Source organism: Faecalibacterium sp. AF28-13AC, assembly GCF_003478405.1.
In the GTDB taxonomy this organism is placed as follows: Bacteria; Bacillota; Clostridia; order Oscillospirales; family Ruminococcaceae; genus Faecalibacterium; species Faecalibacterium prausnitzii_E.
This window is the reverse complement of sequence record NZ_QUFG01000013.1, coordinates 1-56804: the sequence shown is the minus strand read 5'-3', so window position 1 is coordinate 56804 and position 56804 is coordinate 1. Positions and strand designations below refer to the sequence as shown.

Below are 56804 nucleotides of genomic sequence, written 5' to 3'. Positions count from 1 at the left end.
CGTCATGCTCAAATGTGAGATAGGCTTCCGCTGCGCCATAGTCCGCATTTTTAGAGCTGATATGTTTGAATGTTGCCAACAGCGTCACCCACTTTCTGCAAGACTTCAAACTTTAGGGCAGCAAGGTCGGAAACCGCCGCCCGTACCTCCCCGGCAAGCTGCGGGTAGGGGCTGTGCCACTCGTTCAGCGTCCGGGCTATCTGGTTTAAGTTGCCGCCGATCCTGCCGTATTCGGCGGTCAGCTTCCCGACAGCGGCAAGCAACTCGTCATTGACGGGGGAAACGGTTATGATGGGGCGTATGGCTGCCCCGGTTATGGCTTGCCGGATAAACTCGGCTTGGCTCATGTTGTAAGCAGAAAGCCTTTCCGCAAACTCGGCGTATTCTTCCTCGGTCATGCGTGTCTTGACTACCCGGCTGCGGTGCGGCGTGTTATATCGTTTTCGCATGGTAAAACCTCCTTCGGCTGTGCGTGGTGTCCTCTCACTAATAGGAGAAAAACAGGGTGTAAAGCGGAACTGTTTTTGAAAAATCCGAAAAATTATTTTGAGGGATTTTCCAGCGGCGTAAGCCGCATAAGCAGGGTTTGGGGAAGGCACTCCCCAACAAGATTCCCGCAGGGGCAAAATGAGCGATAAGCGAATTTTGGTACTGCGGTAGAATCTTGCTCTGAAAAACTCCGGCGTTCCCCGGCTTCCGTACTTTCCGCTAACAAGACGTTTCAAAAGGGCTTTGCTACCCGCTATTCCGGCATATCTTGAAAATTTTCCTTTCACTACCTACAACACCACGCAAAGCAAAATGGACGGAGATTTTTAGAATTTCCCCTTATTCCCTACAACACCACGCAAGCCGAAAAAGGCGGACAATGGCAGTATTTTTTTCTTTGATACCCTCCACGGATAAGTAAGGGATTTTGCCAACTGCGGCGGCAATTTTCCCTTTTGTTTTTTCATACTGGGGATTTTCAAAAATGCCAAACAGGAACGAAAAAAAGCAGCAAATCTGTTGAATAGATTTACTGCTTTCTGGTTGCCGGCGAAGCGGCGGTTATTCAGTTGTAGGCGGTAGGGCTATCTCCCAAAGCGGAACTTGAAAATAGCTGTGAGAAGCGTCTGGGTGATGTAGTCCTCTGTATCTTGGTCTACCCGTCCATTCACACGGGCGGCACATTGTATGCGGCGGCGGTAATACTGCAATACAGTTCCCACCGCTTCCGGCTCCCCGCTGGTGGCTTGGACGATTGTTTCATAGGGGAGAAGCCTATTATTTCTCATATGCCATTCCCTCCATTTCCGCTTGGAGCTGCCGTAGGACTTTTCGGATATGGTAGCCCGCTGTGCTGCGGCTGCGCCCGTACTGTCTGCCAATTTCGTGCTGTGGAATACGCTTGAAAAAGGACAGGTAAATCATTTCCCGCTCCCGTTCGTCCAGCCGTGACAGGGCTTCCGCAAGTAAGCCGCTGCTGAAAATGACCGTATCGCCGCAAAGGGTAAGTATGTATTCCTCGTCCGGCTCCGGGGCTTGGAAATATTCATCTGTCGTGCCTAAAGGGTAGTGCTTTTCGTCTGTGAGGTATTCAAGGGATATTTCTCTTTTGTGCTTCCTGCTCCGTGTCCTCGCTGCGTTGATCGTTGCATTTCGGATAACGACTTTGCAAAAGGCATGGAAAGTGTACTCGATATGTTCCCGATATTCTTCTGTACAGGTCATGGAAAATCCCCCTTTCCTCCCAAAAGGGCTGTGGCTGGTTAGTAGTTGCTTTTTATGATAGTAAGGGGCGGCAGCACTTTAGGCTGTCGCTCCTTGACTGCCTAACTGCAAAACCGGGCGGGGCTGTCAACGGCGGGCGAAGCCCGTTCATCTTGACCGTTGACTGGCTCGGCCAGGTTTGCTATTTATCCGGCAAACTTGAATTTATTTTAAGCTATCACGTTTTACCTTTTTAAGCCTTACTATCATTACCATAGGAATTTCTTTGTTGTTTTTGAAACATTCTTCATAAAATCCATCAATGACAAATCCAGCTCTAAAACAAAGGTTAAAAATATCTTGTATGGAACGATGATAATAAATCTGCTCCTCCGGTTGCCCTTCAATCGCTATACCATAGTAACTGTGCGGTGTCATATATTTTTCAGTCAACGTGATAAAACAAGGGTGTTGCGTTGCAAAGACAAAAATTCCGCTTTCCTGCAACAGTTCATAAACAGCCATAAGAAGTGGTTCAATATCCGTAATATCCATAATTGCCATATTAGAAACTGCTTTCGTAAAGGCTCGATTTCTTTTTAATTCTAATATACTTTTTCTATCGGTCGCATCCGCCACACAAAATTCAATTTGTTTTGCATATTGTGATTGCCGTCTTTTAGCCAATTCTATCATTTTTTTGCTGTAATCAAAAGCGACAACCGAAGCGCCTCTTTGTGCAAGATACGAAGAATAATTTCCATTGCCACACGCAATATCCAAAATGTAATCCGCAGGATTAGGAGATAGAAGTTCCGTTACTTTGGGACGCACTACCTCTCTGTGAAATTCATTAGATTCGTCACCCATTGCATTATCCCAAAATTGTGCGTTCTCCTCCCAGATTTTTTTACTTTCCTCTGTTCCCATGTTCTCTCCCACTCCCCAAATTTGCTTTTTTGCTTCCATTAAATCTTCCTTACTATATTCCATTGTTACCCTCCATAACTTCTGATTGTTGCCGTCTTGACGATTATGTATCTTTACATTACCTTCTGAAACATATGGCGCACCTTGTCCAGGCGGCTGTTTGGACGGCGGGGCTGGATGACCGGCTGACCGACAGCGGCCTGATATCCTTTCAGCTCTGTAAGGCATACGCTCCGCCCGTTGGTGTAAAAGGCCAGATCAGTACGGTATGCCTGTATACAGCGGGCGGGAATCTCGCCAGTAAAGACAACTTCATCCTTTTTTACCTGGACCGTTTCGATGGTGGCACAGTATTTCGGTGCATCATGATAAGCCCTGGAAAGATATTCCCGGGGCGCATAGAGGGTGAAGGAGAGATAAGGTTCCAGCAGTTGCGTCCCTGATTCCTTCAATGCCTGTTCCAATACAATCGGGGCCAATGAGCGGAAGTCCGCCGGCGTGCTGACCGGACTGTAATAAAGCCCGTATTCAAAGCAAATCTTACAGTCCGTTACGTTCCAGCCGAACAAGCCCTGCTCCAGCCCGTAACGGATACCATCCCTGACAGCGTTTTGAAAACTCTGGTTCAAGTATCCCAGCGAAACCCGGCTCTCGTATTGTACACCGGAGCCAAGCGGGAGTGGTGTAACAGACAGTCCGATGGATGCCCAAAACGGGTTGGGCGGCACCTCGATATGGATGGTGTGGCTGGCTGCTTTGAGCGGCCGCTCCATATAAATGACGGTGGGTTCCTTTACCACTGTTTCAAGCTTGTATTTTTCCGACAGCAAAGCGGAAACAACCTCCAACTGCACCCGGCCCAAAAAAGAAAGAATGATCTCATGGGTGATGGAATCCACCTCGCAGCGCAAAAGCGGGTCAGTATCCGCAAGTTGCGTAAGAGCGTCCAGCAGCCGTTCTCTTTGCGCTGCCGTTTTCGGCGCAATCGACGTCCGCAGCATGGGGAGGGGGTCCTCACGCCACCTTTTACGAGGGAGCCGGGTTGGGTCCCCTAATACATCGTTTAACCTCACGCTGTCGCTGGGAAGGATAACAATTTCACCCTGATAAGCGGTGTCTGTCCGAACAATTTCCCCTTTGGATGGAATACGCATCTCTGTGATTTTCAGCTTTTCTCTCCCGGCCAGGGCCACCGTATCCCGCAGGCGCAGCGTTCCGCTGTATAACCGTAGATAGACACGCCGCTGGCCGCAATCGGTGTACTCAACCTTGAAAACGCTGCCGCATAGGGCGGCGCCCCCCTGTTCCCCAATCGGTTGGAACAGCCCTGTCACCGCATCCATCAACGGTTGAATGCCAAGGCCATTTTTGGCGCTGCCATGATAGACTGGGAACAGGGAGGCGTCTTGAACCCGCTGCTGTTCCTCCCGCGCAAGTTTTTCCCGGCTGATTGGTTCTCCTGCGATATACTTTTCCAATAATTCATCGTTATTTTCGATGACCGCATCCCATGCTTCTATGTCGGTATTTTCCTCCAGGACTATTTCCGGGGACAGCGACACCGTCTGCTTGATGATAATATCGGCGGAGAGCTTATCCCGAACAGACTGAACCACGCTCTGCAAATCAACGCCAGCCTGGTCGATCTTGTTGATAAAGATAACGGTGGGAATGTTCATTTTCCGCAGGGCATGGAACAGAATACGGGTCTGGGCCTGCACGCCATCTTTAGCGGAGATCACCAAGATGGCCCCATCTAAAACAGCCAAAGAGCGGTACACCTCCGCCAAAAAATCCATGTGGCCGGGCGTATCCACAATGTTAACTTTACATCTGTGCCACTGGAAGGAAGTGACTGCCGCTTGAATGGTAATCCCACGCTGCCGCTCCAAAAACATGGTGTCCGTCCTCGTTGTCCCTTTTTCGACGCTCCCCGGTTCTGAAATGGCTCCGCTGGCATATAGCAGGCTCTCCGTCAAGGTCGTCTTTCCAGCGTCTACATGGGCAAGAATTCCAATATTGATTATTTTCATGTGATTGTCCTCCCTTTACAGCCCCAAAGGGCATAAAAATCCCCAGCAGTAAAATACTTTTACCACTGGGGATTATAAGTTGCGGACATACACATATACAGCATACACCTGTTTGTGATTGCTGTTTTTGGGGATATGTCAAAATTGATAAGGCAAAAGTATTCTTAAATTGGGTACAAAAAACTAAGCCCCTACAAAAGGAGCTATCATAATCCTTTGTTCCCACTATTTGATTATAGTTTTATTTAAGAATACCTTGCCGCATATTTTTTACTCCTTTTCTGGATTAAATCATTGTATCACATCAGTTTTAGGAAAGCAAGTACCTAAAAGAAATTTTTCTTCCCCTTATATGTAACAATCATACCGGCTTCCTAGCGTTCAGAATGTTTTCTGCTGTCTGCTGTGGTGTTTGGTTGGAATTGTCCAACCAAAAGCCGATCCGTGGTGTTGTCTGCATTTTACTAAATACAAATTCAATGTATACAGAAAGATATAAGGAGTGGGAGGGATTCCGCCGTAGTTGGCATTGTAGGAAAATCCAAAAGTTTAGATTTTCCCACAATGCTTATCTTTTGGTCTTTGGTTCGGAATAGTGTAGTGCTGGCGGTCTATCTCTTGTTTTCGGTTGCTTGCTTCCTTACCGTACATGAGCATTGGAGCCGGGGTTGTCGTTGCCGTAACCTTCCAGCAGGTTGATGGCACCCCAAACGCCGAGACCGGCACCCAGAGCGACAACCAGAGTCTGAAGAACTTCGATAGCAGAGTTAAAGAATTCCATAGTCGTTTCTCCTTTATAAATGAAAGTTGTAGACCGTCCGTACACACCTGAAGCTGCATAATGAAGCCGCAAACTGCGGCGGGAGTGGGCTTGCTGGTGTACCTCTCTGGTCAGGATAAAATAAAACCGCCTACCGGATCAGGCAGACGGGAGCGAATCAGCGTCCAGCACGAGAAACTCATCTCCGGGCTGGATTTTTTCTTTGCGGTTCAGATATTTTTCAATATCGAAGGTGTTTTTGGGGTCGTAGTCCGAGGTCAGCTTGTAGTTGGGGTGCTGGGTTAAATCGTACTTGTCCGAGAGGAAAGGGCGCACACCACGCAACTGCAAGATGCACTTGCCGCCGTCCAGCACCGCCAGCTCGTCCCGGCTCAATAATTCGTGCCCCATCTTTTGGAACGTGGTGCCATAGCTTGGGCTGTTGCCACGGGTGTCCGAGGTGTTGAACGCATCAATCGTTTCTTTGCCCAGCATTTCAGACAGGTCTTTCAGGGTGGTAGGTTCGGAGCCGCCGAGGAAAATCTGGCTATCCATGTTGCCCACAATGGTATCTGCGTTGTCCTTGTAGATGGCTTTCAACTGGCTTCTCGCCTGCAAAACAAGGCAGGCAGAGATCTCACGGCTGCGGATGGTGGCTACCAACTTTTCCAGATTGGGGATCTGCCCGATGTTGGCACACTCGTCGATCAGGCACCGCACATGGATGGGCAGCTTGCCGCCGTACACATCGTCGGCTTTGTCACACAGCAGATTGAAAAGCTGGGTGTAGACCATCGAAATCAGGAAGTTGAAGGTGGAATCCGTGTCCGACATGATGAGGAACAGCGCCGTTCTCTTATCGCCCAGCGTGTCCAGTTGCAGCTCATCGTACATGGTGAGGTCACGCAGTTCTTGGATGTCGAAGGGAGCTAATCTGGCACCGCAGGAAATCAGGATGGATTTTGCGGTCTTGCCGGCAGCCAGCTTGTAAAGTTTGTACTGCCGCCCGGCAAAGCTGTTGGGCTTCTTTTTTGCCAGTTCCTCAAACAGCAAGTCCACCGGGTTCTGGTATTCCTCGTCATCCTCCAGCACCTGCATGGTGTTGAGCATTTCTAACAGTGTTGCAAAATTCTGCTCCTCCACCGGGGCTTCATAGTGCAGATAAGCGATCAGGGCAGTAAGCAAAAGACGTTCGCTTTTCTCCCAAAATGGATCGCCGCCGCTGCCTTCTCCCTTCGTGTTGGTCATCAGGGTCGTGACCAGTTTCAGAATGTCCTTTTCACTGTGAACATAACTGAACGGATTATAGTGCATCGACTTTTTGAAGTTGATAGTGTTCAGGATTTTTACCTTGTAGCCATTCTTCAACATGGCCTGCCCACATTCGAGAACTATCGTTCCTTTCGGAAGCGTTTCGTCAAGATAGAAAACGGAAAAGTCACAAATTATTTTCAATTCAGAAATTCGCCGCTTTCACATCATCACGCATTAACCGCGTCATCTTGTCCTCTAAGGTGTCCTTGCTTTCCTTGCTGAAATGAACGCCGATAACATAGGTGGTGTTTCCCATTCTCATGTTGAATGTTCCTACCGGGGTTGCCTTGTGTGCTTTTGCTGTGGTTGTGTTCTGTGTCATGCAATACCTCCTTGAAATGGAAAAAGCCAGACAGGGTGTGTGGTCGGCAACGAAGTCCGGCAACGGACTTCAAAAAACCTCGAACATAGTCCTATCTGGCTTATTTACTATTTTTACTTTTTTCTTTGATTTCTCCGTTGCTTTTGTTGCCAGAGAAGAAAATCCCTTGTAAATAAAGGACTTTTAAGAGATTTGCCCTGCAACGGACTTGACAACGGGGTAGCAACATAGTCGGCAACACGGTCATTTTTTCAAAACGGTAATTCCATCTGTCGGGCTTCTTCCTCGGTCAGTTCACGAAAACCGTCCGTCAGATTTGAGCCTGTTGCCGATGGCTCGTTGTCGGGCGGTGGTATGCGTTCCCACCCTCGCTGTCTGCCATACTTGGCAAAGCTGCGTGGATTGGAAAACGGTCTCCATCCCTCAATGCTGTTGTTCATGATTTCATTGATTTCTCGGATTTCCCATTGCTTCGGCTCATCAAAAGGGTGGTTCAGAGCTTCTGCATAGATCAGCTTGGAGCAGACCTGTGTACCTTTGAAGTTATCAAGGAAAGACTGGATCAGTCCTGCTTTCGTGTCCTCCGGCATAAACTGCTTTTGCAGTTCTTTCAGTTCCTTGTCCATATCCTTTGATAAGGTCAGCTTTACAGGGAAGTTCTGATAGATGAACATGACTTCTGCCCACATCATATCAATGAACGCTCTGGATGCGGCTTCATCTTCCAGAATGTGAATCTCTGCATTTTCAGGGTGTACCATGATAGGCAGAAATCTACGGTTGCCGCTTCGGTCAAGGGGTAGAAAGTCCATCGTGTTGGAAGAACCTCCGAACACACATTGTCGCAAGCGGTCTGCCGGATGGGTTTCATACGGCACTTTATAGGTTTCTTTCGCCCTGCTGATAAAGGACTTAATATCCTCAATGCTCTTGGCATTGGCTGTGGCAATCATTTCCGACATTTCGATAATCCAATGCCCCTGCATTTTACGGTACACATTGTCATCGTCAATCTTTTTCAGGTCATCGGAGAACCATTCATCTTTGACTGCCAGCAGACGGAAGAAAGTGGACTTTCCTGCACCCTGTCCACCCACAAGGCAGAGCATAACTTCAAACTTACAGCCGGGTTTGAACACTCTGCTGATTGCTCCCAACATGAACAGCCGTAATGCCTGATAAGTGTACTCGCCTTCCTCTGCTCCGAGAAATCGGGGCAAGGCATAGCGGATGCGTTCTGTTCCGTCCCATTCCAGACCGTTCAGATAATCTCGGATAGGGTGGTACTTGTTGCTGTCAGCGATAATGGAAAGGGCTTTCTGTATTTTCTTCTCGCTGGTCAGACTATATTTATCTTCCAGATAGAGCATGAGATAATTTAAGTCCGTGTCGGTCAAGGTCGCTGTCTGCTTGCTCCACCAAAGCGGCTTCACAATGTCGATACGCTCGGTAAGAATGTTATATCTGACAGCACCTTGCAGAACGGGGTCATTCTGAAAAACGGTCAGACAGTTGCGTATGCTGTTCTTGATTGCTCCGTTATCGGTCAAGTCCAGACTTCCTCTGACTTCTTCCACGGTCATGCTCGGCTGTGTGTCCTGCAATTCGCTGTTCAAGTTTCATCACCTCTTTTCTCTGCTCGGCTACAAGAGCTTTCTTTTCTTCGGGAGTGTCATAGAGAAGAATATCCAGCAGGTATTCGATATAGCTTTTCTTCTCCAATGCTTCCACAAAAAGCGGGTGCCACACTTCATCCGTCCGTTGCGGTGCGTATTGCTTTTCCCACTTCCTCAGAAGATGGAAGTAATCGGACAGCACCTTGTAGCAGTGATTTTCTTCCTGCTGATATTTCTGCTCCGGGGTAGGCTCTCGGATTTTCGGTCTGATTGACGGTTTCTGTCTGCTGTCATAGCTGATACCAAAATCATCAGCTATCTTCATGGCGGCTTCTTTGCTCGGCAAGCCAAACAGTCGGGAAACAAAGTCAACTGCGTCTCCATCTGCCTGACAGCCAAAGCAATGAAAGCGGCGGTCAAGTTTCATGCTGGGGTTCTTATCATTGTGAAAGGGGCAGACCGCCATTCCGTTTCGTCTAATACGGATTCCATAGCGTTCTGCCGCCTGTCGGGTTGTTACATTCTGTTTTACTGCTTCAAATAAATTCAATAGGCATTTCCTCCTGAAATAGAAAAAGCACCTGCTATTTTCCAAATGAAAACGGCAAGTGCCTGTTAAAGTTCCATATCCTGTTTTTTCTGCTTGGGTGCTTTCTGCACCTGTTTCTGTTTCTTCTGTTCCTGCTCATACTGCAAGCGTTCTTTGAGAGAATGCTTCGGCTCTGGCTGTTTCTCTCCCGTCTGTTCCGGCGATAGAACCTTGCTAACCCAGTAGCGAATATCTTTCATCGGCTTCAATTCTTCATTGACTGCGGCAAGCTGTTCTTTCAGATCAGCGTGAGTAGTCCGCAGACCGTCATATTCTTTTTGCAAGGCTTTCAAATCCACATTCAAATCAGCACCATGCTTTTTCAGAATGCGGTATGCCTTATTAAAAGCGGTCAGCTCGTCCTTATGACTTTCGACATAGGCTTCCTTTCGGATTTTCCAGCCGATTTTGATATACTTGTCATGGACTGCTTTATGCTTTTCACAATCAGCAACGGCGGTCTGAATGGCGGTAATGGCTTTCATGCGGTTAGCGGCTTTCTGCATATCTTCACGAATGGCAGTAGCCTTTTCACTCACCCCTTGCAGGGCAATGTCCAAATCTTCCAGCGTGAAAAGCTCATGCCGTTGTAGATAGACGGTCGCTTGGGAAATGGTTTTCAAATCATCGGTCGTGCCTTTCTGCTGTCCGTATCTCGACCATTCGCTACGCTCTGCCTTTCGCAGATTCAGATAATCACGCAGTAGAACGGCAAGGTTCGGAGAAGCATTTTTCTTTTCCGCTTCATTTTCTGCAATGACTTCTTTGGTGGCTTCCAGAATGTCAGCAATCCAGTCACGCAGACTTTTGATAGTGCTGCGGATAGCGTTCATCATGCGGTTGGCGGCTTTAATGTCTCGGTTGAGATTGCCGATGTTGGTGGCAATGCCTTTTCGCTCCAACGCAGAGACAGCCGTTCCCATGTGGACTGTCGGGATAATGTCAAGTCCCTGTCTTTCATAGGAACGCATATCAATCCGTTCTGGACTTCCGGTAAGTTCCAGATATTTGTTCTGAACAATTTCCCAACCATGCCGCCATTCCTCGGCATGGTACTGTTCGTTCCAGTCAACGGTATCTTCCTTATGGCTTTTCCATCTGCCGGATGGGAGCTTGATACGCTCGCCGTTTTCGTCAAGGTCATAAACCTTGCGGCTCTTAGGCATCCATTTTCCATTTTCATCAATGGCTCGCATGGTCAGCATGAAATGGCAATGGGGATTGTGTCCCGGCGGATCGGGGTCATGGATTGCGAAATCACAACACATTCCCTTTGAAACAAACTGTTCCTCGCAGTATTCTTTGACCATCTGCGGTAACAGCTCCATCGGGACTTCTCTGGGCAGGGCGGCAACAAACCGTCTTGCAAGCTGTGAGTTCCATTGCTTTTCGATTTCTTCAACGGAGTTCCAGAGGGTTGCTCGGTCTGCATATTCGGGTGGAGCATTTGGGGGCAGCATGATTTCCGTATAGACCACTTCTTTTTTGCAAGTGTAATTCTTGGTTTTCTGGTCATACTCGGAAAACAGCTTTTCTCCGGCTTGGTAGGCAGCTCCGGCAACCGCAGAGTTGCCTTTGCTTCGCTGAGTGATTTTGATATTGAAGTGGGGTACTGGCAATTTGTGTGAACCTCCTTTCGGTGCAAAAAAATGACCGATACTTTTCAGCAGCGGTCAGGTGGTGGAATATAAACTTGCTGTCGGGGAATGATTGCTTGCAATCGTTTCCCGGCGGCAAGTCCACAAAGGGGTAGTTGGCAAAGCCAACGCAGGGGAAGTGTAGCTTCCCCTGTATGATTGGAGCAGACTGCGGAAATCATCAGCTCCCTGCAAGGGGCTTTCGGCAGAACGCAATGCACAACCTTTAGGTGGTGTATAATTGCGCCCTTTTTCCAAAAGGGTCTTTTAGCTCCCGTTCGGCTGCCCCAATTCCTTTCGGTTCGCAATCAGCAAATCCAACTTCTTTTGAACCGCTTCGCTGTGAAAGATGAAAGTCAAAAGCTCCATCACATCATCATCGGTCAGAGTGGTCGGCTCTTTCAAAAAGGTTTCCAACATTCCGGCACGAGTGCAAAGGCGGTGGGTTCGCTCACTTCGGGTCAACCTCTTTAATTCGCTCTGCAATCGCTTTTCCTTGTGCATGGCTGCGGTCAGCTTTCGCTCGACCACATATTTCTCACGCTCCAATTTTTCCAGTTCTTCTTTACTCATAGACAAGCTCCTTTCGCAATAATGGATAAAACAAAAGCGACCAACTTTTTACGGTTGATCGCCTTTGGCTTAGACAATACTTATAACTATTTTTCTATCTTTGCAAGTGTATCCTCTCGTATAGCTTGTCGTAATGTAGTAAGATATTCTGAAAAACTCACTCGGTCATCTGCATAAGTCAAATTTAATTTATACTCTTTCGGAATCCATGTAGATAAATCAGAAGCGTTATGCTGAATTAAAGCTTCCAAGCTATCAATAGCTTTATATATCTTAGCTTCGACAGTTTTTCTTTCTGTCATCTCATTATATAGAGCTTTCATTTCTTCTGCATAATAAGACGGTAACGTATCTATCCAGTTAAATAGTAAATTTTCTTCTATATCCTCATGCACTTGCTTTTTATCAAAGGTAGGAATGTCTCCTGTAAAGCATTCACCCAAATCATGAATAATACACATACGAATAACTTTATCCATATCAACATCTGGAAACTCATCCCGCATAAAAAAAGCCATCAGCGTCATCATCCAGCTATGTTCTGCTACACTCTCGTGTCTTCCTTTCGATGTATAGCAATGCCTTGTCGTATCTTTTAAACGCTCAGCGACACTTAGCGCATTTAATAATTCTCTGGAATTCATAATTTTACCTCCACATTATCAAATTACATATTCATTTTCTCTTACTCCATATAATCTATCTCCGGTATCTCCATTATACGGCAGTAAATACCCATCTTCTCTAATTCCGTCTGCCATATGGACTAAAAATAGCTTCACTTCTGGATGCTCCTTAAAAATTCGTTCTATTCCAGATTGACATCCGAACATTGCCATAATAACTACATTTTCATCTTTGAAACCATACTTTTTCATGTGTTCCAGTGTTTTCAAAATGCTACCAGCTGTAGCAAGTGCCGGATCTGTGATAAAAACTCTTTTACTTTCTGGTTCTTTTATCTGTTCAAATTCATCCCAAGCAACAAATGGTTTTAATGTATGCAAATTACGTCTCATGCTAATTCGTGCAACATCTGCTTTAGGCAACCTTTTTGTCAATCTATTTGACATAGACATTCCTGCTCTCAGTATTGGGATAATTACAGCATTTTCTCCAACATCATTTTTAGACACGGCATATGTTGATAATTCATCTGTTAAATCACCAAGTAACTTTGCATATTCTTCTCCAACAACGCTTAAATCAAAATAGCCTGATACTCTATTGCGTTCTTCGTATGGTATCATAACGAATAAATTAGGATGCTTATAATTCATATCAAAATCCTTCTTTCCGTATACAGCTTATGTTTATAATTTATAATTGCAGGACTATGTCCTTACTCGAAGTATATCATATCTGTATTTCTAATTCAACATTGTACACCTCATATAATCTGTATTTTTCAGCTAACAGCCAAAGAAAACATCAAGTGCAGACCCGACATTTTGACCGCAAATCAACCCAAAATGCTACATCATTCCATCTGGCTATTGAAACCGTTTTGCTTGGCGTTCTCGCTTGCTTTTCGTCTGCGTTCCTCGCTGTACGGCGGTTGCAGACGGATAGAAAGTCTGGACTTGTCCAGAAGATAAGTCACACCGCCTTGCTCATGGGATTTTTCCAGTCGGCAGAGATCGGGGTGCTTTTTACTGAACAATGCCAGTCGCTTTCGCAGGCTGGCATTGTAGGTGTAGATACTGGCTGTGTCCTCGCCCTCATTAAAGAGGATGATAGTTTCTTTTTCATACTTCGTCAGCTTCGCCATAACTTTTCTCCATGTGATGATTCCAGTAGCTATCCATAATGACTGCCTTGTGCTGGTAGTATTCCTGCATCTGCAAACGCAGATTGTAGTAGAAACGACGATACCATTTGTCGCACTTCTCGTCACTCAGCTTGACCGACAGCATATAGAACAGTTTCTTTGCCGCCGGATCAGGAGTAAGGGCAGCTACATAACGCAAACGCTCAACCGTTGCTTCACGGTTCGGACAGCCAAAGGTATACAGGGTTTTCATTTCCTTCAGGTTCATTTTCATTCAAAAGTCCTCCTTGATAGTTGATAAAATAAAAGCGACAGATACTCAGAATAGAAATACCTGTCGCTTTGCTCACGATATTAAATTGTTGGTTCTGCACTTGACTTTTTTACTTAAAGTCGGGCAGTTCGTATATCTCTTTCATCAGCAGAACGCCCATTGTAAAACCATACTTGAAATGTTCCTCGGTCTGCATAGTCTGGCAGTCTGCAAAATTGTCATTGAGCTTATCCAGCTTCGCATAATCTTCTTTGCTCAATGTCTGCTCAAAGTATCGCATGATGTCTGCGATTGCCTGTCCTGCTTCCCGAAACTTCTCTGATTTCGGTACTACCGTTTCTGCCGGATAAATCTCTCCATTGAAGATTGCTTCTAAAATCATAAATTCACGCTCCTTTCTCAGCAGTAAATCAGCTCGCCCTTGATGGCTTCCTCAGCCTGTGCAACACAAGCGTTCATCTGGCGAACCCATTCGATTTGATTTTCGGCTTTGAGCTGCTCCGTCACGCCGTATGCCTTTGCAAGCTGTGGCACGATGATTTCCATACGCTTCTTGGCGGTTTCCTCAATCTCCGCACAATGCTCATAGAGAGTTTCATTCAGCACCATGTCGGAGAACAGGACTGGATTAGCCAGTCGCAGATACTCCTTTCGCATCCGTCCCCACTTGCCAAGACGGATATTCGGATTTTTCAGCTTGATGTCGGGGATGTAGTAGTCTCCACATTTGATAAAATTCAGTTCCATATTCAAGCACCTTTCTTTCTGTGATATTCTTCCCTGCGTTTGGCAAGGGTAGTTTCATAGCGTTTGATTGCATCGGGGTCTCCGGCTTCTGCATCGGCTTTCATTTTCTGATAGCTTCTGACAGTAGCTTGGCTCTGATACTTTCGCATTTCAGCCAGCTTCTTTGCTGCTTCTTCATCGGTCTTGGCAAGCTCTACAAGGGCTTCACGCTCTGCCTGTCGCTTGGCAGTTCTTGTCCTCGTGTATTCAGCCTTGCGTTCTGCCATCATAGCGGCATATTCGGGGTCTGCCGCCATGCGTTCTTCCTCACGCTCCTTTTTTCGCTGTCTGGCTACGGCTTCTTTTTCTTTCAAGGCTTGCCATTCCTCGGCGGCTTTCGGGTCTGTCTTGGCGGCTTCTTTCAGCTCCTTTCGGGAAAGTTTCTTTTGCCTGTTGGCTCGTTCTGTCCGTTTGCGTTCCGCTTCCAGTAGCTTTTCACGCTGTAAGCGTTCCTTTTCTTCCATTTGGGCGATATAGGCAGGGTCGGCTTCTCTGGCTTCCTTGATTTTCTGCTGTCTGCGGTGGTTTCGCTCACGCTGCAAGGCAAGTTTGCGTTCATATTCAGCAATAGCTTCCGGGTCTCCGGCTTCAACAGCTTTCATCAATGCTGCTTTTTTCTGTTTCTGAACCTCTGCGGCTCGTTTCGCCTTTTCCTGCTTCTTTCGCAACTGCTCGGCTTCGATGGCGGCAATGCGTTCTTCTTCGGAAACAGTTTCAACAGGGGGATAGTAGTTGCCGATGAAGTTGAAATAAATGTCGATATTCTGCTGACGGTAAACGGTGCGACCACCTGTGGCTTCGTGGACTTCCACTCTGTCAATAAAGGCATAGAGCATGGTGTCCGTCAGTTCCTCGCAGTTTCGGTACTTGTTGACTAAGGCGATAAAGCGGTTGGTGTCGATTTTCTCAACTTCTTCCTCTTGTATCTGTCCCTGCAATTCCTCAACTCGTTTTTCCAGCATAAGCTGTTCTTCATCGTACTGCTGTATCATTCGCTGTGCCTGTCGCTCCGGCAACAGACCGCTGATGGCACTGTCATAGAGCTTCTGTATCTTTGCATCCAGTTCAGCCATTCGTTTCTTGGCTTCGTCAATTTCCTGCTGTCCGTTGTTGGCTGACTTGGATTTGCTCTCATTCCATACGGTCTTGAGCTGGGAAATAAACTCTGCTTCGTTCTCAATGACATATTGGCTGACCGCTTTGATTGCCTGCAAAATCGCCGCTTCCAGAGCAGAGGTTTTAATGAAGTGGGAAACACATTCATTGTTCTGATTTCGATAATTGCCACATTGAAAAGCAGAATCGGAATCATAATGTTTTCCGCTTTGCCTTGCTTCGGGGCTGATGAATCCCATTCGTGAACCACAATCCGCACAATAGATCATGCCGGACAAACGGTGGGAATAAGTTCCGTTTGCGGCTCTCGGTTTTGCACGAACACGGAGCTTCTGGGCAATGTCCCATGTGTCTTGGTCAATGATGGCTTCGTGGGTATCGGGGAATATCATCAGTTCTTCCGGCGTTGCGGCTCTGCGTTGCTTTGTCTTGAAGTTCTCACAGATGGATTTGCCCAACACGGTATGACCGAGATATTCCTGCCTGTCCAGAATATGACCAATCGTATTTGCGTTCCAACGGTAAGGGTCGCTGAAGCTCCTGTTTCTGCAATTTTCGGGGAAATACTTTGCCGTATATGCAGATGGTATCAGCACCTTTTCTTCGGTCAGTTGTTCCGCAATCGCCGTCACGCCCATACCTTGACAGGCAAGACGGAACACCTTTCTGACGATTTCAGCAGCCGGTTCATCCACAACAAGGGTCTGCTTATCTCCGTTGATACGCTTGTAGCCATAGGGGATAGCACCGCTGCACCTTAGTCCCTCTTTCATTCTGGACTTAAAGACAGCCTTGATTTTGTTGCTGGTGTCTTTGGCGTACCACTCGTTCATGATATTCAAAAACGGTGTGAAGTCATTTTCGGTTGGCTTGGCACTATCCACATTGTTGTTGATAGCGATAAAGCGAACACCCTTTTTCGGGAATACAATCTCTGTGTAATAGCCGACTTGCAGGTAATTTCTGCCAAACCTTGAAAGGTCTTTTACTACCAGAGTGTCCACCCGTCCGGCTTCGATTTCTTCCAGCAGGGCGGTAAAGCCGGGGCGGTTGAAATTCGTGCCTGAGTAGCCATCGTCATAGAAATGGCGGATATTTCTCAGTCCCTTTTGTCGGGCATATTCTTCGAGATACTTTTTCTGATTTAGGATGGAGTTCGATTCGCCAGCCTGTTCATCGTCTCTGGATAATCGCTCGTATAGAGCTGTGATTTTGATTTCTTCTTTCTTTGCCACGGTTTTGCCTCCCTTCTGTATGTAATTAGCGTTGATAAAACGCTACCTTTTTCTATCTTGGTATATTGTAACCTTTCGGATCTGTAACCACGAATGATACCGGAAAATTCTTGGAATCACATTGCAGCAGATTCGGCTTGATAAAGAACCTTGTCTTACCGCTGCCGGAGCCGCCGACTACCAGCACATTTTTGTTCCGGGAGTTCTTCGGATCAGGTGGGCGGTTGGACATCATCAGGCGTTCTGTTTTGGTGAGGATGATATTGTCCTCGAACTTTGGAGCCATGAACGGCTCGATATCTTTTGGTCCGCCCCACCGGGCAGAGCCGTACTCCATGCCGTGACGGTACTTCTTGGCGTTTTTGCCTTTCAGGTACACCGCCAGCCGCATTCCAGCGCCGCAGCACAGACCAATGAACAAGTCAAATAGGTGCAGACTGGGCAGCGGATTTGAAAATGCAGCCGGGAGCGTATCCATCAGCGATACGATTTTGTCGCCAAGTTCCTTACCCGCAGCCAGCCGCCATGCCTCGCCCAGATTGGTGGCCAGCAAGCCAATTACCACATAGGGCAGATAGAGCGCCAGCAGCTTGGAAAGCTTCTTTTTGCTCATAGGCCACGCTCCTCCTGCTTGTGCCGCACTTTGTCCGGCAGATTTGCGATAGTCTGTGCCAGATCGTGCAGCTTTGCCAGCACGGAAGGACGCTTGGTTTTATCCAGCACCGATGCCGAATATTCCTTGAAAGCTGCGCTCAAAGCGTCAGTGTCCTGTGCCTTGAAGTAGATCAGATACCGGGGCGGCTTGCAGGACAGGTCTTTCTGGATGGAGTAGTCGATGTGATATCGCTTGGCATAACGGTCAAAGTCCTTGATGCCAGTTTTCTGGATCTCCACATTGGTCACGCCACGGTTCTGCCGTACCAGCCGCTTCATGGACTGCTTGCCCTGCGAAGCGTGCTTATCGTACTGCCGTAGCAAAAACTGCATCCCACGCAGCAGGGTGCGGGCAGACAGTTTTGTGGTCGAGATGGCAAGGTTGACCGTCTTATGCTCGATTTCTTCCTGCATCGTTACCACCTCCTGTGCAGAAAATCGCCTTAACGGTCATGTTCCACCGGGGGCTTACTCACAGCCTTTTCTGCATCACTCTGAACTGATTCATCCGGAACCGAAATGACCATCAGGCGACGCCCCAGAGGGAGAAAGGCTTCGGGTTGATGGAATTCTTCTTCATACTTCTGCGCCAGCTCCGGGGAGAGCGATACAAAATCTTCCTCGCCCAGACCTACCACCAGAAAGGTTCCGGCAACGGTGTCGTACATCTGCCCGTCCTCGTCCCACAGGGCACGGTTCAGCGGCAGACCCATGAGCTTGCCGTCATCGTTGTAGACGATGGCAACCGGATCTTCAAAAGGATAGCTTGCGCCGATGGAGCCGCCCACCGCCTGCTGCAAGGCTTTCAGGTCGTTATCGATCTCGACCTGCTGCGGATACTGTCCCGGTGCAATTTTCAGCACCGACAGGGTGTTCTCGTTCTGCTCCATTATCTTCCTCCTCGAATTTGATGGTGATCTCCTGCCCGGCACGAGCGGCATTCATCAGTGCGGCGATGAAAAAACCACAAAGGGCACCAGCTTCAAAAATGATAAACGAATAAATAAAATTCATAACAACCCTCCTACATTGACTGAACTGTGAGAAAAAATCTCTCAGGGAGGACGAGGAACGCAAGATGCGATAACGGTATGCTTAGTGGAAACATTGGCATGAGTATGCGGTGCGGCATCGGTAGAAAAATAGTCGTACAGAGCATCCCGCAGAGAATGGAAGCAACAAGCATGGTAGTCGTGCAGACGGAGAACCAGAATCTTCAAAACATCAACGGCGGAACAGTAAAAGTCCTCCGTGACTTCTGCGAAACTCGCATAGCAGGTCATTTCAGTATCCATACTGCACCTCTCAGTCAATGCAGATGCAGACCATCTTCTCGCGGCCAGCCATCAGAGAAACACTGTTCTCGCCCAGATAACACTGAATCAGGTACAGGTCGGCGGTGGTAAGTGCAACAAAATTGCCATCGGTGTCGTAGCGTACAAAGATGACTGCGCCGGACAGGTAACGCTTGCCAGCCAGCGTAATGACCTGACGAGGATCGTAGCAGAGTGCCAGCGGCACATCTTCGCTGATGCTGTAGCAGGAATCAGTTTCATCGAAGCAAGGCAGGTAACTGCGAACGTTCGCCAGCGGGGTGATGGTCAGTTCGATCTCCGGGGCAATCACGGCGGCGTAAACTTCATCATCGCCGAGCTGCCGCTCCAGCACATCGCTCATCTTGTTGAAGAAGTCGGTCACAGCATTGTCCATGTGGTTGATTTTCTGGTTCATGGCTTCGATGGTCTTTGCGGTCTTGAGATCAATGGTAGTGTTCATAGTGCTTTTTCTCCTAATTTTTGCAAAAAAGAAAGACCCGGTTGGGTCTTACATTCAAAATGTGTGTTAGCGCTCATTCTGCCGCTGCTGTTTGCGTTGCCACTGATCCAGCAGCTTGATGATGGTGTCCTCCATCTGTTTCGGGGTGTAGCTGCGGGGAAAGTATTTCCGCAGGGTGTCGTTTTTGATGACCACCTTGTCCAGCTCGTCCTTTTTTTCTTCTCCCATGACAGCAAAGGCAACATCATACGAAAAGTGCCCTTCCTGCGCCAGCTTTTTAAGCCGCTGCGCTTGGGAAAGGGACGGTGCATTCTGGGTGTCGTTCATCGCTTCTAAAAAATCCCGCTGTTGGCTTTCGTCCAGATAGGACAACTCCACAGCGGGATTGAAGGCAATTTTCTTTTCGTCTACCATGTCCAGCAGTTCAGGGACAAGGTTGGTCAGACGGATATAGCGGAAAATTTGATTCTTACTAGTTCCGAGTTCTTCAGCCATCTCCTCACTAGATAGTGTACCGAAATTATTCCCAACTTGGGAATAATTATCTTGCGTAGGACGTCCTGCCTGATGCTTCATGGCTTCCAGCTTCATCTTGTAAGCGAAAGCCCTCTCGCTTGGCAAGATGGTTTCGCGTTGAAGATTGCTGTCTACCATGAGCAAAACTGCGGCATCATCATCCATCTGACGGACAATGACCGGCAGGGCATCCAGCCCGGCAAGCTGTGCAGCGTGCTGACGGCGGTGCCCGGAGATGATCTCATAGCCACCCTCCGGGCGAGGGCGGGCAATCAGCGGAGAAAGCACGCCATACTGTTCTACGCTTTCCACCGTGCGCTGCATGGACTCATCGTCCAAGACCTTAAAGGGATGGTTTTTGAAGGGGAACAATTCCCCAATGGGAATTTGCTGCACCTGCTCTCGCTGCTGTTCCTGTCGTGATTCCTCGGTGGAGAAAATGTCATCTGCCCCTTTCAGCGACACGTTTAAGCTGCCTTTCGACATTCGCCATCACCTCCTTCGTCAGAGAGCGGTAGGCTTCTGCCACCTTGCCTTTGGGGTCGTGCTGGAAAATGCTCTTACCCACGGCACTGATCTCCGCAGCGCGGACAGACCGGGGAATGGTCTGGTCGAACACTTTGATCTTGCTGCCGTAGGCACCTCGAATCAGGTTGTCAATTTGCTGTCCGTAGTTGGTGCGGCTATCGGTCATGGTCAGCAGGATGCCCTCGATTTTCAATTTCGGGTTGATCTGCCGCCGGACTTTCTGCACCGTCTGCAAAAGCTGTTCCAAGCCTTTTGCGGACAGGTACTGCGCCTGCACGGGAATCAGGGTGGTGTCCGCCGCTGCCAAGGCATTGACAGTCAGCATCCCAAGAGAAGGAGTGCAGTCCAGCAGAATGAAATCGTACTCATGTTTTGCACCTTCCAACACCTGTTTCAGCATCTTTTCCCGGTTCATGCTGTTCACCAGAGCCACTTCCAGCCCTGCCAGTTCGATGTTAGCAGGGATCAGGTCAACGCCCTCTGCATGGTGCAGGATGCCTTCACCGGGCGGAATGCTCTGGTCATTCATGGCTTTTGCCATCAGGGTGGAAAGGGTAGTGGGCAGTTCATCGGGTTGCTGCCAGCCCATGCTGATGGTCAGTGACCCCTGTGGGTCAGCGTCCACCAACAGGACCTTTTTGCCCTCCATCGCCAACCCGATGCCCAGATTTTCACAGGTGGTGGTCTTACCGGTGCCGCCTTTCTGGTTGACGATGGCAATTGTGGTTGCTTTCTTTGAAATTTTTATCACCTCCGCATCGCTAAGTCGTGGTTGGTTTGGTTCTGGTAGGAAAGCTGCATCGTGGTGGGTGCGTTGTACAGAGAAGCGAGCAGATATTGTTTCATGTTTCGGATTGGGCTGCTGTTCTCTGCAAGGCACATCAGCACAAAGCGGATATGGTCAGCGTTCAGCTTCATAAACCGGCTGCGTACCACTTCGGCGGGCTTATCGTCCCCGGCAATGCGCAGCAGCTTGCGGTTGGTAGCGCAGGTGTCCACCAACAAATCTACGATCTGATAGATGGTGTCCTCATCGTCCGGGCAAAGCCGGAGCAGGAGTTCCACTTCCAAAGACTGCGAAAAATATTCTTCCAGTTGGGTACGTTTGCTCATCCCCTCCGCTTCTTCAGAATAGAAAGGATCCGTCTCACTCATTTCAGTATCATTCTCTTTAGTCTTATTACATCGTGATTTTGAAGGGTCTTGACACGCGATTTTGAAGCCTCCAGAATCGTGAAAATCACGATTCTGGAATATTGATTTTGACGATTCTGCTGAAAAGTTCTTCACATACACCAAACTTGGCTTTCCCAGACCTCTGCGTTTTCGTTCAATCAGACCAAACTTTTCGAGTTCCCGGAGCAGCTTGGTCGCTTTGTTGTCTGCGCAACACAACGCCCTCTTGACATCCTCTATCGTGAAGATAATGAACACCCGGTTCTGCTCGTCCAGCCAGCCGTTTTTCACAGACAGGCTCATGCGGTCAAGCAGGATGCCGTACAGGATTTTTGCATCGGTGGACAGACTCTGGAACCGTGGCTCCTGAAAAAGAGCCTTGGGAATGCGGTAGAACGAAAACAGTTCTCCGGTTTGCCCGTAGAAATAATCAAGGATCATGCTGTTTTTCAACCGTCTGTCCTAAAACGAACGTGATTCTTCGTGCGTAGGAAGATGTTTTTGCAACATAAATAACAGGCATTTTGAAAACTCACCTCCAGTCATTCAGTTGAGATATGTACAAAAATTGACGTTATACCGTATATGTTTTATGGTGCGTATACCGATTGCTATATTTTGTATAGAGCAACGCGATATTTGATAGCTTTTTTTAGGCATTTTCATCTTCGTTGGGTGCGTAACCGTCGGCACTGTTTTTGCCGATTTGTACAATAAAAAAGAAACAGCCAGAAAAAATCTAACTGTTTCTCGTTGATTTTATTGTACATGGGATATAATCCGAATCATCCCCATACGGTGCATGATCCGCAAGAAGTATTCAGATGGTCGCCCGTTCAAATCGCATCTGAAGCGCATTTCTCCTGAAGTGTGACTTTTTTACATTGAAGCAAAAATGGCAATTTTTTCTCGAAAGCAATGCTCGTCCAAAAACCCGCATTACGCCTATATTTTTTGCCGTTTTCTCAAAGAAATGTTTTGTCCTTTGGGGGCTTCTTTAAGGTCCGCATGGGAGAGCGTTCGGTTCGCATCCGAGAGGTCAAGGGTTCGAATCCCTCTAGGTCCATAAAACCAAAATGTCCTGCCGTATCCCGGCAGGACATTTTTTGCTAGTTTTTCGTTTCAACGCACTGCCGTAGAACATCACAGAACGCCATATCATCATCTACGGCGGCGATTGCAGCGTTGATCAAAGTTTCACGGTCAGTGTTGCCCCAGTTGATGTGCAGACCATATTCCAACGCAATGCAGCGAATCAATTCACGGATGCTGCGGCCATTTCCCTCGCGGAAGGGATGAATGATGTTCAGTCTTTGAGAACATAATCAGCCCTTCTTCACGTACTTTGCACGCAGTTCATTCACGATTTGCTGATAGCTGGCTTGACCGCTGCCAATGCGGTCAAGATTGCTGCGTGTATCTTTGCTGATGGTCATTCCCTCAATGGCAAAGGTGCCATACACATTGCGGAGGTTGCTCTTGTGCTGGGCAGGGGTAGTGTACTTGACACTCATGGTTTGGCCTCCTTCTGGTTTACATGATACTATATAAAGTTTATCGTGTATGCGTCCTATTGTCAATCTATAACTTGTTGTCAAATGTAAAAAGCTCATCTTCCATTCATCAAGAGTGGAAGTTTCGCTTTTACGGTACATCGTATTTTATTGTGAATTGGGATGCGATACATCTGAACCCCATGTGAGCTATATCTCAAGGGCCTGTAGCTCACTTGTCCGCCAACCATATTACGCCCCAAACAGCTTCATCTTGAAAATCCGCGGCTTGGAGACCATACTTGCGAGCGAGAAAGGTCGTTATGATGGCGCTGAACTGCCTCACCTACCGCAAGTAAAAGAAAAAATAGGATAAGCAAGCCGTCCGGGAGGATCTGCGGATCTTCCCGGACGGCTTTTTTCACAGGCGCAGACGGCGCTGCTTTTGCCGGATTCATCCCCGGGCGTCCTGCCGGGTGGTGTGGAAGTACTCCTTGGGGGTCATGCCGTACTCCTTTTTGAAGGCGCGGAAAAAGTGGTTGTAACCGCCAAAGCCGCTGGTCTTGTACACCTCGGTGATGGGCAGCCCCTGCTCGATGAGGGTGCAGCAGCGGTCTAACCGCGCCTTTACGATATAGCGGTGCACCGTCTGCCCGGTCTGGCGTTTGAATTCCCTGGCAATATGTTCCCGGGAGACGAAAAACTCCTTTTCCAGCCGCTCCAGCGTCAGTTCCTCGGTCAGGTGCGCCTGAATAAACAAAAACACCTCGTCCAGCATCAGGTGGTGGCGGCTGACCGATGCGGTGTGGAACTCCGCATGGATGCAGGCACGCAGCGCCAGCACCACAAACATTTGCAAAATACCGTGCTCGAACACCGCTGCACCGAACTGGGTGCGCTCCTGCGGGAGCATCAGCAGCTTCCGGGCAAGGTTTTTCAGCAGCATATAGATCTGGCTGTCCGGGCGCACAGCCACCTGCCGGAAGGGCACCACGTTGAAGCTTTTTTCAAGGTCGGTATCTGCGTCCGAAAGCTGCGCCAGCGTCTGGGGGGACAGCTGCACCCGAATAAGTTCCAGCGGGCCGTAAGCACCGGCGTATTCCAGTCTGCCGCCCTGACCGGGCTTGAAGATGATGAGATTCTGCTGCTGTGCGGGCAGCGCCACCTCGCTGCACCGGAACACACCGCTGCCCCGCATGACCAGAAACAAATCATAATACGCGCCGGAATAAAATTCCCGGACGGCGCTCTGCTCAAAAAGATAACGCTTGGCTGTATAATTCACCAAAAAGTCCTCCATGAAACTGTCATGTGTAACAGATTGTTGTACACAACAGAAAAGTACAACTGTTATAATTGCATAATACATCAATATGCGATAGTTTTCAATCATTTTTTGGATATGTATTGATGAAAAATTAACGTATAATGCAAATGTAGAAAAGAGACTTGTGCGAAATGTCTCGTGGTTTCACTGTTTTTAAGGAGGATAAAACACAATGGACCAGAAAAAGACCATCCGACCCTTCTCCATGAAGGACAAGATCGGCTATACGCTGGGCGATCTGGGCTGCTGCTTCACCGAGCAGTACCGCGCCATGTATCTGTCGATCTTCTACACCCTGATCCTGCAGGTCAACCCCTTCCACGTGGGTATCCTGCTGCTGATCACCAAGATCTGGGACGCCGTGAATGACCCCATCATCGGTGCCATCGTGGACTCCCGCAAGGCCACCAAGGGCGGCAAGTTCATCCCGTGGATCCGCGCCTTCTCCTTCCCCATGGCAGTGCTGTGCATACTTGGCTTTGTCAATGTAGGCAATATCAACTACGGCCTGCGTCTGGCCTACATGTTCGTCACCTACGTTCTGTACGAGGCGCTGTACACCTGCGTCAACGTGCCCTTCGGTACTCTGTCCAGCGTGATGACCGATGATGTCAGCCAGCGCACCGCACTGTCCCGCTACCGCAGCCTTGGCGGCACCATCTTCATGACCGTTATGGTCATGGTCGGCCCCCTGTTCCTGTATGTGGACAACCAGCCCGTGGCTGGCCGCTTCCTGATGCTGGCCTGCATCTGCGCTATGCTGGGTCTGCTGTGCCTGCAGATCACCTGCGTGTGGTGCAAGGAGCGCGTGGAAGTGCCCGAGCGTCCGCAGGGCGAAAAGCTGAACTACCTGCATGTGCTCAAGGAGATCTCTCACAATAAGGCTCTGCTGGGCGTTATGTTCTTCAGCCTGACCGGCATGATCGGTGCTTCCGTGGTCAACGGTCTGAACACCTACCTGTATAAGGACTTCTTCGGCAACGTTAAAATTCAGGCTGTCTCCGGTATGCTGAGCGTGCTGTACGCTGTGCTGTCCTTTGCCATCACCCAGCCTCTGGCCAACAAGCTCGGCAAGAAGGAGTGGTGCTGCATGGGCGCTGGCTTTGCCGCCATCGTGTTCGGCATCCTGTTCTTCTTCCCCGTCCACAATCCTGTGGCCTTCATCGTCATCAACGGTATCTGCTATCTGGGCGCTTCCGGCATGCAGGTGCTGATCTGGGCTATGGTCAACGACGCCATCGACTACCACGAGCTGCAGACTGGCGAGCGCAACGAGGGCATCGTTTACTCCACCTACTCCTTCTTCCGCAAGCTTGCAAGCGCCATTTCCGGCAGCCTGTCCAGCTTTGTGCTGGGTGCCATCGGCTACAACGTTACCGCAGGCGCTGTGCAGACCGCAGGCGTTGTGAGCGCCATCTGGAAGAGCTACACCGGCGTCTACTTCCTGGGCTACGGCATTGCAGTTGCCATCCTGTTCTTCGTCTACCCCCTGACCAAGCAGAAGACTGCTGAGATGCTGACCGAGCTGAAGGCTCGCCGCGCCGCAAAGGAGAGCAAGTAAACCATGAAGATCTTACAGGTTCAGTTTAAAAACCGCAATGGCCACACCCTGCGCGGCATCGTGACCCTGCCCGACACCGAGGGCAAGGTACCCTTTGTGGTGCATCTGCACGGCTTTGCCGGCAGCTGCAGCGGCTACAAGTCCATGTACACCCATCTGTCCCGCGCTCTGGCAGCGCAGGGCATCGGCAGCGCCCGGTTCGATTTCTACGGCAACGGCGAGAGCGACGGCGAGTTCGAGGATATGAGCTTTGACGGCTTGCACACCGATGCACAGGATATCTTTGCATGGGCCGCTGAACAGCCCTATGTGGACAGCGAAAAGCTGTTCCTCTCCGGCCAGAGCATGGGCGGCTACATTGCCGCCTCCTGCGCACCGGTCATCCAGCCCCACGGCCTGATTTTGCTGTGCCCGGGCGCCGGGATGTGGTTCGGCTGCGCCCAGCGCGCCGACGGCATTATGCAGACCGGCAAGGACTACGCCGACATGGAGGGTCTGTGCTACAAGATGGCCTTTAACTACGAGATGGCAAAGCACCCCGACCCCTTTACCGAGGCCAAGGGCTACAACGGCCCGGTGCTGCTGCTGCGCGCCGACGATGACCGTCTGGTGGACGAGGGCACCTGCAACCGTTACGCACAGGTGTACACCGCACCCGATGTGGACACCATTGCAGGCGGCGGCCACAACTTTGCCACGCTGGCAGCCCGTGCCGCCGTGGAGGAAAAGACCGCAGCATTCATCAAAGCAAATCTGTAAAGCAAAGCGTATCTGCAAGGAGGATTTCGTATGCAAAACGTGATTCTGCAGCCCATCGAGGTGGGCGGACAGACCTTTAAAAACCGCATCATGTTCCCCCCGCTGACCACCGGCTACGAGAAAAACGGCATGATCAGCGAGCAGGACATGGGCTTCTACACCCGTCTGGCAAAGGGCGGTGTGGGTTACATCGTTCTGGGCGATGTGGCACCCATCAACAGCTTTTCTCCCACCCCCAAGCTGTTTGACGACAGCCAGATCCCTGCCTTCAAGGCACTGGCCGACAGCGTACACGCCTACGGCACCAAGCTGGGCGTCCAGCTCTTCCACCCGGAGTACGACGTAGACGCCATCAACAGTCTGTTTATGCAGAAAAAGTTTGATGAGATGCGTCAGCGCCTGCATCACGACATGATGTTCTTCACCGATGAGGTCAGCGAGGAGATGCTGATGGCTATCATCGATAAGATGTGCGCCTGCGCAGTGCGTGCACAGAAGGCCGGTGTGGACGTCATCCAGATCCACGGCGACCGCCTGAACGGCTGCCTGTGCTCCACCCGCATGAACCACCGCACCGATAAGTTCGGTGGCAGTCTGGAGAACCGCGTCCGCTTTGCCCGCATGCTGACCCGCGCCATCCGCAAGGCTGTGCCGGATATGGTCATCGACTACAAGCTGTCCATCGTCACCCCGCAGCGCGGCAAGGGCGGCATTGACGAAGCCGACGCCGTGCAGTTTGCCCAGTGGCTGGTAGAGGACGGCGTGGATATGTTCCACGTTGCGCAGGCCAACCACACCGGCAACATGGCCGACACCATTCCTCCCATGGGCGTACAGCCCTACGGCTTCTTCGTCAAAATCGCCGGGGACATCAAAAAGGCCGTCAATGTGCCGGTCAGCGCCGTGGGTCGTATCGTGGATGCCGAAATGGCTGCGCGTGTCATCGAGAGCGGCATGGCCGACATCGTTGCCATGGGTCGCCCGCTGCTGGCAGACCCCGACTGGGGCACCAAGATCGCTGCCGGGAAGGCCTGCGATATCCGCCGCTGCATCAGCTGCAACAAGGGCTGCACCGATGCCATCCAGAACCGTCAGTTCCTCTCCTGCGTGCTGAACGCGGAGAACGGCTACGAGAACACCCGCAGCATCCAGCCCGCAGCGCAGAAAAAGAAGATTGCCGTCCTCGGCGGCGGCCCTGCCGGTCTGGAAGCCGCCCGTGTGGCAGCGCTGCGCGGCCATGACGTGACCCTGTTTGAAAAGACCACCACTCTGGGCGGCCAGCTGAACATTGCCTGCGTACCTCCCCGCAAGGAGGAGATGCGCCGCGCCGCACAGGATCTGATCCACGCGGTCTGCAACGCCGGTGTGCACCTGTGCATGGGTCAGACCCGCACCGCAGAGCAGCTGAAGGATGCCGGTTTCGAGGCCGTCATCAACGCTGTGGGCGCACACAGCGCCGCACCCCGCATCCCCGGCATCGACAGCGTGAACGTGGCCGATGCATGGAAGGTTCTGGCCGGTGAGCAGCAGGTGTACGGCACGGTTGCCGTCATCGGCGGCGGCATGGTGGGCTGCGAGACCGCAGAGTATCTGGCTGCCCGCGGCTGCAAGGTGTCCGTTATCGAGATGATGGACAAGATCGCCGCAGGCGAGAGCTCCACCATTCTGCCCACCCTGCTGGAAAACTATAAGACCTACGGCGTGGAGCAGTACCCCAGCCACAAGGTCAAGGAGTTCCGCATGGACGCCGTCGTCTGCGAGAACAAGGACGGCGCAGAAGTGACCATCCCCTGCGATTACATCGTGCTGGCTATGGGCGCACGCTCCAACGAATTTGACGCTGCTGCGCTGGAAGCTGCCAGCATCCCGGTGTATTCCATTGGCGATGCCGCCGGCAAGGCTGCGGATATCTCCAACGCCATCCGCACCGGCTACGATACCGCCTGCCAGCTGTAAAACAAAACTATCGTTCTATTTGTGGGTCAGAAACGCCTGTGGGCGCTTCTGACCCACTTTTTTACCCTCTCAGGCAAAGGCCGTCAGGGTTTTGTCTCGCCCTCTCAGCGCTCCCGTGTCCGCTCTCCCAAAGGGAGAGCGGACACGCCCGGAAACTTTACGGGTCAGCCGGGAACTGTACCGCCACCGCTTAAGCCTTCACCCACCGGGGGAAGGCTTAAGCGGAGCGCATTCAAAATCGTCCCACATAAAAAGGCTGCTGCACAAAACCCTGTGCAGCAGCCTTAAATATTTTACGTTTACAACAGATCAGATGCTGAACTGCACGGCGCAGAAGGCGGCATAGATGCACAGCAGTGCAATGCCCTGCGGGCGGCTCAGCTTGCCCTTGATCAGAGCGGGCAGGGTGAGCAGCAGCATCACGGCAAACATGACCGGGATATCCATCACCAGCGAGGCGTTTATGCCTGCGATGGTGGAGTTCTGCGGGATGCTGAAGGGTGCCAGCGTGACAGACACGCCGCTGACCAGCACTAGATTGAACACGTTTGCACCGATGACGTTGCCCAGCGACAGCGCGCCGTGACCCTTGGCCAGCGAGGTGATGGCGGTGACCAGCTCCGGCAGCGAGGTGCCCAGTGCCACAAAGGTCAGCGCAATGACCGACTCCGGCACGCCCAGCGCCTGTGCGATGAGGGTGCCGTTGTCCACCAGCAGGTCAGCGCCCACAGCAATGAGCACTGCGCCGATGGCCAGCAGCCCCAACTCCTTGGCAAAGGAGCCTTCCTCAGCCTGCTCTTCCTCTTCCGGGGCGGGGGTATTTTTCATAGCCAGCACGTTGCACACGATGTAAGCCACGAACATGGCCAGCAGGATCAGGCCCACCGGGCGAGTGAAGGAGCCGGTGGTGTAGGCCACACCGGCATAGAAAGCGGCAGCCACAAAGAAGAAGGCCACCGGGGTGCGCAGGCTCTTGGGGTCAACCTTGCCCGGGCGCACCGCAATGGTGATGGCGGCGATCAGTGCAGCGTTGCAGATGACCGAGCCGATGGCGTTGCCGTAGGCGATCTCGCCGTGACCGGTGAGGGCAGAGGTGGTGGACACCATGACCTCCGGCAGGGTGGTACCGATGGACACCACCGTGGCACCGATGAGCAGCTCCGGCACATGGAAGCGGCGGGCGATGCCGGTGGCACCGTCCACAAACCAGTCGCCGCCCTTGATCAGGCACAGCAGACCCACAATAAATAACAGAACAGGGATCAGCATAATATCTCTCCTTTTTCATAATAGCGGCAGAGGCACAAAAAAAGACCTTTATCACATCCAGCCCAAAACGGGAAAATGTGATAAAAGTCTCAAGCATCCGGTACTGCATCGGGCATTTCTGCCGGGGGTGTCGCTGCAGCACAGCGCACCCGTTTTTCAACTAAAGTACGCCCCTTACTCCCTTTTATCCAGAGAATATTATACCTGTTTTCCAGCAAAAGCGCAAGGGGAAATATGGGATTTATTCTGCCTTGGTCACTTTTTGGCGTTGGGGTAAATATGCTCCATGCGGGCGTTGTCGAAATGCTCGTCTTTTGTAGTATTCTGCTGCATCTACTTCCACCGGCACATCCTTTCGCCTGCGTTCCGGCAGCTTGAGGAAGACCGGCGGGAGTCCCGGCGGCGGATGGACGAGCTGCAGATGGAGCGCCAGCAGATGCAGACCGAGCTTTCCCGGCTGGCAGACGTGTGCCGCAACGAGTCGGTGCCCGATGCCTTCCAGACCTTCGTGGCGGGCATTCCCAGCCTGACCAAGACCGAGCGCCGCATTTTTGACGGCTATGCCGCCGGGCTGCGCTCCAGGGAGATCGTGGAGCAGCTGGACATCAAGGACAGCACCCTGCGCTTCCACAACAAGAACATCTACGACAAACTGGGTGTCAGCTCCCTCAAGCAGCTGCAGCAGTTCGTGGCGATCCTGAACTCCGGCAGCGGCAGCGCCCAGGACTCCGCCCCGGACGAAAAGTGACCCAGCAAAGCAATATTTTCGTCTATACGGGTGCGAGTAAATTGCAAAAGGCCGCTGTACCGCAGAGCACTTCTCCGGCACAGCGACCTTTTTGTTTTTGGCTGCGGCTTACCGCATCCGTCCATCGCCGCCCATCAGGGCGGTCATTACACCGCCTTTCGCATTATCGCAATTTTCAAAAATAGTGCCAATCAAAACGGCATCTTTGCGATATGCAGTTTGCGGATGTTGCTTGTGCATTAAAAACGCAAACTGCTATAATCCATCGGATGGTTTCATTTTTCACCTCTTAAATTCAGGCTTTCCCCTCTCCGTCACCTCCTGCTTTTTCGCCCAGCTCAGAGTTCGTCGTCCTGCCACTGGCTCCCGCTCTGGGGGAGCTGCCCGCCGGAAAGCGGACGGAGCGGGGCGTCCAGCTCCAGCAGGGTGGCCGCTGCGGCCTCGTCGAGGCTCTGGACGCTGCGCAGTTTCCGGCTGATGGCGCGGCTGCGCACCCCGATGAGGTTGTCAAGCTCTTCGTCGGTCTGGCGGAGGCGCTGCTGCATTTTGGAGAGCCCCTGCCCGAACTTGTCGAACTCGGTCTTCACGGCACCAAGCAGCTGCCAGACCTCACCCGACCGCTTCTGGATGGCCAGCGTCTTGAAGCCCATCTGCAAACTGTTCAGCAGGGCCGCCATGGTGCTGGGGCCGGCCACATTCACCTGATAGTCCCGCTGCAGCACTTCCAGCAATCCGGCATTGACCACCTCGGCATACAGGCCCTCAAACGGCAGGAACAGGATGCCGAACGTCGTGGTATAGGGCGGCTCCACGTACTTTTCTCGGATATCCTTTGCCTCGCTGCGCAGCACAAGCTCCAGCGCGTGGCGGGCATTCTCCACCGCCTGCACATCGCCGGAAGCCTGTGCATCCTGCAAATGGGCGTAGGTGTCGCCGGGGAATTTCGAGTCGATGGGCAGCCAGACCGTACTGCCGTCCACGCCCGGCATCTTGACGGCATATTCCACCCGCTGGCTGCTGCCGGGGATGGTGGCCACGTTGGTCTCGTACTGTTCCGGGGCAAGGATCTCTTCCAGAATGGCCCCCAGCTGGATCTCGCCGAGGATGCCGCGGGTCTTGACGCCGGAGAGCACCTGCTTCAGCCCGCCGACGTCGGCGGCAAGGTTCTGCATCTCGCCCAGCCCCTTATACACCTGTTCCAGCTGCTCGTTGACGGCCTTGAAGCTCTCGCTCACCCGCTTTTGCAGGGTATCCTGCAACTGTTCATCGACGGTGTGGCGGATCTCATCCAGTTTGCGGTTGTTCTCGGCCTGCAGGGCGGTCATGCTCTCGGCCATGCTCCGGCGCAGCTCTTCCAGCTTTTGGGTGTTGGATGCTTCCAGCGAACGCAGACGGCGTTCCAGAAGCTGCTGCTGGCTGTCCTGCCCCTGTGCCAGCATCGTGCTCATGTTCTGCACCGCAGTCTGCAGCGTCTCGCTGACGCTGCGCAGGGCGGTGTGATTCTGCTCAGCAAGGGCCGACTGCCTGGCCGCAAACTCCCTGGCCTGCGCATCCAGCTGCTGCTGCATCCAGCGCTTGAGCTCGTCGTGATCCGGTGCGCTGCCCTGCTTTTTGCCGGTGCGCCAGAGCACCACGGCCAGTTCCAGGCAGATGGCGACCAGCAGAAGGGTGTAAAGTCCTGCCAGATATTCCATAAATGGTTTTCTCCTATCATCAAAATCCGGGTCCCGCAGAAGGCAGGGCCCGGTGTTTTTTTACAGTAATTCGTAGTTCACAAGTTCCTTGCGGGTGTCAAGGGCATCGCCGTACAGGCCCACGCCGTCCACCTCGCATTCGCCGGACTGGTTGTCGTAGGGGTCGGAGCGGAAGCCGGTCATGGGCGGGTCGAAGGGAGCCTCGAAGGCGCGGTTCGCCACCATCCGCCCGGTGTCCAGACTGCCAAAGTAGTGGCGGCGCATCGTTTCATCGTCCTGCCGCGCCATCGACGCGCCGAACGAGCAGTCCGCATACATCCAGCCCTTGGGCGCGATGTAGAACATCGCCCAGTCGTGGCAGCCCACACCTGTGAGCGAGACGGACAGGCCGCTCTGCCACTGGGCCGGGATGCCCACCAGACGGCAGAGGGTGATGAAGGTCAGCGCCATGATGCCGCAGTCGCCCCGGCGGTTCCGGGCGCACTGGTCGGGCAGGCACTCCTGCACGAAGTAGGCGGGCTGATAGTGGTAGCGCACGTTCAGGGTGACGTAATCGTAGATGCGTTTTGCCTTTTCCGCCGGGTCGGTGATGCCGTCGGTCAGCTGGTGGGCCAGCGCCCGCAGATAGGGCGTGAAGACGATGTGCGGCGCTTCCTCGCCGGTGTCAAAGGTCGGCTGCTGTGCATCCGGCCGGATGTCCATCGGGTCTGTGTAGACGGCCGTGGTCCGGTAGCGGTACTCCACCCCAAAGCGGCGGTTCTCGGTGAGGTCGGCCTCCCAGAAGACCGTCCGCTGAGGCGCGTTCTCGTCCGCGATGCGGGCAGGCGGCTCGGTGCAGTCCAGCAGCTCGATCTCGCTCTGGGAAAGACAGGTGGCCGGGATGGGCAGCCAGGCGCGGACATGCACACTGTTCCGCCCCTCCGCCTTCGCCTCGGCCAGTGCGGCGGCAAAGGCTTCGTCCGACATGCCAACGCTGGTCTTCAGGGTGATGCGGGCGCTTGCCTGGCCGTCCCGCTCCATCTGCTCATGCTGGCGGTTGCGGAACTCCCGCGCCGAGGTGCCGGGGGCAGGCGGGTCGATCTGGCGGGCGGCAAGGTCGGCATGGGTCGCCAGCAGCGTTTCGGCAAAGCGGTCGAGGTAGTGCTTCTCCCCTTCCACGAACCGCCAGTCCACCCGGCCCTCCTTCACGAGAAGCCGGAACTCCTCACGCGTGAAGTCCCGCACCATCCCCTGCATCCGGGCCACGGCTTCGTCCTCGGTGTAGCAGTATTCTGCCGGGATGCGGCGCATCATCTCCCGCTGGGCCAGCATCGCGTCCCGCAGGGCCTCCACACCGTGGGGCGTGGGGTTCTGGGGCAGCTCCTCTCCCACCGGTTCCGCGCCCTGGCTGCGGGGGCTGTTCTGGGTCACCGTCCAGTCCTCGGCCAGATAGGCGTCGATCCGCTCGATGGCCTCCTGATAATACCCGGCGGCTTTCAGCCGCTCCACATCGTCCGGCAGGCCCACATTCAGGCTGCGGAACGTCTCGTTCCAGTTCTTCATCCTACAACGCTTCCTTTCTTGATCCTTATGCGGCAGGCTGCTGCGCCTGCACGGTCTGCTCTTTCCAGAAGGCGGTGGCATCGTTGAGCCAGCCTTCTGCATCCGTTTCCTCTGCTATGCCAATACCGTGGAACGCACGTTTGTACACACTTTCGTGGTACGGAACACCATTTCTCGCCAGTGCTTTTTGAAGTGCCGGGCCCTGCTCATAATAATTGAAGGCCATCAACAAAATGTCATTCAACCCATACCAGAAATATGTTGGCGGAAAATCCGGTGTCACACAGCCGGAAATATTATAATCGTAGTAACGCAGATCTTCCGAATACGTATCGATCAGCCAACGGTAAATCGGTTTTGCTTCATAGAAATTATTGATCGGATACGCCAACAGCAGTACGCCGGGCCGAGGCACATTATAACGAGGATATCCCACTTCTTGCCCGCAGAATACGCCCGCAATCTGACCACCGGAAGAATATCCCAGCAGCGCATAATCTTCCGTCTGGACCCCGAATTTTTCTGCGTTGGCCGTAATCAGTTGAATCGCACGGCCAAGGTCCTGAATCGGTGCGTTGTCCTTTGCTTCACTTCCGATCCGATACCGAAGTGCAAATACCGCATATCCTTTTTGATGCAGTTCCCATGCAGTGGAAACACCGCCCCGCATCTCGCCGCTGTAAAACAGGGCGTTGCCCGAAAGCACGACCGCATATTTTGCATTGGGCTTATCTGCCGGGAAATAATAGAGTTCCGCATGGTCGCGCGTCTTGTCCTCTGCAATTTCTTCCGGCGTATAGAGTTTGTACGTAATTTGTGTTCCTGTATTATACGTGTCGATCAGAAAGTTCATCCCAGCCACACAGCTGTTGATGGATTCTTTTCCGATCACTTCCAGCATCGTATCGTTGTCTTTGCTGCTTTTCAGCAGTCCACAATCCCGCTCCCAGACATATACATAGGTGTAAATGCCCGCACCCTTGATGCTGGGGTTTTCGCGCAGTTCCTTCATCGTGGTCTGCGGGGTGATGTTGGCCTCGCCCTTTTCCCCTTCGGCAAAGGCGGGCAGGGCCAGTGCCAGCATCAGGCAGAACAGCACGGCCAGCCGTCTCAGGATGTTTTTCATCGGCACTCTCCTTTTCGCTGCCCCGGCCCGGAGCGCACGTCTCCTCCAACCGGGCTGTCATCACGCTCTGCACGAGCGAAAGCAGCCAGAGTTTTCTTCTATTGTAGCACAACCGGCCGTTTTCGAAAAGGTATCTCAGACAAAAAAGAACGCCTCCCGCGCGAAGCCACCGCGCCCGGCGGCCAACTGCCGGGCAGGCGTGCAGTTTCCGGCTAAAAACATTGTACTTTGCCGGAAAGTCTGCTATACTGAAAGAATCGGAAGAAATTTTGAGGAATCGCGGAGCATTGCGGCTCCGTTCAGGGGAACGTATGAATGAGATCACAGTCCGGCCCATGACGCCGGAAGATTGGCCGACCGTATCCAAGATCTATCTGGAAGGCATCGCCACCGAGCATGCCACCTTCCAGACCGACTGCCCGCCCTATCCCGCGTGGGATGCCTCCCACATCAAAGAATGCCGCCTTGTCGTGGAGGACGATGGCGTCCTGGCAGGCTGGACGGCCCTGCACCGGGTCGACCCCCGCTGGTGCTACCGGGGCGTAGCCGAGGTCAGCATCTACATCGGCGAACGGTTCCGGGGCCGAGGGCTGGGGTATCACCTGCTCACCACCCTCTGCCAGCAGGCCGAAGCGGCCGGTTACTGGACGCTGCAATCCACGGTCTTGCAGGACAATGCAGCGTCCAAAGGCCTGCACCTGAAATGCGGGTTCCGCCTGGTGGGCCGCCGCGAGCGCATTGCGCGGGACTGCCATGGCCGCTGGCTCGATACCTTTTTGATGGAGCACCGCAGCCAGGACGATGAACCGGCGGGGTATTTCAAACTATAAGGCAAAACGCTCCAACACAAAAAAGCGATGGCCCGAATCGGCCATCGCTTTTTGCGTTTTCAGTTTTGATCCCCTGCGGAATTACCAGAACCAGTACCGCTTCTTGACCGCGACGTACGCGATGAGGCAGGCCACTACAAGGATGCCTGCGCCGATGAAGAAGGTCCAATTGATGCTGGTGAAGCGCAGATTCTGGTTGGTCAGCAGATACTCGCCCGCCACATCGGCGTGTGCCACGCCGTCCTTGTAGCTGTTGAGGAACTGCCACTTCCCGCTCACGGCGTTGTGCAGGTACAGGCGGCTGTACCCGGCATTTTCGCCGGTCATGGTGATGGTCACGCCGCAGGGCATGGCCTCGCCCTCGTTCAGGGTGAAGCGCAGGCCGTACTCGTCGGGCGCAAAGGTCAGCGCGGTGTTCACCTCACTGGTAGTGTTGCGGATGGTGGAGCCGTCCACGGTCAGGGTGTAGTCCTCCGCTTCCAGCACGAGGGTGCGGCCTGTGGTGCGCAGAGCGTTCAGCATCGCAGTGGTCAGCACCGGGACCTGACTCTGCGGGTAGGAGATGGTATCAGAAGCCGCATTCTCGATGGAGGCCACGATGGGGTCGGTCTCCGCCGGAGTCATCCCCTCCCCGGTGCTGTCCGTGCCGTTGCCGGACGCAGATGCCGTGCGGTTGACGATGACCGTCACCGACGAAGAGACCTTGCCGTTGGAAACGATGATGGAGGTCGCGCCGGTGGCAACACCGGTCACGACGCCGCTTCCGTTCACGGTGGCGATCTTCTTATCCTTGCTGGTAAAGGTCAGCTTCTGGGAGGCCGAAGACGGTGCCACCGAACCGGTGATGGTGCCGGAAGCCCCCGGCTTGAGCACGATGTAGTTCGTGTTCAGGGAGATGGACTCCACCGGGCCGGTGGACGCCGAGCTGGAGGAGGCCGCCACGACGGTCACGGTCGCCGAGCAGGTCACATCCCCGGCGGTGGCCGTGATGGTCGCCTTGCCGGGGGCCACGCCGGTCACTTTGCCGAAGTTGTTCACGGTGGCCACGCCGGGATCGGAGGAGCTCAGCGAGACACTGATATAATTTGCCGCCGTGGTGGGCAGCACTGCCAGCGAGAGCGACGTGGTGTCGCCCACGGCAATGGTGCTGGAGGCCAGCGTGATGTCCATCTCGGTCGCGATCATCGAACTGTCGGGCTGGGTGGTGATGGTATAGGTGCAGCTGACATCGCCACAGGTGGCCGTGATGTTCGCCGTGCCCAGGCCCACCGCCTGCGCCACGCCGTCCTCCCCGACCGAAACGATGTTCGGGTTATCGGAAACGTAGCTCACGCCGTTTCGGCTGGCGGCTTTCTGCGGCTGGACCACCGGCGAAAGCTGCTGGGCCGTGCCCACGGTCATAGTGGGGGCATAGTCCCCTGTTTCCACACTCTCGGCCGCCACAGGGCTCCACGGGAAGGTGATGGCAGCCGGGGCAGAAATGGGGCTGGCTGCGGCTGCGGGCAGCGCTGCGCCTGCGGCCAGAAGGCCCAGCAGGGCGGCGCTTACGGCCAGCTGTTTCGGGTTCAGTTTCATTCTATCGTACCTCTTTGGGCGTTGAGTTTGCGGACGCTGTTTAACGGAACAAAACGCCCAGGGCCTCCATGACATATTCAAAGTAAGTCAGCTTGTCGTACTCAACACGGGCGGTCACGCTCATGCCGTTGGCCAGATCGACCTTGTCGCCGCTGTTGCTCACCACGTAGGTGCTGTTGGGCTTGATGGTCATCTTGTAGTACGAGCCGGACTCGGTGGAGGTCACATCGCTGTCAATGGAAGTCACCGTGCCGGTCAGGTTGCCGTAGGAATACTCCGACAGGCCGGTGATGGCGATCTTGCAGGGGTCGCCCACGTTGATGAGCGGGCGGTCGCTGACGGTCAGGGCCGCCACGATCTCCTGATCGCTGTTCTCGCTGGCCACGGTGGCCAGTGCCGAACCGGCGCTCAGCACCATGCCCACCTTATAAGGGGTGTCCATGTGGATGACGCCGGACGTGGGCGCATAGATGTAGTAATCGTTCGCACCGCTTGCCAGCGTATCCAGCTGGGCCTGAATGTTGTCGATGTTGGTCTGCACACTGGTCAGATTGCTGGTGATGGACTGCAGCGTGGAGTAGTACAGCGCCTCGATCTCGCTCTGGTTCTGCTCCATCAGGGCCTTGATCTGCTCGTCGGAGTAACCCGCCGCCTGATAGGGCGAAGCGTCAAAGGCCTTCTGCTGCACCTGGCTCTTGTAGCTCTCATACTGGTAATAGTAGGGCTGGTCGTCCAGGTCGGTCTCACTGAAATAGTTCGTGTCGTCCTGAATGGACTTCAGCAGCTTTTCATACTGTGCCTTCTGCTTCTGATAGATCTCCAGCTGGCTCTTGTAGCTGTCCTGCTGCATGTCGATGTCGGTGCTCTTGACATGGGCGATGAGGTCGCCCTCGTTGACATAGCTGCCCTCCGAGATGTTGAGCTCAGTGATGGAGCCGGAGTAGCTGGACATGATATAGGTCTTGTTGCTTGCCTGCACCGTGCCGGTCGACTGGCTGACGTAGGTGCGGTAGTTCTGGGTGCTCCAGATGGTCAGGAAGACCAGCAGGCCCGCCACCAGAAGGATCATCGCGTAGCCAAAGGGCGGCACACGCTTTTCCATCATGATGCGGCGATCCTGCAGGTCGGAAAGGTTCTGAATGGTCGTCATAATCACTTGGTCTCCATAAAGACGTCGAGCACACCGTTGTCGTCGTCCTGATTGACATAGACGCTGTACGAATCGCCGGTCGTCTCGATCTCATGCTCGAACGCATAGATATCCAGTTTCTGGCTGGCGAGGTTGCTGTAGCTCATGGGGCCGGTGTAGTGGGCATACAGGCAGTTGCGCACCCGCAGCAGAGCGTCCATCTGGTAGCCGGGGTCCAGCCGGGGAATCAGCTGGTTGACCTGCTGCATGAAGTAGATCTCCGCCGTGGGGTTGGGGCCCTTGCGCATCTTCACGCACTGCACGATGGGGCCAACCGGCATGGCGTCATGGCTGCGGATAAAGTTCTGCATCTGGGTCAGCACAATGGCCAGATTGCCCATATCCTCAACTTCCACCTTGCGCGACAGCACATTGGTCAGCTTCAGGGTCTTGTGTTCTGCAACTTGAATTTCTCTCATGGTATCGTCCACCTGTTTCTTTAGATTTTGCAATAGGTCATCGTCTATGGAAAATAAATTGGGGCTTCATTTTGACCGGAAGGTCTGCCGTTGTACAACCTCTCCGTCACCTGCGGTGACGCCTCTCCTCCCAGGGGAGCTGGCAGCGCGTAAGCGCTGACTGAGAGGTTGTACCACATGACACGTTTCCGTTTTGCTTTACCGTTTTCCGGCAGGCTTTCCTTCGTGCAACCTCTCCGTCACCTGCGGTGACACCTCTCCTTGTAGGAGAGGCTTTGGCATTGCGCAAACCTCACCTCTTTGCCAAGGGCTCCCCTACAAGGGGAGCTGTCGAGCCGTAGGCGAGACTGAGAGGTTGTACTACATGGCGCGTTTCCGTTTTGCTCTGCGGTTTCCGGCAGGCTTTCCTTCGTACAACCTCTCCGTCACCTGCGGTGACACCTCTCCTTGTAGGAGAGGCTTTGGCATTGCGCAAACTTCGCCTCCTCGCCAGAGGCTCCCCTACCAGGGGAGCTGGCATCGCGAAGCGATGACTGAGAGGTTGTACTACATGATACGTTTCCGTTTTGCTCTGCGGTTTCCGGAAGGCTTTCCTTCGTACAACCTCTCCGTCACCTGCGGTGACACCTCTCCTTGTAAGAGAGGCCTTGGCATTCTGCAAACTTTGCCTCCTCGCCAGTGGCTCCCCTACCAGGGGAGCTGGCGGGCGTAAGCCCGACTGAGAGGTTGTACTATATGCCACGTTTCCGTTCCGTTTCACGGTTCAGCCATCCGGCAGCTAATCCGTTCATCAATGCGTTCACATACCGCATCAAATTGCTGATTCACCTCGCGGTTTGAGAATCGCAACACCTCAATGCCATAGCCTTCCATGATAGCACTTCGTTCCTCGTCGTAAACTTTGCCCTGTTCAGTATAATGCTGCGAGCCGTCGAGTTCAATAACCAATCTTGCCTCAGCGCAGTAAAAGTCTACCACAAAGAACTTTATGACTCTCTGCTTGTAGATTTTCACCGGATAGGTTCTCAAAAACGCATACCATAGTTTGCGTTCCTGCGGGGTCATTTTCCGTCGCAGATCCTTCGCTCGCTCATTCAACCGCGAATCATAGGGCAGGTTTGTCACAGGCATAAGCGCACCTCACGGTCAGGTTATCCTTTGTACAACCTCTCCGTCCCCTGTGGTGACACCTCTCCTTGTAGGAGAGGCTTTGGCATTCCGTAAACTTCACCTCTTCGCCAGTGGCTCCCCTACCAGGGGAGCTGGCATCGCGAAGCGATGACTGAGAGGTTGTACTACATGGCGCGTTTCCGTTTTTGCTTTACCGTTTTCCGGCAGGCTTTCCTTCGTACAACCTCTCCGTCACCTGCGGTGACACCTCTCCTGGTAGGAGAGGCTTTGGCATTCCGTAAACTTCGCCTCTTCGCCAGTGGCTCCCCTACCAGGGGAGCTGGCATCGCGAAGCGATGACTGAGAGGTTGTACTACATGGCGCGTTTCCGTTTTTGCTTTACCGTTTTCCGGCAGGCTTTCCTTCGTACACCCTCTCCGTCCCCTGCGGTGACACCTCTCCTGGTAGGAGAGGCTTTGGCATTCCGTAAACTTCACCTCTTTGCCAAGGGCTCCCCTACCAGGGGAGCTGGCGGGCGTAAGCCCGACTGAGAGGTTGTACTACATGACGCGTTTCCGTTTTGTTTCTTATTTTCCACACACGATCACCTATTACACCCCTCCGGTGCCGCAGACAGACCGTCTGCATCCACGCTTTTCAAGGGGATATAATAAGTGACATTATAAAAATAAGGTGTGCCAGAAGGCTTACGCCTCCTGGCACACCATTACGAGGCATTATCATCAGCCCCGCCTACAATGTAGGGCGGTGCAAATGAAATACTCTACCTATTCAGGCTTGGTTAATTACCAAATAGAGCCAACGACATTGCCATCCGCATCCTTAAAGGTGTACTTAGCGGAAGGAGTGGACTTGAACAGCTTAACGTCGCCAGCCTTGTTAGCGACGGTAGCGTTGCCCAGGTTGTAGATAGCAGCAACATTGCCCAGAACCTTAGCGAAGGTCTCACCAGCCTGGCCGTTCTTAGCAACGAAGGTGCCCTTCAGGCTCTCGCCCAGGCCCTTCCAAGAAGCGCCCTCAGAGAAGACATAGCCAACGGTGCCGTGGACGAAGTTGTCAACAAAAGCGTTGCCCACCAGGGTAACAATGTTGGTGTTGAAGGTCTTGACGTTAGCAGCGGTCCAGATCGGAGCGGTAACAGCGCCGATAGCCTCGATCACGCCACCACCAACAACATAGGTCATTTCGTTCTCTGCGATAACAGAGTAGTTTGCAGGCATCATCATAATGAATTACTCCCTTCAAATGATTGAATCGAATTTAGGACTTCTTCAGGCTGCGCAACCATCCAAAGCCATTTTTATGTAATCGAGTGCGCACTCGATTGCAACTTAATAAGTGATCGCCTCACCGCCATCGTCGTCTTCCTCGACCACTGCGGCGTGAGCAACGGGTTTCGGCTCTTCCTTCTTGCGGCGGAAGATGCCCTGCTGCAAGTTCCAAAGCTCGTAATACTTGCCCTGTTTTGCCAGCAGTTCATCGTGTGTGCCGCGCTCCACGATCTCGCCGTGATCCATGACCAGGATCTGGTCGCAGTCACGAACAGTGGACAGGCGGTGTGCCACGATGAGCATCGACTTGTCAGCCAGCTGGTTGTAGATCATATCAAAAATGGTATTCTCTGTGCCAAAGTCCAGGCTGCTGGTCGATTCGTCCAGAATGTAGAGGTTCGAGTCCTTCAGGAACGCACGAGCCAGAGCAATGCGCTGCTTCTCACCACCGGACAGGCCGTTGCCGGCTTCTTCCAGATAGGTGTTGTACTGCAGCGGCAGCTTGCGGATGAACTCATGTGCATCTGCCTTCTTGGCAGCGTCCTTGACCTGCTCAAGGGTAGCTTCCGGACGCGAGATCCGGATATTCTCAAACAGAGTCTTGCTGAACAGCTCGACATTCTGCGGGACGTAAGAAATCGCACGACGTACCGATGCGTTGGTATACTCATTGAGGTTGATACCGTTCACATCAATTTCGCCGCTCTCCGGCTCATAATACTTGAGCAGGAGTTTGGTGATGGTCGATTTGCCGCTGCCGCTGCTGCCGACCAGTGCCACCTTCTGCCCCTGCGGGATAGTGAAGGAGATGTGGTTCAGTGCGGGGCTGCGGTTGCCATATCGGAACGTGACATCTTTGAATTCGATGTCGCCTTCGATCTGCTCCATCTCGGTGTGCTCTTCATCTTCGGCCTGTTCCGATTCATAATCCATGATCTCAGTCAGTCGCTTCATGGAGATATCGGCTTCCTGAATCGACATCTGCATCGAGATCAGGTCGCTCACCGGAGAAGTAAAGTAACCGGACAGCGTGGTGAATGCCATATAGCCGCCCAGTGTCAGCTCACCGTTCAACACCTGCATGATGCCCACGTAAGTGGTCACCATATTCAGCAGGGTGGAAATCACCATCGAAACCAGAGACTGGCCGGTGCTGATCTTGCTGGACCGGAGGCTGATCTTCAGGCTCTTGATGTACTCGCGTTCCAGCGCTTCCAGCTCGCGGTCTTCGCAGGCATTGCACTTGATGGTCTCAATGCCGCGCAGGCTCTCGATCATCTGACTGTTCAGCATTGCGGACTGCTGCATCGTCTCTTCATTGATCCGCTTGTACGGCTGCTTGAAGATGATGACGAGGAGCAGGCTCAGCGCGGTGCTGAACAGGGTGAGTGAGAACAGCGAGGAGTTCATCCGGAACAGCACGATGCCAACGCCTACGGCCATCACCACGTCCATCACGATGGTCATCGCGATGTTGGTCAGGACCGATTTGATGGTGCTTGCATCGGAGTAACGGGTGGTGATCTCACCGGTCTTCCGCGTTGCGAAGAACTTCATCGGCAGTTTGTACACATGCTCGAAGTATCCCAGCATCAGCGGAATGTCGATCCGGATGGACAGGAAGATCAAGATCCACTGGCGAACCGTGCTGAGCAGGTTGCTCGTGAGGTTGACCACGCTGAACACGAGGATCAAGGTGACGAGTAAGTTCTTCAACCCATACGGAAGCACTTCATCCATCAGTGCTTTGTTGAACACTGTGGAGACGATGCCGATGACCGTAAGGATCACCGAACAGAGGATTGCATAAATAAAAAGTTTTTTCTGAGGCCAGAGCAGGTCAAAATACCGTTTGAGCATGTGGTACTTGCCGGTGCTCTTATCCTCCTTGGCGTTTGCATCGGTGCTGGTGCCGTTGATGCTGGTGCCAGCTTTCTTTGCCTTGCCGCCCTTGAACTCCGATGTGGGGTTCATCAGCAGCAGAACGCCAGTGAAGTTTTTATAGAAGTCGTCCAGGCTGATCTTTTCGAGGTCCTTGGCAGGGTCGCCGATGACGACATAATCCTTGCACTTGTACTTCTTGGAAGCATCAGCCTTTTTTTCTTCTTCCTTCAACACATGCTTGCGGCGGGCATCATCGTCCTTGATCGTGGTCTTCTTGAAGATGACCACAAAGTGGGTCAACCCCTGGTCGGTGATGACCTGCGCAATGCAGGGAAGTGTGAAATCGCTCAGAAAATTCTCGCGGTCCACTCGGACGGCGGCCGTGTTGAAGCCAAGCTCATTGGCGGCTTTCTGCAGGCCCACGAGGTTCGTGCCCTTCATGTCGGTTCCCATCATATCGCGTAAGCGGGTGATGGTGATTTCCTTTTTGTAATGGAGGCACACCATTGCGAGACTGGCAGCTGCACAGTCGGTCGTGTCGTGCTGCCGCACATAGGTATAACGCATAGATGTTTCCTTTACAAGAGACCGACAACCTTCGGAAACGATCTCTTCTCTGTGTTCTAATATTCAAAACTGCCTTCCATATTCTAGCACATTGTGCGGAAATGTACAAGTAAGACTTTGTACGCATCACACAGATAGCAGACAGGATGCAGATTTTGACGCAGGAGAAAAGGTTCTGTCACGCCCCATCAAAAGCAGCGCATAGCCCTCTGCTTTGCCCTGCCCTGCGGAGAACCAAGGCAAAGCAGAGGCCAAGCTGCTATCAAAAAGAAGGGAGCGCCTACCCTTTGATCTACCAAGCGCTTCAGGAAGCTTCCTAAAGCTTAGATGCAGTATACCACAATCTGACAGCTTCTTCAAGAGGACATTTTTTAAGAAACCGTTAATTTTGAAGAAAGTGTGAAAGATGTCACAAAATAGTTACAACCCGCATCCATGAAAAAGGCGGCAGGTGTGATCCCCGCCGCCGATTTGTTGGCGCCTCTTGCCTGACTCGAACAGGCGACACCCTGATTAACAGTCAGGTGCTCTAACCGACTGAGCTAAAGAGGCATATATCCAGAGCTTTACAGCGGTAAAAGCTGCTGCGAGTAGGATTATACCTCTTTTGCCTATATTTTGCAAGTCTTTTTCGAAAATTTATGAAAAAAGCTTTCAGGCGGGGAGGTGTGCGCCTCGCAGAAAGTCCACCTCCCCCGTTTCCTGCAAATTTTTCGTCCTCCTCCTGCTATAATCTCCCAAAAGGGGGCGGGGCTTATCCGGGCCGTGATCTATCTCGATGTTCTTCTGCTGGTCAATTTTCTCACGACAGCGCTGTTTCTGCTGGCGGCGGGGCTGTTGTGCGGCGTGAGCACGTCGGGCGGGCGGGTCGTAGGCGGGGCGCTGGCCGGGGCGGCAGCCTCCCTCATCCTGCTGGCCCCTGCCCTGCCGTGGCCGGTGTCAGTCGGGTATCAGCTGGCCTCCGGGGTCGGCATCGTCCTGCTTGGCTATGGGTTTCCGGGCGGGCGGTGTTTTCTGCGGCTTCTGGCATGGTTCGCAGCCCTTCATTTTGCGCTGACGGGAGCCGTGCTTCTGCCCGGCGCACAGGCCAACAATTTCAGCATCTACCTTCCCCTCTCGCCGGGGCTGCTGCTGGTCTGCGCCGGGGGCGTGTATCTGGCTGTGCAGGGTATCCTGCGGTTTCTGGGCCGGAACGGCGGGCAGACGTTTCCCGTCACTCTGCAAATTGGCAGCGCATCCCTCCCGCTCCGGGCCTTCTGCGACACCGGTTTCTCGGTGCAGGAACCGCTTTCAGGCCGGGAGGTCGTACTCGTACGCTTTGCCGCCGTGCAGAACGCCCTGCCCGGCCCGCTGCACACCTACTTATCCGCTTACTTCGCGGCCCCTTCCACCCTGCCGCCGCCCGAACTCGGCCTGCGGTTCGTCCCCTGCACCACGGTGTCCGGGCACTGCATTCTTCCCGCCGTCCCGGCTGTACTGGCTTCGGCTCCGGCTCAGCCGCTCTATGCAGCCTTCTGTGACCTTCCGCCCCCTCCGGGCGGCTGGGAGCTGTTGCTCTCGCCTGCCGTTGTGCCCGATGCTGCGTTCCGATGAGCCGTTGAACCTCTCAGTCGGGCTTGCGCCCGCCAGCTTCCCTGATAGGGGAGCCCTTGGCAGGCCGGGCCAGCCCTGCTGTTCGCTTGGGCTCAAATTGGGCGCAAGGCAGCGGGCCCTGTTCTCATTGGAAGCGACTGCGGGACTACGCTCTACCAAAGAGTGCTGGGCAAGCAGTCGTGAATTGAGACAGCGGAGCCCAGCCGTTTCCGGAAGCAGAAAACTTTGCTCGTCCAGCACAACCATCACCGACTCGCCAGTGGCTCCCCTACCAGGGGAGCTGGCGAGCCGCAGGCGAGACTGAGAGGTTTACCCTACCGGTTCCCGCCCTCATTGGCAGCACCCAAGAATCCCGCCCACAAAAAGGAGGCTTTTCGTTGAATCACCTGTTATCGTTTTTCCGTCGGCTGTACGTCCTGTTCGTCTGCCCCGGCGCTGCCCACTATGTCGCCGGGGCGCCCAGCCTGCCGCCGCCCCTGACGCCGGAGCAGGAAAAAGCCCTGCTCGCCCGGATGATGGCGGGCGACCGCGCCGCGCGGGATGACCTCATCACCCACAACCTGCGGCTGGTGGTCTACCTTGCCAAAAAGTACGAGAACACCGGCGTCCCTGCCGAGGACATGATCTCCATCGGCACCATCGGGCTGATCAAAGCGGTCAACACCTTCACGCCGGAACGAAACATCAAACTCGCCACCTACGCAAGCCGCTGCATCGGCAACGAGATCCTGATGTATCTGCGCAAAAGCTCCAACCGCCGCCAGGAGGCCAGCATCGACGAGCCTTTGAACGTGGACGGCGACGGCAACGAGCTGCTTCTCTCCGACATCCTCGGCAGCGACGAGGATTTGGTCAGCCAGCGGCTCGAACAGAGTGCCGAGCGGGCCACCCTCCGGCAGTCGGTGGCCCTGCTCTCCCCGCGGGAGCGCCAGATCATGGAACTGCGCTTCGGGCTGCTGGACGGCGTCGAGCGCACCCAGAAAGAGGCCGCCGATGCCCTCGGCATCAGCCAGAGCTACATCTCCCGCCTCGAAAAACGCATCATCCGGGAATTGAAAAAGAAGCTGGAGGACTGAGCGGGCAAAAATTCCCACGCATGATTCCCCTGCCCCCGCCCCATACTTCCGGTAACGTCAAAACGAAACCGGAGGGGCGCGGATGTACAACAAAGTCGAGCTCTGCGGGATGGATACGGCACAGCTGCCTGTCCTGACCGAAGCACAGAAGCGGGAGCTACTGACGCGGGCCCATGCGGGCGACGCCGCCGCCCGCCAGCAGATGATCGAGGGCAACCTGCGGCTGGTACTCAGCGTGGTACAGCGGTTCGCCCAGCGAGGCGAGAATCTCGACGACCTGTTTCAGGTAGGCTGCATCGGGCTGATCAAGGCCATTGACAACTTTGACCCGGCCCAGAACGTGCGGTTCTCCACCTACGGCGTCCCGATGATCATCGGCGAGATCCGCCGCTTTCTGCGGGACAACAACGCCCTGCGGGTCAGCCGGTCGCTGCGGGATACGGCCTACAAAGCCATGCAGGCGCGGGAGAGGCTGGAAAAGCAGCTGGGCCGGGAGCCTACGGTGAACGAGATCGCGCAGCAGGCGGGCCTGTCCCGCCGGGAGGTGACGGCGGCGCTGGAGTCGGTGGTGGAACCGCTCAGCCTTGAGGAGCCGCTCTATACCGACGGCGGCGACGCCATGTATGTCATCGACCAGGTGCGTGACCCCGACGGCGAGGACAGCTGGATCAGCGGCCTGCAGTTCCGGGAGACCGTCGCGTCCCTGACCCCGCGCGAAAAGCGGATCATGGAGCTGCGCTACCTCAAGGGCGAAACGCAGATGGAGGTGGCGCGGGAGATCGGCATCAGCCAGGCGCAGGTCAGCCGGCTCGAAAAGGCCGCGCTGGAACAATTCCGCAGCAAATAGCAGCAAAAGCGGCACACCCTTATACAACCTATATATAAGGATGCGCCGCCGCTCTTATTTTTTGCCGTATTTCCGGCGGGTGGCCGCTCCGCCCCGCAGATGCCGCTCGGCCTTGTTCCGGGCCAGCACTGCCTGCACCCGCTGGAATAAGTCGGGGTCCACCCGCCGCAGCCGGGACGAAACATCCTTGTGCACGGTGGATTTGCTGCACCCGAACGCCCGCGCTGCGGTCCGCACTGTTGCGCTGTTTTTTGCGATGTACTCCCCCAGCAGTGCAGCCCGCTGTTCCGGTTCCACTTTCATGCCCTGTCCCCTCCTCCGCAAGACTCCTTGGTAAAAAATATGAGGCAGAGGGGCGCAATATGCCCGCCGGGGCTTGACTTTTGGCGTCGGACGACTATACTGGGAGACGGACATGAAAACAGGGGCGCCGAAAGGCTGAGATCCGCGCACTGCGGAGTACCCTTGAACCTGATCCGGGTAATGCCGGCGTAGGTAGTTTGCGGAATGTTCCCATCTTTCACAAACGAAGCCTCTACGCCTGCTGATCGCAGGCGTATTTTGTTTTTGTGTACTATATTTTTAGAGGAGCGAATCCAAAATGTCGAATTCCTATTCCAAGACCCGCATTCTGGTGGAGTGCGCCCTGATGATCGCCATCGGCACCGTGCTGTCGAACATCAAGATCTTCACCATGCCCAACGGCGGCAGCGTCACCCTGCTGAGCATGCTGCCCTTTGTGCTGGTGTCCTTCCGCCATGGCGTCAAGTGGGGCCTGTTCACCGGCCTGGTCAACGGCTGCCTGCAAATGCTGCTGGGCTTCTGGGCACCCCCGACGCCCACCTTCCTGTACTTCCTGGGCGAAGTCCTGCTGGACTACCTCATCGCCTTCATGGCGCTGGGCACGGCTGAGCTGTTTGCCCGCCCCTTCAAAAACCGGATGGTCGGCGTGGCTTTCGGCACCTTTATGGCCGGTGTGCTGCGCTTCCTGTGCAGCTTCCTCTCCGGTGTGCTCGTCTGGGGCAACCTGAACGAGGGCCTGAGTGCCTGGACCTACAGCCTGGTCTACAATGCCAGCTACATGCTGCCGGAGACCCTGCTCACCGTGGTGGCCGCTGTGCTGCTCATCAAGGTGGCCCCGCAGATCTTCGACCGCCAGTACACCAAGGCCTGATTTTTCACGCACCATCGCGCCCCGGCAGGTCCACCGCCCGCCGGGGCGCTTTTCTCTGCAAAAACTTCGCAGGAAATTCGAAAAAAGTGTTGACAGCGTCCCTTCCTGCTGGTATAATAACTCACGTCGCAAGACACGAAACCAAACATGTGGGGGATTAGCTCAGCTGGGAGAGCGCTTGCATGGCATGCAAGAGGTCACCGGTTCGATCCCGGTATTCTCCACCATACAGTTCGTACTCGAACCCGATTCTTTACGAGAAAGGGTTCGGGTACGTTTTTTGTTTATCGGAAATTCTGCGGAAGGACTACACAGAGCGTTAAACGAGCAAAGGCAGGGTATCACTATGACGGTGGTATCCTGCCTTTTGCTTTGAGGAATCAAGTTCGCTTTGTGCGAACTTGGTCGTCACCCTATATGACGCATTGGGGGCAATCGCTGTGTACGTGCGTACCGGGAGAGCGTGTACACCTCTGGCAAGGTGTAACACACTAGACTTTGTTCCAAAGTCTGTGTGCCAAGGGGCATAGCCCCTTTGGAATCCCTGCGGAGCGTGTACGCACGTACGCAGAAAAATGGAAAAATTTCACTATATCGGGGTGTTCTTTCATGGAGGAGTGTGGTATACTCGGCTTAGCCCAGTAAATTGGAAGTTGTGAACTTAGAATTAGAGGTGTTGAAAATGAAAATAATAATTATATTTATTGATTTACTGATGGCAACTGTTCTCTTTTTTGTTGGAAGATTTTTTATCAAATCAAGGAATACAGAAAGAAGTGTGCTGTTTTTATCAGGAGATTATACTGGATTAAACACAGAGAAAATATGCAGAGTTACTGGAAAACGGATTAAGACATGGGCAATGCTCTTTTGTCTTGGCGGTATAATTGATTTTATCAAGCCGGGCGCAGGAATAATAATAGCTTTCGTTTTTTTTATTATCTTACTTGTATTTCATTTGGTTGATATGACTATAAATCGAGACAAGTACCGGGTATAAATTCCAGTTTGCTGTACTCGTTCCTAGCAGGGTTTGGGGCAGGCACGCCCCAACAAGAAGCTGTCCCAAAGGGGCAAGAATTTTCAAGAATTGAAAATTTGTGGCCACGGGACGATTCTTGCTCTCAGCTTTTTCGCTGCGTTTCGCAATTTTCACATTTCAATCTGCTCGCAGATTGTTGACAAGCTGCGCTTGACCCGATACTATAAAGGCAAGTCGAATACACGCCAAGGAGGTGCAACCATGACCGCCGTGATCTACGCCCGCTATTCATCTGACAGCCAGCGAGAAGCGTCCATTGAAGGACAACTGCGCGACTGCAAGGACTACGCCGAGAAGAACGGCATCACCGTGGTCGGCACCTATATTGACCGTGCCTACTCTGCCAAAACGGATGACCGCCCGGACTTTCAGCGGATGATCAAAGACAGCGGAAAGAAAATCTTCGATGTGGTTCTGGTCTGGAAGCTGGACCGCTTTGCCCGGAACCGATTCGATGCCGTGAACTACAAGTACCAGCTGGAAAAGAACGGTGTCCATCTGGTGTCTGCCATGGAACCCATCTCGCAGGGGCCTGAAGGCATTATGGTGGAGAGTATGCTGATTGGCATGGCGGAATACTATTCCGCCGAACTCGCCCTGAAAGTGGCGCGCGGTGAGCGCGAAAATGCCCTCCAGTGCAAGTACAACGGCGGTGTGGTGCCGCTGGGCTTCACCATTGGCAAGGAGGACAGGCTGTACCATATCGACCCGGAGACGGCTCCCATCGTGCAGGAAATCTTCACCCGGTATGCCGACGGCGAACCGGCTGAGAAGATTGCGGCATCCCTGAACGAGCGCGGCCTGCGTACCCGCACCGGAAAGCCGTTCGTGAAGAACAGCTTCTTCCAGATCTTCCGCAACCGCCGCTACATCGGCGAATACCGCTACAAGGACATTGTGACGCCGGGCGGCATTCCGGCCATTGTTGACCAGGACCTGTTTGACCGGGTGCAGCAGCGTTTTGAGCAGAACAGGATCGCCCATGGTCGGCCTGCAAAAGAGGATGTGAGATATCTGCTGACCACCAAGCTGTTCTGTGGCAAGTGCGGCACCCTGATGGGTGGCGAAAGCGGCACCAGCCACATGGGAAACACCTACTATTACTACAAGTGCGGCAACGCCAAACGCCACGGCAAGGCGCATTGCGACCTGAAAGCCATCCGCAAGGAGCCGCTGGAACGGTTCGTGGTGGACACTGCCATTAAGGTGATTTTCAGCGATGAAATCATCGAACGGCTGATAGATTTGGTCATGGAAGCCCAGCAGCAGGAGAACACCCGGCTGCCTGTTCTGAAAGAACAACTCCGGGATACGGAGAAACGACTCGCAAACCTTCTGGAAGCCATTGAACAGGGCATCCTGACCCCGACCACCAAGCAGCGGTTGGACGAGCTGGAAGCCCGGAAAGAAGCCCTGAACACCAGCATTCTGGAAGAAGAGCTGAAAAAGCCCGTCCTGACCCGTGAGTGGATTCGGTTCTGGCTTGAAAAATTCCGCAAGGGTGACGTGGGCAGCACGGAACACCAGCGGCAGATCATTGATACCTTTGTCAACTCGGTCTACGTCTTTGATGACCGGGTCGTACTCAATTTCAACTTCACGGATGATGCCAAAACGGTCACCCGTGAGGAAGTGTTGGGTTCGAGTGCTGTGGACAATGCTCCACCAAAAAAGCACTGTACTTCGTTTGAAGTAAGGTGCTTTTCTTTTTACTGAAGCCGATTTTTGGGGGCTGCATTGCTTTGCCTGCACCGTTTTCAGGCTTTTGCAGGCGGTTCCTATACAACCCCCAACGTTTGACGTTACACCATTTTCAAACTGGAAAGCGATTTGAACCTTCCATCGGAAAAAACGGAAAAATCTTATTCCAACTTGGGTATACTCCTGTTGTGTCCGACATGAAGAAAATCGTTCAGAAAACTGCCGCATTGTCTTTCTCCAAATGGGCGTTAGCCGTATGGGATATGGATACTGCAGCATTATATAGGGTCAAATACGACAGAAGTCATTGATTTTCTTTGTTTATCTGTGATACCATTCGTTACGAGACCAACGGCGTTGCTCTCTTCGCTTATGGTGGAGACTCCGGCACTCAAAGAAACTTTCCGAAAAACACAACGAGGTGACCATTTTTGAAACGTCGAACTTTTCTTGTCTGCTCCGCTGCACTTTTTTGCGGTGCGCTTCTGGCAGGGGGCTGCACTCAAAAAGCTTCTCAGCCCGTCCTTCAGCAAATTGAATACTCCAATTTGGCAGATTCTAATACACAGGCTCTTCTTTCCAAACTTTTGCAGGATGCCGGCGTATCCGACCTACGGATACAGACCTTCTTTGATCATGTGCAAAAGTTCAACAATGTTGTGGACCCGGCATGGCTCACCACAGGTTTTGAAAACGCCAAGCCTTCGGATCTGAAATACGATCCTTACTCCATGCAGGACGCATGGACAGAAAAATACGATACCTTCCCCGGCTGGAACTGTCGAATCACCGCTTGTGGGCTGTTCGGTGATTTTATCACTGTCACGGGCAAGGCAGACCTTGACTCAGCTGAGGACACCCTGTTTATGGACTATGAAACACTGGATTCTGACCCGGAATCCCTTTGCGGCGATGAACGGCAAAAATTTGATGCGCTGTTCGCCCCAGTTAAAACCACCAATACGACCGATATTCCTACCCATTTGAAAACGATTCAACAGGAATGGAAGAAACGCGGTCTCTCCTTCGTAGAAGATGATAAGATCCGTCTCGTCTCCGTAGTCCTGCACGATCAGTTCTCTGAAACGGACAATTCTCTTATGATCGGTCATGTCGGCGTTATGCTTCCCACATCGGATGCAGTATATTTCGTTGAAAAGGTCGCTTTTCAGGAGCCGTATCGCTTGTTGAAGTTCAAAAATCGAACCGAGTTGAGCGATTATCTGATGCTGAAATACGACAACTCGTGGGGACAGGATACTGCCCACACCTTTATTATGGAGAATTCAAACCTGATGGACGGCTGGCGCATTCTTGACGAACAGAAAGACGCAAGCTAAAAGCATCGCATTCGTTGGGAGCCGTTTAGTCTGACAGATCATTCGCCCTCTGATACGCTTGATAAAGCTGTTCTGGAAAATCCAGATGCTCACCCACTGTTCCACAGTGACCGAGGATTCCAGTACACCAGCAGAACCTTCCACCAGAAGCTTCTGGATGCCGGAATGACACAAAGTAAAAGCGTTCAAAGAACACTTCGCATGTTGTTTTGCCTGTTCCAACTGGGATGCCCCCGCATAAGCAGAGAATCCAGCACAAATCAAAAGTATCAAACCAATCCAGACCACCATAATCATTTCTCCAAATTGGATATTACCATTCCACGCCCAGAGTGCGCAGGCTCTCGGCAAGGGCAGGAACATCCATGTTGAACACGATGCCTGCCATGTTTTCGTAGAGTGCACCCTCCACATTGATGGCGTATCGTCAATAAAAACGCATTCCTCCGGGCGAAGGGCGAACTTGTGTAGGAAGGTGCGGTAGATCTGCGAGTCGGGCTTCAACAGCTTGACCTCTGCGGAGATCAGGACACCATCCATCAGCTTACTGGCCTCTGCCCGTGCCCAGTAGATAGGCTGACGGGTGGCAGCGTTGGAAAGTAGGTAGAGACGGTAGCCCTTTGCTTTCAGTGCCTGCAAAAGCTCCAGCATTCCCTCCACTGGCACGATGGGGTCGTCCCACTTTTCGATCAGCCCACGGGCTGCACTGTGCAGACGCTCCGGTAAAAGGGGTAGAATACGCTGCTCTGCGATTTCTTCGTCGATCACGCCCCGATCCAACATGATCCATTCCACCGAACGGAACACCTCGTTGCGGATCAGCTTGCGTTCCTCACCGGTGAGAAAATATGTCCGTATGCGGCAACGCTACCTAAAGGAACACCGGCCCGGCCTTTACAGCAGCTTGATTTTGAGCGAAAAGCTGTACCCGCACCTGTTGGAGATTGACCGGGCGGTGCGGGAGCGGACGGACGCCATGCTGCCCCGCATGATGGAGGCGGCGGGCGTCACCGAGGAACTGAAAGCCCGTGACCCCATGCGCTGGGTGGGGCTGATGAACACGCTGAAAGCACAGGCGGAGGAAGTTATTTTTCAAGAATTGATTTACGCATGAAATTTTAAGCATAAGTAAGGCCGGGATTTTGCTGACAAGTGGCAAATCCCGGCTTTACTCTTATATATTTCCCAAATTCTTTGACCGCCGGTATTCCAGCGGAGAAAGACAAAACTGCTTTTTGAACACGGCTGCAAATTTTCCTTGATTAGAGTAGCCGACCTGTTCGGATATTTCGGCAATCGGACGCTTTGTGTCCGAAAGAAGCCTTGCGGCTTCGTTCATACGGATTTCTCGCAGCCAGGTGGATATATTCTGTCCATATACGCCTCTAAAATAATTTTTCAGGCTGGTTTCACTGACCGAAAATCGTTCTGCAATCTGTCTTACAGGGATGTGCTGACGAAGGTCATCAGAAAGGATTTGTGCCGCCCTTTTTGCAATTTCAACCTGTGTTTCCGTGTAGAAGCCGCAAGTTTTCGGAGGCCGGATTTCCATGTTAAGAAGCCGGTGGAGAAGTTCAAGAGTATAGATTTGCAAATGGAAGGCAGAGGGTCTTTCGGATAGCCGCCAGAGTTTTTGAAATATATTTTCCAGCTCGCTGTCCGCTTCGTTGATATATGTCTTATGGTTGCCACAATAACTTTTTTCCAGCGTAGGGAGGTCAAGTGAAAAAGATTTCAAAAGTTCACCGCAGGACTGTAAAAGAAGTGACAGGTCAAAGTATATTTTTATGCCCTGATATTGCCGTGTGGGAAAGATGTACTCTTTCTGCGCTGTCTGCCCACTGATACAAAAGTCGTTTTCCTTCAGGTAAATGTATGAGCCATCATCGAGAAGCAGTTCACTTCTGCCAGAAATACAATAGTTTATCCATAATGGCCTTAACTCTGAGTTGGCTTCTGATTCCGGCCACACAGGAGCATTTACAAAAATAAAAGCCAAAGTCAGCCCCGGAAAGAGCGTATGGAATGTCATGCGTCCCTTGCCATCTGCCCGATCCAAAAGCAATGTGCTGCTATTTGGACTGTTTTTCAAGGTCACACCAGAAACAGCATCGCTGTTTTCTAAAATGTTGTATATCATGTTACGCAACTGCTTCGCCCCTTTCATCACGCAAAATCGTTGATATTATTATACCTGCGAGAAAACTCCCGGTCAATGGATATTCTGGCAGAGCGAAAAAACTCCTTGCTATACGGGCTTAAAATACCGATATGTGCATAGAAGCACAGCTGAATTTATGCTATTATCATTAGGGTTGGTTGACGAGAACTAACCAAGACGAAAGTAATCATGTTAGGAGGTTTCGCAATGAACAACAAATTGCAAGGAAAAGACTTAATCAACATCGGTATTTTTACGGCGATTTACTTTGTCGTCATTTTCGCAGCGGCGTCTATCGGTTTTATCCCGATCTTTATTCCGCTTATCAGCGTAATCGTGCCGCTTGTCGGCGGTATTCCGATGATGTTGTTCTTCTCCAAAATTAAGAAATTCGGTATGCTTACCATCTGCGGAGTGCTGCTGGGTATCATTATGCTGCTGACCGTCATGGGCTGGTGGTGCATCCCTACCGGGCTGATCTTCGGGCTGATTTCCGATTTTATGATGAAAGCCTGTGACTACAAAAATGCCAAGCGCGAAGTGTTGATTCACGGCGTTTTTTCCATGTGGGTCATCGGGGCGTTTATTCCCATCGTTGTAACGCGTAACGCTTACTACCAGAACCTGCTCCCCGGCTACGGCCAGGAATATGCCGATACGCTTATGGCTTATATGCCCGACTGGATTTTGCCGGTATTGCTTATCGCCGCTTTCGTCAGCGGTCTTGTCGGCGGTCTGATTGGACGGAAGATTTTCAAAAAGCATTTTGAGCGGGCAGGAATTGTATAATGAGCTGCGAACTTCTTGCAAGTCAAAAAAACAATAGCGGAATTTTATTAGACCCCCGGACAAAACTGGCGGTACTGATTACCATAGCTGTCTTTATTTTAGGCGGTTCGTATGAAGGTATCATGCAGTATTACATCATCGTGTTGGCGGCGATCCCGCTGTTACTTTTGTCAGCGGCCAGAAAATGGAAAGGCGCTGTTCTCTATATCCTGATTTTTGGAGGCAGTCTGTGCCTGGAAATGTTCGGTCTGTCCCGACTGGCTGGCGTAGCAAACTACATTGCAGTAGCCATTGTTGGCATTCTGCTGAGGTTCACCCCCAGCGTGGTCATGGGATATTTCGTGGTAACGACAACCACGGTCAGCGAATTTGTTGCGGCGATGGAACGGCTCCACCTGCCGCAGCAGATCACCATTCCTATGTCCGTGATGTTTCGCTTCTTTCCCTCGGTTGCGGAAGAATGGAGCGCTATTGGGGACGCCATGCGGATGCGTGGCGTCCGCTTTGGTGGTGGAAAAGTCGGTGCGATTTTAGAGTATCGGATTGTCCCCATGATGATCTGCTCCGTCAAAATCGGAGAGGAACTGTCCCAGGCAGCCCTTACGCGGGGATTGGGAGGCCCGGTAAAACGGACGAATATCTGTAAGCTGGGTTTTCATGTGCAGGATGTTATTTTCCTGCTGATCTGTCTGGGAGCATTTGCAGCGCAAATCTATGTGCTTGCCGCAAGGGGGTGAAGGAAATGATTGAATGTCAAGATGTGTCCTTTTCTTATCCTGCCAGTACCCTTCCCGACAGTGAGAGGCAGGTCGGTGGCGCTTTGAAACATATTTCCTGCACTATTGAGGACGGTTCTTTTGTTCTGCTCTGCAGGACTTCCGGCTGTGGGAAAACAACCATGACCCGGTTGTTTAACGGCTTGATCCCCCATTATCATGAGGGGACTTATACCGGCTCCGTCTATCTGGATGGAAAGGATACCCGTGACCTGTCACTGTTTGATATTTCTCTGAAAGTCGGTTCTGTATTTCAAAATCCGCGTTCTCAGTTTTTCAATGTGGACACGACCAGCGAACTGGCTTTCGGCCCGGAAAACCACGGAATGCCTGAAGATATTGTGCGTGACCGGGTAAAGCGTGTAGCTGCACAGTTAAAGCTGGAGCCGCTGCTTGATAGAAGTATTTTTTCTTTATCCGGCGGTGAAAAGCAAAAAATCGCCTGCGGATCGGCTGCGGCGATTGACCCAGATGTTTATGTGCTTGATGAACCATCATCCAACCTTGACGCATGCACAAAGAGGGATTTTACCATCGCCCCTTGACCGTCATACGCCCCATCGACATCGAAAACTTCCTGAAAGGGATGCGGCGCGATGGCCGCTCGGATTCTTACATCAGCAAGGCACGAGGGATGCTCTACCAGATCTTTCAAAAGGCAGAAGC

Annotated in this window: 55 protein-coding genes, 2 tRNA genes, 5 pseudogenes and 1 riboswitch (1 of these 63 running past the window's edge); of the genes and pseudogenes, 17 read left to right on the top strand and 45 right to left on the bottom strand. The window is 52.8% G+C overall.

The window, feature by feature from the left end; genetic code table 11:
• The 31 genes and pseudogenes from DWY95_RS14940 to DWY95_RS14775 all read right to left on the bottom strand — a co-directional run.
• Positions 1-79, bottom strand: the 5' end (the start) of a protein-coding gene (locus DWY95_RS14940) for a relaxase/mobilization nuclease domain-containing protein (protein ID WP_002569237.1). Its footprint begins 1544 nt before the window's first position; the window shows 79 of its 1623 coding nt (coding positions 1-79); its start codon is at positions 77-79; the stop codon falls past the left edge of the window.
• Entirely contained in the window at positions 51-449 is a 399-nt protein-coding gene (locus DWY95_RS14935) for a plasmid mobilization relaxosome protein MobC (protein WP_002569238.1), read from the bottom strand. The genes DWY95_RS14940 and DWY95_RS14935 overlap by 29 nt, the downstream gene beginning before the upstream one ends.
• Before the next feature lie 624 nt (positions 450-1073).
• Positions 1074-1277 carry a helix-turn-helix domain-containing protein gene (locus DWY95_RS14930; protein WP_003505336.1) on the bottom strand — a complete coding sequence of 68 codons (204 nt, stop codon included), beginning with the start codon at positions 1275-1277 and terminating at the stop codon, positions 1074-1076.
• Positions 1267-1713, bottom strand: a complete 447-nt coding sequence (locus DWY95_RS14925; RefSeq protein ID WP_003505338.1) for a sigma-70 family RNA polymerase sigma factor — start codon at positions 1711-1713, stop codon at positions 1267-1269. Before DWY95_RS14925 ends, DWY95_RS14930 begins: the two co-directional genes overlap by 11 nt.
• Positions 1714-1917: 204 nt before the next feature.
• Positions 1918-2685, bottom strand: a complete 768-nt coding sequence (locus DWY95_RS14920) for a class I SAM-dependent methyltransferase (RefSeq protein WP_102732903.1) — start codon at positions 2683-2685, stop codon at positions 1918-1920.
• Positions 2686-2735: 50 nt separating this feature from the next.
• Positions 2736-4655, bottom strand: coding sequence for a tetracycline resistance ribosomal protection protein Tet(W) (gene tet(W) / locus DWY95_RS14915; RefSeq protein WP_118554104.1), 1920 nt, complete (start codon positions 4653-4655; stop codon positions 2736-2738).
• A 652-nt stretch (positions 4656-5307) separates the two neighbouring features.
• Positions 5308-5436, bottom strand: a pseudogene (locus tag DWY95_RS14905) (Maff2 family protein); the annotation flags it as partial.
• A gap of 138 nt (positions 5437-5574) precedes the next feature.
• A pseudogene (locus DWY95_RS14900) lies at positions 5575-6822 on the bottom strand (type IV secretory system conjugative DNA transfer family protein); the annotation flags it as partial.
• A gap of 49 nt (positions 6823-6871) precedes the next feature.
• The gene (locus DWY95_RS14895; protein ID WP_243082823.1) at positions 6872-7051 is read right to left on the bottom strand and encodes a transposon-encoded TnpW family protein; all 180 of its coding nucleotides are present in this window, start codon (positions 7049-7051) and stop codon (positions 6872-6874) included.
• 251 nt (positions 7052-7302) lie between these two features.
• A complete protein-coding gene (locus tag DWY95_RS14890) occupies positions 7303-8634 on the bottom strand; it encodes a virulence-associated E family protein (protein ID WP_044987284.1) in 1332 nt (443 codons plus the stop codon).
• A complete protein-coding gene (locus tag DWY95_RS14885) occupies positions 8591-9217 on the bottom strand; it encodes a CHC2 zinc finger domain-containing protein (RefSeq protein WP_004612911.1) in 627 nt (208 codons plus the stop codon). Before DWY95_RS14885 ends, DWY95_RS14890 begins: the two co-directional genes overlap by 44 nt.
• A gap of 65 nt (positions 9218-9282) precedes the next feature.
• Positions 9283-10875 carry a MobQ family relaxase gene (gene mobQ, locus DWY95_RS14880; RefSeq protein ID WP_118554103.1) on the bottom strand — a complete coding sequence of 531 codons (1593 nt, stop codon included), beginning with the start codon at positions 10873-10875 and terminating at the stop codon, positions 9283-9285.
• 285 nt (positions 10876-11160) lie between these two features.
• Entirely contained in the window at positions 11161-11466 is a 306-nt protein-coding gene (locus DWY95_RS14875; protein WP_004612914.1) for a DUF3847 domain-containing protein, read from the bottom strand.
• Positions 11467-11552: 86 nt separating this feature from the next.
• Positions 11553-12110, bottom strand: coding sequence for an HD domain-containing protein (locus tag DWY95_RS14870; RefSeq protein ID WP_004612915.1), 558 nt, complete (start codon positions 12108-12110; stop codon positions 11553-11555).
• Between the two features lie 18 nt (positions 12111-12128).
• A complete protein-coding gene (gene upp, locus DWY95_RS14865; RefSeq protein ID WP_004612916.1) occupies positions 12129-12746 on the bottom strand; it encodes a uracil phosphoribosyltransferase in 618 nt (205 codons plus the stop codon).
• Positions 12747-12946: 200 nt separating this feature from the next.
• Positions 12947-13237, bottom strand: a complete 291-nt coding sequence (locus tag DWY95_RS14860; protein WP_004612917.1) for a hypothetical protein — start codon at positions 13235-13237, stop codon at positions 12947-12949.
• Positions 13215-13511: a hypothetical protein gene (locus DWY95_RS14855; RefSeq protein WP_004612918.1), complete on the bottom strand. Its 297-nt coding sequence runs from the start codon at positions 13509-13511 to the stop codon at positions 13215-13217. Before DWY95_RS14855 ends, DWY95_RS14860 begins: the two co-directional genes overlap by 23 nt.
• 109 nt (positions 13512-13620) lie before the next feature.
• Positions 13621-13893, bottom strand: coding sequence for a DUF6809 family protein (locus DWY95_RS14850; RefSeq protein ID WP_004612919.1), 273 nt, complete (start codon positions 13891-13893; stop codon positions 13621-13623).
• A 17-nt stretch (positions 13894-13910) separates the two neighbouring features.
• Positions 13911-14258, bottom strand: a complete 348-nt coding sequence (locus DWY95_RS14845) for a TnpV protein (protein ID WP_004612920.1) — start codon at positions 14256-14258, stop codon at positions 13911-13913.
• Positions 14259-14260: 2 nt separating this feature from the next.
• Entirely contained in the window at positions 14261-16648 is a 2388-nt protein-coding gene (locus tag DWY95_RS14840; protein WP_118554102.1) for a recombinase family protein, read from the bottom strand.
• Positions 16649-16718: 70 nt separating this feature from the next.
• Positions 16719-17261, bottom strand: a pseudogene (locus tag DWY95_RS14835) (type IV secretory system conjugative DNA transfer family protein); the annotation flags it as partial.
• Positions 17258-17716, bottom strand: a complete 459-nt coding sequence (locus tag DWY95_RS14830; RefSeq protein ID WP_118554101.1) for a PcfB family protein — start codon at positions 17714-17716, stop codon at positions 17258-17260. The gene DWY95_RS14830 and the pseudogene DWY95_RS14835, both read right to left, overlap by 4 nt.
• Positions 17717-17745: 29 nt before the next feature.
• Positions 17746-18192: a DUF3846 domain-containing protein gene (locus tag DWY95_RS14825; RefSeq protein ID WP_118554100.1), complete on the bottom strand. Its 447-nt coding sequence runs from the start codon at positions 18190-18192 to the stop codon at positions 17746-17748.
• Complete coding sequence (locus DWY95_RS14820; protein ID WP_118554099.1) at positions 18116-18316, bottom strand: hypothetical protein; 201 nt, start codon at positions 18314-18316, stop codon at positions 18116-18118. Before DWY95_RS14820 ends, DWY95_RS14825 begins: the two co-directional genes overlap by 77 nt.
• A 41-nt stretch (positions 18317-18357) precedes the next feature.
• The gene (locus DWY95_RS14815; RefSeq protein WP_117553877.1) at positions 18358-18597 is read right to left on the bottom strand and encodes a hypothetical protein; all 240 of its coding nucleotides are present in this window, start codon (positions 18595-18597) and stop codon (positions 18358-18360) included.
• A 10-nt stretch (positions 18598-18607) separates the two neighbouring features.
• Positions 18608-19078, bottom strand: coding sequence for a hypothetical protein (locus DWY95_RS14810; protein WP_118554098.1), 471 nt, complete (start codon positions 19076-19078; stop codon positions 18608-18610).
• Between the two features lie 66 nt (positions 19079-19144).
• On the bottom strand, positions 19145-20080 hold the full coding sequence (locus DWY95_RS14805; protein WP_118554097.1) for a ParB/RepB/Spo0J family partition protein: 936 nt from the start codon (positions 20078-20080) through the stop codon (positions 19145-19147).
• Positions 20037-20870 carry a ParA family protein gene (locus DWY95_RS14800; RefSeq protein ID WP_118554125.1) on the bottom strand — a complete coding sequence of 278 codons (834 nt, stop codon included), beginning with the start codon at positions 20868-20870 and terminating at the stop codon, positions 20037-20039. The genes DWY95_RS14805 and DWY95_RS14800 overlap by 44 nt, the downstream gene beginning before the upstream one ends.
• Positions 20870-21739: a DUF6017 domain-containing protein gene (locus DWY95_RS14795; protein WP_118554124.1), complete on the bottom strand. Its 870-nt coding sequence runs from the start codon at positions 21737-21739 to the stop codon at positions 20870-20872. Before DWY95_RS14795 ends, DWY95_RS14800 begins: the two co-directional genes overlap by 1 nt.
• Before the next feature lie 884 nt (positions 21740-22623).
• On the bottom strand, positions 22624-22812 hold the full coding sequence (locus DWY95_RS14780; RefSeq protein WP_117554531.1) for an antitoxin VbhA family protein: 189 nt from the start codon (positions 22810-22812) through the stop codon (positions 22624-22626).
• Positions 22813-23245: 433 nt separating this feature from the next.
• A complete protein-coding gene (locus tag DWY95_RS14775; RefSeq protein WP_243082828.1) occupies positions 23246-24076 on the bottom strand; it encodes an AraC family transcriptional regulator in 831 nt (276 codons plus the stop codon).
• A gap of 214 nt (positions 24077-24290) precedes the next feature.
• Here DWY95_RS14775 and DWY95_RS14770 point away from each other — a divergent pair, with 214 nt between their 5' ends.
• The 3 genes from DWY95_RS14770 to bilR are packed head-to-tail and all read left to right on the top strand — an operon-like array spanning position 24291 to position 28394.
• A complete protein-coding gene (locus DWY95_RS14770; protein WP_118554094.1) occupies positions 24291-25679 on the top strand; it encodes a glycoside-pentoside-hexuronide (GPH):cation symporter in 1389 nt (462 codons plus the stop codon).
• Between the two features lie 3 nt (positions 25680-25682).
• Positions 25683-26438 (top strand): alpha/beta fold hydrolase, encoded by a 756-nt coding sequence (locus DWY95_RS14765; protein WP_097793439.1) that lies wholly within the window; start codon positions 25683-25685, stop codon positions 26436-26438.
• Between the two features lie 30 nt (positions 26439-26468).
• The gene (gene bilR, locus DWY95_RS14760; protein WP_118554093.1) at positions 26469-28394 is read left to right on the top strand and encodes a bilirubin reductase, long form; all 1926 of its coding nucleotides are present in this window, start codon (positions 26469-26471) and stop codon (positions 28392-28394) included.
• A gap of 309 nt (positions 28395-28703) precedes the next feature.
• Here bilR and DWY95_RS14755 read toward each other — a convergent pair whose 3' ends face one another.
• Positions 28704-29663 (bottom strand): calcium/sodium antiporter, encoded by a 960-nt coding sequence (locus DWY95_RS14755; RefSeq protein WP_118554092.1) that lies wholly within the window; start codon positions 29661-29663, stop codon positions 28704-28706.
• A 286-nt stretch (positions 29664-29949) separates the two neighbouring features.
• Here DWY95_RS14755 and DWY95_RS14750 point away from each other — a divergent pair, with 286 nt between their 5' ends.
• Positions 29950-30411 (top strand): helix-turn-helix transcriptional regulator, encoded by a 462-nt coding sequence (locus DWY95_RS14750; RefSeq protein WP_243082818.1) that lies wholly within the window; start codon positions 29950-29952, stop codon positions 30409-30411.
• 338 nt (positions 30412-30749) lie between these two features.
• Here the strand turns inward: DWY95_RS14750 and rmuC are convergent, their stop codons facing one another.
• From rmuC to DWY95_RS14735, 3 genes are read right to left on the bottom strand one after another with little or no spacing between them, the layout of a single operon-like run.
• Complete coding sequence (gene rmuC / locus DWY95_RS14745) at positions 30750-32105, bottom strand: DNA recombination protein RmuC (protein WP_118554091.1); 1356 nt, start codon at positions 32103-32105, stop codon at positions 30750-30752.
• Between the two features lie 60 nt (positions 32106-32165).
• Entirely contained in the window at positions 32166-33647 is a 1482-nt protein-coding gene (locus tag DWY95_RS14740; protein WP_118554090.1) for a transglutaminase domain-containing protein, read from the bottom strand.
• Between the two features lie 25 nt (positions 33648-33672).
• Positions 33673-34773 carry an alpha/beta hydrolase gene (locus DWY95_RS14735; RefSeq protein WP_118554089.1) on the bottom strand — a complete coding sequence of 367 codons (1101 nt, stop codon included), beginning with the start codon at positions 34771-34773 and terminating at the stop codon, positions 33673-33675.
• A 311-nt stretch (positions 34774-35084) separates the two neighbouring features.
• Here DWY95_RS14735 and DWY95_RS14730 point away from each other — a divergent pair, with 311 nt between their 5' ends.
• A complete protein-coding gene (locus DWY95_RS14730; RefSeq protein WP_118554088.1) occupies positions 35085-35603 on the top strand; it encodes a GNAT family N-acetyltransferase in 519 nt (172 codons plus the stop codon).
• A gap of 81 nt (positions 35604-35684) precedes the next feature.
• Here DWY95_RS14730 and DWY95_RS14725 read toward each other — a convergent pair whose 3' ends face one another.
• The 7 genes from DWY95_RS14725 to DWY95_RS14695 form a co-directional block, all read right to left on the bottom strand.
• The gene (locus DWY95_RS14725; RefSeq protein WP_118554087.1) at positions 35685-37178 is read right to left on the bottom strand and encodes an Ig-like domain-containing protein; all 1494 of its coding nucleotides are present in this window, start codon (positions 37176-37178) and stop codon (positions 35685-35687) included.
• A gap of 40 nt (positions 37179-37218) precedes the next feature.
• Positions 37219-38328, bottom strand: coding sequence for an HlyD family efflux transporter periplasmic adaptor subunit (locus tag DWY95_RS14720; RefSeq protein ID WP_242700216.1), 1110 nt, complete (start codon positions 38326-38328; stop codon positions 37219-37221).
• 2 nt (positions 38329-38330) lie between these two features.
• Positions 38331-38786: a hypothetical protein gene (locus DWY95_RS14715; RefSeq protein WP_118554086.1), complete on the bottom strand. Its 456-nt coding sequence runs from the start codon at positions 38784-38786 to the stop codon at positions 38331-38333.
• 756 nt (positions 38787-39542) lie between these two features.
• Positions 39543-39917, bottom strand: a complete 375-nt coding sequence (locus DWY95_RS14710; RefSeq protein ID WP_118554085.1) for an endonuclease domain-containing protein — start codon at positions 39915-39917, stop codon at positions 39543-39545.
• A gap of 785 nt (positions 39918-40702) precedes the next feature.
• Positions 40703-41143: a hypothetical protein gene (locus tag DWY95_RS14705; protein WP_097793411.1), complete on the bottom strand. Its 441-nt coding sequence runs from the start codon at positions 41141-41143 to the stop codon at positions 40703-40705.
• 105 nt (positions 41144-41248) lie between these two features.
• On the bottom strand, positions 41249-43639 hold the full coding sequence (locus DWY95_RS14700) for a peptidase domain-containing ABC transporter (protein WP_118554084.1): 2391 nt from the start codon (positions 43637-43639) through the stop codon (positions 41249-41251).
• Between the two features lie 475 nt (positions 43640-44114).
• Positions 44115-44191 (bottom strand) — tRNA-Asn (locus DWY95_RS14695).
• A 213-nt stretch (positions 44192-44404) separates the two neighbouring features.
• On the opposite strand from DWY95_RS14695, the gene DWY95_RS14690 reads away from it, so the two are divergent.
• The 3 genes from DWY95_RS14690 (at position 44405) to sigG (ending at position 47155) form a co-directional block, all read left to right on the top strand.
• Positions 44405-45232 carry a sigma-E processing peptidase SpoIIGA gene (locus tag DWY95_RS14690; RefSeq protein ID WP_158577569.1) on the top strand — a complete coding sequence of 276 codons (828 nt, stop codon included), beginning with the start codon at positions 44405-44407 and terminating at the stop codon, positions 45230-45232.
• A 386-nt stretch (positions 45233-45618) separates the two neighbouring features.
• The gene (gene sigK / locus DWY95_RS14685) at positions 45619-46308 is read left to right on the top strand and encodes an RNA polymerase sporulation sigma factor SigK (RefSeq protein WP_118554122.1); all 690 of its coding nucleotides are present in this window, start codon (positions 45619-45621) and stop codon (positions 46306-46308) included.
• 82 nt (positions 46309-46390) lie between these two features.
• Positions 46391-47155, top strand: coding sequence for an RNA polymerase sporulation sigma factor SigG (gene sigG, locus DWY95_RS14680; RefSeq protein ID WP_097793407.1), 765 nt, complete (start codon positions 46391-46393; stop codon positions 47153-47155).
• Positions 47156-47209: 54 nt separating this feature from the next.
• Here the strand turns inward: sigG and DWY95_RS14675 are convergent, their stop codons facing one another.
• Positions 47210-47458: a sporulation transcriptional regulator SpoIIID gene (locus tag DWY95_RS14675; RefSeq protein WP_118554082.1), complete on the bottom strand. Its 249-nt coding sequence runs from the start codon at positions 47456-47458 to the stop codon at positions 47210-47212.
• Between the two features lie 110 nt (positions 47459-47568).
• A riboswitch (TPP riboswitch) is annotated at positions 47569-47670 on the top strand.
• Between the two features lie 86 nt (positions 47671-47756).
• Between DWY95_RS14675 and thiT the strand changes: the two genes are divergently transcribed.
• From thiT to DWY95_RS14645, 5 genes are all read left to right on the top strand, one after another.
• Positions 47757-48329, top strand: a complete 573-nt coding sequence (thiT, locus tag DWY95_RS14670) for an energy-coupled thiamine transporter ThiT (RefSeq protein WP_097793405.1) — start codon at positions 47757-47759, stop codon at positions 48327-48329.
• A gap of 151 nt (positions 48330-48480) precedes the next feature.
• Positions 48481-48556: transfer RNA gene (locus tag DWY95_RS14665), tRNA-Ala, on the top strand.
• Between the two features lie 428 nt (positions 48557-48984).
• Positions 48985-49329, top strand: coding sequence for a hypothetical protein (locus tag DWY95_RS14655; RefSeq protein ID WP_223382902.1), 345 nt, complete (start codon positions 48985-48987; stop codon positions 49327-49329).
• A gap of 243 nt (positions 49330-49572) precedes the next feature.
• On the top strand, positions 49573-51087 hold the full coding sequence (locus tag DWY95_RS14650; protein WP_118554081.1) for a recombinase family protein: 1515 nt from the start codon (positions 49573-49575) through the stop codon (positions 51085-51087).
• 416 nt (positions 51088-51503) lie between these two features.
• Positions 51504-52412 (top strand): DUF4300 family protein, encoded by a 909-nt coding sequence (locus DWY95_RS14645; RefSeq protein WP_243082816.1) that lies wholly within the window; start codon positions 51504-51506, stop codon positions 52410-52412.
• Positions 52413-52838: 426 nt separating this feature from the next.
• Here DWY95_RS14645 and DWY95_RS17570 read toward each other — a convergent pair.
• Positions 52839-53195: pseudogene (locus DWY95_RS17570) on the bottom strand (HAD-IA family hydrolase); the annotation flags it as partial.
• Here DWY95_RS17570 and DWY95_RS14635 point away from each other — a divergent pair.
• Positions 53194-53526 carry a TnpV protein gene (locus tag DWY95_RS14635; protein ID WP_118554079.1) on the top strand — a complete coding sequence of 111 codons (333 nt, stop codon included), beginning with the start codon at positions 53194-53196 and terminating at the stop codon, positions 53524-53526. The pseudogene DWY95_RS17570 and the gene DWY95_RS14635 sit on opposite strands and share 2 nt — an antisense overlap.
• Positions 53527-53586: 60 nt before the next feature.
• Here DWY95_RS14635 and DWY95_RS14630 read toward each other — a convergent pair whose 3' ends face one another.
• Entirely contained in the window at positions 53587-54552 is a 966-nt protein-coding gene (locus DWY95_RS14630; protein WP_118554120.1) for an AraC family transcriptional regulator, read from the bottom strand.
• Positions 54553-54780: 228 nt separating this feature from the next.
• On the opposite strand from DWY95_RS14630, the gene DWY95_RS14625 reads away from it, so the two are divergent.
• The 3 genes and pseudogenes from DWY95_RS14625 to DWY95_RS14615 all read left to right on the top strand — a co-directional run.
• Positions 54781-55362, top strand: a complete 582-nt coding sequence (locus DWY95_RS14625; protein WP_118554078.1) for an MptD family putative ECF transporter S component — start codon at positions 54781-54783, stop codon at positions 55360-55362.
• Entirely contained in the window at positions 55362-56099 is a 738-nt protein-coding gene (locus DWY95_RS14620) for an energy-coupling factor transporter transmembrane component T (protein ID WP_118554077.1), read from the top strand. The genes DWY95_RS14625 and DWY95_RS14620 overlap by 1 nt, the downstream gene beginning before the upstream one ends.
• A 5-nt stretch (positions 56100-56104) precedes the next feature.
• Positions 56105-56650 (top strand): annotated as a pseudogene (locus DWY95_RS14615) (ABC transporter ATP-binding protein); the annotation flags it as partial.
• Positions 56651-56804 lie beyond the last annotated feature (154 nt).

What these genes read in the sequence shown, in the direction of transcription:
- DWY95_RS14930 (WP_003505336.1), bottom strand. Translation starts at nt 1,277, where the DNA reads ATGAGAAATAATAGGCTTCTCCCCTATGAAACAATCGTCCAAGCCACC.
- DWY95_RS14715 (WP_118554086.1), bottom strand. Translation starts at nt 38,786, where the DNA reads ATGAGAGAAATTCAAGTTGCAGAACACAAGACCCTGAAGCTGACCAAT.
- sigG (WP_097793407.1), top strand. Translation starts at nt 46,391, where the DNA reads ATGTACAACAAAGTCGAGCTCTGCGGGATGGATACGGCACAGCTGCCT.
- DWY95_RS14875 (WP_004612914.1), bottom strand. Translation starts at nt 11,466, where the DNA reads ATGAGTAAAGAAGAACTGGAAAAATTGGAGCGTGAGAAATATGTGGTC.
- DWY95_RS14740 (WP_118554090.1), bottom strand. Translation starts at nt 33,647, where the DNA reads ATGAAGAACTGGAACGAGACGTTCCGCAGCCTGAATGTGGGCCTGCCG.
- DWY95_RS14770 (WP_118554094.1), top strand. Translation starts at nt 24,291, where the DNA reads ATGGACCAGAAAAAGACCATCCGACCCTTCTCCATGAAGGACAAGATC.
- DWY95_RS14795 (WP_118554124.1), bottom strand. Translation starts at nt 21,739, where the DNA reads ATGATCCTTGATTATTTCTACGGGCAAACCGGAGAACTGTTTTCGTTC.
- DWY95_RS14625 (WP_118554078.1), top strand. Translation starts at nt 54,781, where the DNA reads ATGAACAACAAATTGCAAGGAAAAGACTTAATCAACATCGGTATTTTT.
- DWY95_RS14710 (WP_118554085.1), bottom strand. Translation starts at nt 39,917, where the DNA reads ATGCCTGTGACAAACCTGCCCTATGATTCGCGGTTGAATGAGCGAGCG.
- DWY95_RS14845 (WP_004612920.1), bottom strand. Translation starts at nt 14,258, where the DNA reads ATGGAACTGAATTTTATCAAATGTGGAGACTACTACATCCCCGACATC.
- DWY95_RS14820 (WP_118554099.1), bottom strand. Translation starts at nt 18,316, where the DNA reads ATGAATTTTATTTATTCGTTTATCATTTTTGAAGCTGGTGCCCTTTGT.
- DWY95_RS14920 (WP_102732903.1), bottom strand. Translation starts at nt 2,685, where the DNA reads ATGGAATATAGTAAGGAAGATTTAATGGAAGCAAAAAAGCAAATTTGG.
- thiT (WP_097793405.1), top strand. Translation starts at nt 47,757, where the DNA reads ATGTCGAATTCCTATTCCAAGACCCGCATTCTGGTGGAGTGCGCCCTG.
- DWY95_RS14815 (WP_117553877.1), bottom strand. Translation starts at nt 18,597, where the DNA reads ATGGATACTGAAATGACCTGCTATGCGAGTTTCGCAGAAGTCACGGAG.
- DWY95_RS14700 (WP_118554084.1), bottom strand. Translation starts at nt 43,639, where the DNA reads ATGCGTTATACCTATGTGCGGCAGCACGACACGACCGACTGTGCAGCT.
- DWY95_RS14630 (WP_118554120.1), bottom strand. Translation starts at nt 54,552, where the DNA reads ATGATATACAACATTTTAGAAAACAGCGATGCTGTTTCTGGTGTGACC.
- DWY95_RS14675 (WP_118554082.1), bottom strand. Translation starts at nt 47,458, where the DNA reads ATGAAAGTGGAACCGGAACAGCGGGCTGCACTGCTGGGGGAGTACATC.
- DWY95_RS14855 (WP_004612918.1), bottom strand. Translation starts at nt 13,511, where the DNA reads ATGAAAATGAACCTGAAGGAAATGAAAACCCTGTATACCTTTGGCTGT.
- DWY95_RS14895 (WP_243082823.1), bottom strand. Translation starts at nt 7,051, where the DNA reads ATGACACAGAACACAACCACAGCAAAAGCACACAAGGCAACCCCGGTA.
- rmuC (WP_118554091.1), bottom strand. Translation starts at nt 32,105, where the DNA reads ATGGAATATCTGGCAGGACTTTACACCCTTCTGCTGGTCGCCATCTGC.
- bilR (WP_118554093.1), top strand. Translation starts at nt 26,469, where the DNA reads ATGCAAAACGTGATTCTGCAGCCCATCGAGGTGGGCGGACAGACCTTT.
- DWY95_RS14825 (WP_118554100.1), bottom strand. Translation starts at nt 18,192, where the DNA reads ATGGAGCAGAACGAGAACACCCTGTCGGTGCTGAAAATTGCACCGGGA.
- DWY95_RS14755 (WP_118554092.1), bottom strand. Translation starts at nt 29,663, where the DNA reads ATGCTGATCCCTGTTCTGTTATTTATTGTGGGTCTGCTGTGCCTGATC.
- DWY95_RS14730 (WP_118554088.1), top strand. Translation starts at nt 35,085, where the DNA reads ATGAATGAGATCACAGTCCGGCCCATGACGCCGGAAGATTGGCCGACC.
- DWY95_RS14750 (WP_243082818.1), top strand. Translation starts at nt 29,950, where the DNA reads ATGCGGGCGTTGTCGAAATGCTCGTCTTTTGTAGTATTCTGCTGCATC.
- DWY95_RS14805 (WP_118554097.1), bottom strand. Translation starts at nt 20,080, where the DNA reads ATGTCGAAAGGCAGCTTAAACGTGTCGCTGAAAGGGGCAGATGACATT.
- DWY95_RS14735 (WP_118554089.1), bottom strand. Translation starts at nt 34,773, where the DNA reads ATGAAAAACATCCTGAGACGGCTGGCCGTGCTGTTCTGCCTGATGCTG.
- DWY95_RS14830 (WP_118554101.1), bottom strand. Translation starts at nt 17,716, where the DNA reads ATGCAGGAAGAAATCGAGCATAAGACGGTCAACCTTGCCATCTCGACC.
- DWY95_RS14870 (WP_004612915.1), bottom strand. Translation starts at nt 12,110, where the DNA reads ATGAATTCCAGAGAATTATTAAATGCGCTAAGTGTCGCTGAGCGTTTA.
- DWY95_RS14890 (WP_044987284.1), bottom strand. Translation starts at nt 8,634, where the DNA reads ATGACCGTGGAAGAAGTCAGAGGAAGTCTGGACTTGACCGATAACGGA.
- DWY95_RS14810 (WP_118554098.1), bottom strand. Translation starts at nt 19,078, where the DNA reads ATGAACACTACCATTGATCTCAAGACCGCAAAGACCATCGAAGCCATG.
- DWY95_RS14860 (WP_004612917.1), bottom strand. Translation starts at nt 13,237, where the DNA reads ATGGCGAAGCTGACGAAGTATGAAAAAGAAACTATCATCCTCTTTAAT.
- DWY95_RS14765 (WP_097793439.1), top strand. Translation starts at nt 25,683, where the DNA reads ATGAAGATCTTACAGGTTCAGTTTAAAAACCGCAATGGCCACACCCTG.
- DWY95_RS14925 (WP_003505338.1), bottom strand. Translation starts at nt 1,713, where the DNA reads ATGACCTGTACAGAAGAATATCGGGAACATATCGAGTACACTTTCCAT.
- DWY95_RS14705 (WP_097793411.1), bottom strand. Translation starts at nt 41,143, where the DNA reads ATGATGATGCCTGCAAACTACTCTGTTATCGCAGAGAACGAAATGACC.
- upp (WP_004612916.1), bottom strand. Translation starts at nt 12,746, where the DNA reads ATGAATTATAAGCATCCTAATTTATTCGTTATGATACCATACGAAGAA.
- DWY95_RS14620 (WP_118554077.1), top strand. Translation starts at nt 55,362, where the DNA reads ATGAGCTGCGAACTTCTTGCAAGTCAAAAAAACAATAGCGGAATTTTA.
- DWY95_RS14650 (WP_118554081.1), top strand. Translation starts at nt 49,573, where the DNA reads ATGACCGCCGTGATCTACGCCCGCTATTCATCTGACAGCCAGCGAGAA.
- DWY95_RS14720 (WP_242700216.1), bottom strand. Translation starts at nt 38,328, where the DNA reads ATGACGACCATTCAGAACCTTTCCGACCTGCAGGATCGCCGCATCATG.
- DWY95_RS14935 (WP_002569238.1), bottom strand. Translation starts at nt 449, where the DNA reads ATGCGAAAACGATATAACACGCCGCACCGCAGCCGGGTAGTCAAGACA.
- DWY95_RS14850 (WP_004612919.1), bottom strand. Translation starts at nt 13,893, where the DNA reads ATGATTTTAGAAGCAATCTTCAATGGAGAGATTTATCCGGCAGAAACG.
- DWY95_RS14635 (WP_118554079.1), top strand. Translation starts at nt 53,194, where the DNA reads ATGATCCATTCCACCGAACGGAACACCTCGTTGCGGATCAGCTTGCGT.
- DWY95_RS14725 (WP_118554087.1), bottom strand. Translation starts at nt 37,178, where the DNA reads ATGAAACTGAACCCGAAACAGCTGGCCGTAAGCGCCGCCCTGCTGGGC.
- DWY95_RS14780 (WP_117554531.1), bottom strand. Translation starts at nt 22,812, where the DNA reads ATGAGTGTCAAGTACACTACCCCTGCCCAGCACAAGAGCAACCTCCGC.